Raw genomic sequence first — 54,504 nt, 5'->3', positions numbered from 1 at the left:
GGCGATCACGGGTTGCCGATCGCGACAGCAGTCATTGCCGAGTTCCGGAAACGAAACGCGCTCCTTCCCTCGCTGCATTCCATCGAGAAGATTGGCCTCGGCGGTCGCGCGATAGCTCGCCGACGAGCTGAGAAAGAACTCGTCGAAGGTAGGCGCCAAATTGAGTCGGGAATGCGACAGCGACATACCCATACAGCCCACTCCTGGGTTCACGGAGGCCCGGAAAGCCAACCTCTGAGGCGTAGGTTGGCAGTCAGTAGCGGTCGGCTTCGATTACTGCGTCGGCAAAGGCTCGCGGAGATTCCTGCGGCAGATTATGTCCGATGCCGCCGCTGATGACCCTGTGCGAATATCTGCCGGAGAACTTCTTGGCGTAGGAACTGGCGCCCGGATGCGGCGCGCCATTGGCGTCGCCTTCTAGGGTGATGGTGGGCGCGGCAATGACTGGGGCTTGGGCGAGCCGGTTTTCCAGATCATCGTATTTCGGCTCGCCTTCAGCAAGCCCGAGCCGCCAGCGGTAGTTGTGGATCACGATGCTGACATGGTCCGGATTGTCGAAGGCCGCTGCGCTGCGCTCGAAGGTGGCATCATCGAAATTCCACTTCGGCGAAGCGAGCTGCCAAATGAGTTTGGCGAAATCGCGCCTGTATTTCTCATAGCCGGCACGACCGCGGTCCGTGGCGAAGTAATATTGGTACCACCACTGCAGCTCCGCCTTGGGTGGCAACGGCAGCGTGCCGACTTGCTGATTGCCAATGAGATAGCCGCTCACCGAGACCATCGCTTTGCAACGTTCGGGCCAGAGCGCAGCAAGGACGTTCGCCGTCCGGGCACCCCAATCGCAGCCGGCGATCGTGGCTCTTTCGATCCCCAGCGCGTCCATCAGGGCGATTGCATCTGTGGCGAGCGCCGACTGCTGGCCGTTGCGCATCGTCTCGTCCGACAGGAACCGTGTCGTGCCATAGCCGCGCACGTAAGGCACAATCACGCGATACCCTTCTGAGGCAAGCATGGACGCGACGTCGACGTAGGTGTGAATATCGTATGGCCAACCATGGAGCAGGACGACGGGTGCGCCGTCGGCGGGCCCTAGCTCCGCATATCCGACGTTCAGCGCCCCGGCATTGACCTGCTTGAGCGCGCGGAATGATTTGTGCGCCGCCTGCGTCGCGGACGCCGGTGCCTGGCTCGTCCAAGTGGCCGCCATGCTTACCGGGACATTCAAGCCAAACTCGGTGGCGGCGAACGTCATTGCCGCGGCACCAACAATGCGGCGGCGACTATGGTCGATCGTCTCGGAAGACTTGCTCTTATCCATGATGAAGCCTTTGTGATTGCGATGACCGACAAGGAGGAACCTCAGCATCGACCTAAGGAGGACGTATTACGCCGATCCGACGGCGGCTTTATCGATTCAAGCATTGGAATCGCGCTGCGCCGCGCGTGCGATCCCAATTGGGTGGTTCATTTTGAACAGGCCGCCGCGAGACCGGCGGCCCTGCCCAGTGTTATTGGTAGCCAATACCGCCGACATAGCTGGCGAGCAGCCGATCCTGGAGTTCCTCTTGTTCGAAGAGCGCCTTCATCGCATCGCGGATATCGAGAATGCCAAGCGGTTTCGAGCCGGCGCCGAGAACCGGAATGTTCTGAAGCCGTTGTGCGACCATGATCTGCCAGACCGAATGAACGTCATCTTCGGGACCGCACGAGACGAGAGCCCGGCTCATCAATGTCGATACGGGGGCTTCCGCCGGTCCCGAATTCGCCAGGTGACGCACGAGGTCGGACTTGCTCAACACCCCTGCTGCCTCCCCACTGCCATGGCAAACGATGACCAGGCCTATGGCCGGATTGGAAAGTGACAGCGCGGCATTCCGCGCCGTAGCGTCCACGTCGATCACCATGAGGCGCGCCGATGTCACTGGATGCAGGCTGTCGATGCGCATGACGTCCTCCTGGGCGCGCCTTGCGGCCGTAGCCGAAGGATAGCTTTCAGTTTAGGCATGGTTGCGGAGTTTGGCCGGAAATCCGCCGGAAGCGCCCCGCATTCATTTCCCGTAAATCGTCAATTCCTTCTCGCTGGTATCGACGACGAAGATCGCAAGCAGGCGAGCGCGTTCCGTCTTGCTCGCGTTTTCGCTGACGGAATGATGGTCGCCCGGAAATTCAGAGAAACTTTCGCCGGCGCGATATGTCGTTACGGGTCCATCGTTGACCTGGCTTCGGATCGCCCCCTCCAGAACTGTCGCGTAAATGAACGCGGAATTCGGATGGGTGTGGGCCGGCGATGTACCGCCCGGCTCGTACTCGACAAGCACGGCTTTCATGCTCTTGCCAGGCACATTTGGAAGAACGTGGTCGTAGACAAGCTTCACGCTTGCATCGTCATGGGCCATGGCTGCGGGAATAAAAGCGGTGGTGAATGCCGCCGCGCAGAGGAACGTATTGAGCATGTCTTGTCTCCAGTTTGCAAGAATGAGTGGGAGAGACAGCCGATCTGCTTGAGATGAGCTCGGCGTTCCCTTCTTCTGACTGCTTATTTCTGTTGCGCAGACCGGCTGAGCCAATCGTCGAAGTGTATCGAGCCGATGCGCGCATTCTCGCCGGGGACGAGCGTTCGATCGTCAATTTCCACTGCGCCGTAGTAGAGCGCGTGAGGATCCACGACCAGTTTGCGAGGGTCCTTGGTAGCCTTCAGGAACCGCCCGACAAGTTCGCTGAGACGCACGCGCTCCGGACCGGCAATTTCGATCATGCCGTTCAGTGGCGCGGCAAGCGCGGCGTCCGCCATCGCGTCAGCGACATCGTCGGCCGCCATCGGTTGGAAATACGCCGGGGACATAGTGATGGTATCCCCAACCGCGCCTGTGTTTGCGAGAGCGGCCGTGAATTCGAAGAACTGCGTCGCGTGAACGATCGTATAGGGAATTCCCGACTCTTTGATGAGCCTCTCCTGAGCCATCTTGCCGCGGAAATAACCCATGCCCTGCAGGCGGTCGGTGCCGACGACCGACAGCGCAACGTGATGACGCACGCCAGCTGCCGTTTCGGCTGCAAAGAGGTTTCGCCCGGCCGTCTCGAAGAACTCGATGGCAACCTTTTCCTCGAACGACGGCGAGTTCGCGAGATCGACGACGACCTGCGCGCCCGCAAGCGCGACGGCCAGGCCTTCGCCCGTGACGGTGTTGACTCCCGAGTTCGGTGAAGCCGCAAGCACGTCATGTCCTTTGTTTCGTAGCCTCTCCACTGTCTTTGAGCCGATCAGCCCGGTTCCGCCGATGACGACGATTTTCATGTCTATGCTCCTAGTTTTGCCTGTTCGATAGAACGGATGGCGTTCCGGCCAGCTGCTCACTGTGCCGATGCCGCATCCTCGATCAGCGAGGTGACCTCGCCGGGATGCGAGACCATCACAGCGTGGGATGCACCCTCGATGACGACGGTCTTTACGGCGTGCGCGCGCTTCGCCATGAAGCTCATGACGGCTGGCGGGATATTACGGTCATCCGAGCCATAGATCATGTAGGACGGCAGAACCTTCCACGAAGCGACGCCCGAAACCTCAGCCAGAGCTGCCTGCGTAACGGGGCGTTGAGTGGCCGCCATGAGCAAAGTCTGCTCTTCCGGGACGTCGGCGGCGAACTGGGCGCGGAACTTGGCCGGCTGAATGAAGAGATCCTGTCCGCCGTCGGGCAATGCGACTGGGACAATTGCGCTCCCCAAGGTGCTGCCGGGAAACTTGCTGGAAAGCGTGAGGCTCGATTCGCCGGTATCCGGCGCGAATCCCGCCACATAGACCAAGGCCTTCACATTGGCATTGCCATTGGCCGCCTCGGTGATGACAGGCCCGCCATAGGAATGGCCCACCAGCACGACCGGCCCGGAGACCGACCGGACGATGGCTGAGACCGCCGCCGCATCGCTCGCGACGCTGCGGAGCGGATTGGCTGCGGCTATCGCTGTATAACCGTCGGCGCTGAGTTTTGAGATGACTGCATCCCAGCTTGACGACTCGGCGAAGGCGCCATGCACCAGCACGATCGTCGGCTTGGACTGAGAACCCGCGGTCTGGGCCATCGCGCTGCTCGATACGGCAAGCGCCGCGGTGAGCGCCAGGATTCCAGTGATATTTGGCATTTGCTTTTCTCCTTTATGGCCTGTCGTGACCAGTGAGGAGGAAAATGCGACGACCCGACCCGCGCGGCTATTCTACGGAAGGGTCTGTCATCCGATGCCAAGGTACAGGGTAGGCCATCAGGGGACGGGACCCGCGGGACGAGGCCCGATTTCCCGTGCTTCGCAATGAGGTATTTATCGCTGGTGTGGAAGGCCGGCAGAAGCCGGAACAGGAATCGCGGCCGCTGGCCAGCGGATTTCCGCTGTAATTCTTCATAGCCTGGCGCCGAAGGTCTCTGGCGAAGAGAGTTCACACTTCAAGCGGGCCGTCGCCATGATCCTCGACGACATCGGAGCGGCGGTTTTGGAGCGCGTCGCGTCGAACGGATTCACGCGACGCGCTCTAAGTTTTTGTTCGATGTATGTCTGCGAAACCGGGGTCACTTTTGCGCGACGTGCATTAACCCGACAGGCGGTCAGTAATCCCAGACGGCCGGTACGCAACGAAAGGCGTCGCCGTCGACCGCGACGTGGCAGACGGATGGGAACGACAGGTGAGTGGCCACCAGGGGCTCGCGGGTCGCCGCCAACTCCCGCAAGAGGCTGATGCGGACGCGGGCCGCCTCTTCGGGATCATGTTCGAAGCCGTTGTGCCAGTCGGGGCGGTCGAACCCGACCTGGAACACAGCATCGCCCGCGAACGTCAGCCGGTCGCCGCCTGACGCGAGGCGGACCACGCTGTGTCCGGGGGTGTGGCCGCCGGTGCGACGAACGACCACCCCCGGCGCGACCTCGTATTCATCTTCGAACGGCCGCAACTGGTTATGGTACTCGTTCACGAACCGCTTGGCCGTCCGCCGAAGTGCGTCCGGGAATCCTTGCGGCATTGAGACCCGAGAGAAATCGGGCGACTCCCAGAACTTGAGCTCGGCGGCTGCCACGTGGATCCGCAGATCCGGACGCAGCTGGTCCTTCACCCCGTCGACGAGCAGCCCGCCAATGTGGTCCATGTGCATGTGGGTAAGCACCACGTCGGTCACGGATGCGAGATCGATGCCGGCGCCCTCCAGCCGCTGGCCCAACCGCCCGGCCTGCGGCAAGTGCAAGTCCGGGTCCATCCCCAGCCCGGCATCGACGAGTATGGTCCGGCCGCCGCTACGCACCACGATCACGTTCAGCGGCCACTCGAGCATTTCCGGCGGCAGGAACATGTCCTCCAGCCAGGCCGCCCGGACGGCCGGGTCGACATTGTATGCCATAACCGGGGCTGGTATCGGTAGTACTCCATCGCTGACCACCATTACTTCAATCTCGCCGACCCGCAGCGCGTAACGCGACGGAACCAACTCGTCGGACCCCGGTCTACCGGGGTGTGAGGTGTTGTCCAAGCTCATGTTTGTCTCCTGCTGATCGCCTTATCCACGGCCGTATCGGCCACCTCCGCCGCTGGTCCCATGGGTTGGCACGCGCCTCCATCGACCCACTGGCGTCGGTGGAGGAAGTTGCACCGCATCGGCCCGCGCGGCCATCGAACGGAAGCGTCGGTTTCGCCATGCGAAGGTCTATGCCGGACCCGTTGAGAGCATCGGTGATCTCCCGCAAACGGCTATGATGCAGTCGGCGCGCCCCCGACATAGCGTTTTAGGCACGTCTTGGTCGGCACGCTGGTCCGAACGAGCAAGTCCGGCGCGGCCGAAAATCCTGCTCTTGCAAACAACGTCATCCCCTAAACTTTTGCCTACACATCCCGATCCATTTGTGCTGCCTAGACAGTCATCTCGTCTGGTCGATTAGCAAATGCGCGGCGTTTATCGTGCTGGAGTACTAATTATCAAAGAACTCAAGACAGGAGTCACCCAATGAAAATCATCACCCTTACTTGCACTGCTCTTGTTGTTTCAGCAGGAGTGGCATCTGCCGGAAGCGACCACTATGAACCGAGCGGAGATCAGCAGCCTGCAACTGCCACTGACTACATGCATGTCTTCTCGACCAAGAAGACTGGCAATGGTGCCGGCATGCCGCAAACCGTGCTCAAGCCGGCGGCTCCCACCCGCGAACCCGGCCAGGGCATTTGGGGCCACTGACGCCCGACAATCGGAAAATTGAAGGGGCGAGGCGTGACCTCGGTCCCTCTTCCGCCGCACCAGCGATACGTCCTGGATTTGTGAATCCGGATTTCCTATCCGGGCTGCGGTCAGCTGCCTTGTCGCAGGAGACGCAGGTCACGATTTCGATCGCGCTCGATCGACATCGTGACCTGCCGATTTTTTCGGGATCATCACGCGATTGCTGCTGGAGGCCTGTTCTACCATCGGTGACGATGGCGGCCAGCGGTCGGTTCCAAGATGGCCGAGATGTCGTTGGCAAAACAACTATCTATGATCGACAGATTCCCGGCGCTCGGCAGGCTCGTCTTCCAGAACGCTTTGGCCTTGCAGGCGCTCGCCGGCGACGGCCGACGACGAGACGTGGTGCCTGTCGCCTGCGACCGTCTCCGCGGCGGCCGAAGAATGGGCAGAGGTCTCCAGAACCTCCGGCGTTGTCCCTCCCTCAAATAGTGACCAGTTCGCCAAGTCGCGGGCGAGCTGCGCGTAAGCACAGCCCGCCTGTCCGCAAGAGGTTTCATGCCTTGGCGGCTGTGGTCCGAGTGGCCGTCCGTGCATCATTTGTACCTCAGTGGGAGTCCCGTGCCGGCGCCAGCGCTGGAGTTCGATGGCGCAGTGGTTCCGTTCCACCGTCCGAGACATAAGCCGGCAGAACCAGCATTCGGGCCACCGCTCGGCTATGCGAGCGCACAACGTTTGGCCTCTTGGGCCGCCTGAGATAAGGTTCAACGCGCGCGAAAGATTGCCAGAGATGGTCATCGGGAGCTCCGAGGAATTGCGGATGACGCGCGGCCAGCCGGCATCATCCCCGGATGAAGGCGAGCAGGTGAGCGTTGACTTGGTCCTGGAGCGTGGCTGTGATGCCGTGCGGCGCCCCGGGGTAGTAGATATTCTTGGCACCCTTGATCAGCCGCGCCGACTTGACTGCCGAGTCCTTGACGGGAACGATCTGGTCGTCCTCGCCGTGCAGGATCAGAGTCGGCACGTCGAACTTCTTGAGATCTTCGGTGAAGTCGGTCTCGGAGAAAGCCTTGATGCATTCGTAAGCGTTCAGAAGACCGGCCTGCATGCTCCACAGCCAGAACTGATCGAGCGTCCCTTGCGAAACCTTGGCGCCCGGCCTGTTTGCGCCATAAAACATGGGCGCCAGATCGCGGTAGAATTGCGAGCGATCCCCGACGAGGGCGCTCCGCATACCGTCAAACACTTCCTGGGGCAGGCCTTCCGGATTGGCTGACGTCTTCAGCATGATCGGCGGAACCGCCGCGATAAGAACGGCTTTGGCAACCCGCTTCGTTCCGTGCCGCCCGACGTATCGAGCGACCTCACCTCCTCCGGTGGAATGGCCGACCAGCGTCGCGTCGTGAAGATCCAGCGCCTCGATCACTGCCGCCAGATCGTCGGCATAGCCGTTCATGTCATTGCCAGAGGAGGCTTGGCTGGACCGGCCATGGCCGCGGCGGTCGTGCGCCACCACGCGGAAGCCGTTCCGCGCCAGGAAGAGCATCTGGCCGTCCCATGCATCGGAATTCAGCGGCCAGCCATGCGAGAAGGTTACAGCCGGACCCTTACCCCAGTCCTTGTAGTAAATTTCCGTGCCGTCCTTGGTCGTGATTGTGCTCATCGTCTTGGATCCTTTGCTTGATTTAGAGGTGGGAAGGTTTTGCACTCGGTTCGCGGCCGAAGCAGCGAGCGGCAATCCGGCGGCGGCAACTACGCTCAAGCCGGCCAACAAAACATCGCGGCGGGATGCGCCAACGGAGAAAAATCCATCCTGGTTCATCGCACCGTCCTTGGTGTGTGGCTTTGAACATTCGGCTCACCATCACGACCATCGATCGACCTGCGCGATCGCAGTTCGGGGAGGGACGGGCGAAGGAGCGGTCGAAACTCGACGGTCGTGATGGCTTGCAAGGAGGATGCACCGATCCGGGCCGCTAACCTATTCTACGGAAGGATCTGCGATACGATGCCAAGGTGCAGGATAGGCACGCCGAGGCATGGGTCGTGGCTGAGGAGAAGGCCTGGCGATTAGAGTGCTTCGACTCGTCGGGCAGACATGTGCACGTTCCGGGGCGGGCACCAGAGACACAGGCCCCGCCCCGTCACAACCGACGAATATCAGTTCGATCTGCGAAGGGTCTCAAACAGGAACCAGAACCGCTGCTCGGACTCGTCGATCCAATTTTCCAGGAGGCTCGCTGTGGCCACGTCGCCGTGTTCGTCGCAAATGCCATGCAGGACGCGCATTCGGGCGGCCAGCGTGCCATTGTCCTCGCGCAATTCCGCCAGCGCCTCGTGCGATTGGACGAAATCGGCATCGTTGTCCACCAGTCGTTGGCGGCGGGAAATGTCGCCGATCGAGCGAATGGTAGTGCCGCCGAGTTTGCGTACCCGTTCAGCCAGTGGATCGGTCACGGCCAGAATCTCGTCTGCCTGATCATCGAGCAATAAGTGATAGTCGCGGAAATGCGGTCCCGACATGTGCCAGTGGAAGTTCTTGGTCTTCAGATAGAGGACGAATAGATCGGCCAGCAGAACCGTCGCTGCAGCCGAAATGTCGTGCACCGCTTCGTTGGAAAGGCCTGACCGGGTGTGCAGGTCGGCACTCATGCGGGATTTGGCATTGTCTTCCATGGTCCTTACTCCTTTGTTGGGACGAAGCCGAAAAGGGGCTTCGCGAATTGACATTGAGCTCGGCCTGCTAGAGCCGGCCGGGGCATTGGCGGCATGGGTATTGCGAGACCACCTCGTTCAAATTTCTCGGCGAGGCAGATCTTGGGTCGGCAGGGTCGTTATCTCACGCCCGGTTCACGTTGCCGGCTAACCTACCCTCTGAGATTTGTGCTGGACCCTGCGAAGGTCGCGAACCGGCGCAGTGCAGACTCCGCTGAAAATACGGCGACGGCTAGAACCTCTTGACGAAGAATGGTCTGCGGCGCTGGACAATCCTATTGGACGGGAGGCATGGAGCGGCCTATGCTAGCGTCTAGGTCGCGCCGGCCTCACGCATCGGCGCGGGCAGTGTCTCCCATGCCCGGATCAGCTCGCCGATGGAAGCGGCCTCCATCTTGCGCATGACATTGCCGCGATGCAGCTTGACCGTCACTTCACTGATGCCGAGGTCGAAGGCAATCTGCTTGTTGAGGCGTCCGCGCGCCACTTCGCAGAGAACCTCGCGCTCGCGTGGCGTCAGCGTCTCGACGCGCTCGATGTTGCGCTTGACGACGACCGCCTGCGCCCGCCGCTCGGCATCCATCGCAATGCCCGTTATCACAGCGTCTAGCAGCGTTTGATCCCGCACCGGCTTGGTGAGAAAGTCCACGGCGCCGGCCTTCATCGCCTGGACAGTCATCGGAATGTCGCCATGCCCGGTCAGGAAGATGATGGGCTTTGGGTTTCCGTTTTTCGCAAGATGATGTTGCAGATCGAGACCGCTCGTCCCCGGCATGCGCACGTCGAGGATCAGGCAGCCGGGGCTGTCCAGTATGCCGGCGTCGAGCAGTTCGCGGGTCGAGGTGAAGCAGACCGGCAGGAAACCCGCCGACAGGATCAATTCGAACAGCGCCTCTCGAACAGACGGATCGTCATCGACAATGATGACGAGCGGCTGCTCCGCTTCACTCTTTCGTTGCTTTGCCAACGGCGCCGATTTCCGCAAGAGCGGCTGGTCAACTCTCATGTTTGTCCTCGGTTTCTTGGTTGCGTAAAGCTTCGGTGACGGCAGCAAGCAGAACCTGGCCGTCAAAAGGCTTCCGGAAAAACCCGCTAATGCCCTTGGCGCGGTACTGATCCGCTATCTCGTGACGGCCGGTGATCAGGAACACCGGCAGTCCCGGACGCGCCTTCTTCACCAGATCACGAAGCTCAAAGCCGTCCGTGCCAGGCATCCCAATGTCGGTGATGAGCACGTCCACGCCCAACAGCCCGTCGATGAGCAGCGATCCCGCCGACGGGAAGCTGCGGGCCACATAGCCCGCCGACTCCAGAAGGTCCTCGAGCGACTCAAGCAGCCTTGGATCGTCATCTACAACCGCCACGACAGGTCTTCGCTTGGTCACGGCTCAGCTCCCTCCCGCTCGGCGCGAGTGAGTGATCGGTATCTCCAGTCGCTCCGCGATACGCACGAGGTCGGCGAGCGATGCCGCCGCCATCTTCTGCATCACATTCCTTCTATGGATTTGTAATGTGACCTCGCTGATCCCGAGTTCGGCGGCGGCCTGCTTGTTGAGAAGACCGCTCACCACCAGTGGCAGCACCTCACGCTCGCGCGGCGTCAGGTCAAGATAGCGTTGCCGCAACACACCAAGTTCGGCGCGGTCTGCTCGCTTTTGCCGATCCTGGGCGATCGCCGCGTGGATTGCGGCCATAAGATCCGCATCACTGAAAGGCTTGGTAAGAAAATCCACGGCGCCGTGCTTGATCGCACGCACCGAGGATGGAATGTCGCCATGTCCGGTTATGAAAACGATCGGCGGATGATCGCCCTCCGCGATCTGCCTCTGCAGATCGAGGCCGTTAATATCCGGCAATTCGACATCGAGGATGAGGCACGACGGGGCGTCCGGCTTGTTGGCGCCGACATAGTCGCCGGCCGATCCAAACGCGATGGCGCGCAAACCGTGCGAGGCCAGCAGCTCGCCGAGCGCCTCCCGGATACGTTCATCGTCATCCACGATGAAGACGATATGATCTTCCATCGTCATGGCGCCTTTATAGGCAACGTGAAGATGAACGTCGCTCCATGCGGCTCGTTCCTCTCCATCCACAATCGCCCCCCGTGAGACTCTATGATCGACCGGCAGATCGCCAAACCCATCCCCATGCCCTGCTCTTTCGTCGTGAAGAACGGCTCGAATATCCTGTCCGGAAACTCGACGCCCAGACCGCGATCGCTGATCTCCGTCTGGACCACATCTCCCATTCGGCGCACACGCACCCCAAGAATCCTGTCACCTGCAGTAGAGTCCATTGCATCCATGCCGTTGCCGATGAGATTGACCAGAACTTGCTGGATCTGGACACGATCCAGCGCGACAAGTGGAAGCTCGGTGTCGACGTTGATGTCCATGCGGACACGCCGCCGTGCCGCTTCCTCGGCCATGAGGTTGTGCGCCTCCGCAATGAGGCCGCCGAGCGCCGTAGAAATCCTGCTGTCCATGGATTGCTTGAACAGAGCGCGGATGCGGCTCACGACATCGGCGGCGGAGTTTGCGTCACGAATGATGCGCTCGGCCGCGATCTCGGCACGCTCGAGGTTCGGAGGCTCGGCGGCCAGCCAGCGATAGCAGGCGTGTGAGTTGGCCACGATCGCCGCCAGTGGCTGGTTCACCTCATGCGCGATGGATGCCGAGAGCTCCGCAAGGCTTGCCGCCTGGCTCGCCCGTGCAAGTCTTTCTCGCGCCAGACGCAGTTCCTCCTGCGCCCGAACCTCGCCGTCAATGTCCAGGCAGACGACATTCCACCGCACAATGGCGCCCTCGGCATTCCGCATCGGCGCCGCGCGCATGTCGACCCAGAGATATTCCCCATCGAAGCGCCGCAGACGGTGCCTCCCCGAGTATGGCTCGCCGGTGGACAACGAATGGGCGTACTGCTCCTTGACTGCCGCGAGGTCGTCAGGATGAACGCCGGCGTCGAGTGTGCCGGCCAACCGGGACTTTCCCGCACCATCCAATTCTTCAAGGTTGTATCCGAGGAATTCGCGGAGATGCTGGCTGCGATACATCGGCTCGCCATCCGGCGCGGCGCAATCGATCATCACCGGCAGCGTTTCAACCAGCTGCCAGAGAAAACGCTCCCTCTCGCGCAGCGCTTCCTGCGCACGCATCTCATCGTCGATGTCGATGGAAATTACGAACCATTGTACAATCGCTCCGCCTTGGTCCCGCACCGGCTCGGCGCGGCCATCAACCCAGCGATACGCGCCGTCCGCGCGACGCATACGATACTTCAAGGAGTAGGGCTCGCCGGTAACGAGGGAGTGGCGGACTGCCTCCAGCAGGCGGGTTGCATCTTCGGGATGAATGAGAGACTGTACGACTGCCGCCAGCCGGCTCATATCCGGCTTATCCAGTTGCGCCAGGTCGTTCAACCCGAAGAAGTCAAGCAAGCGCTTGTTGAAGAAGGTTGGCTCGCCTTCAGGCGTCAGACGCCTTATCTGGACCGGGACCATGTCCACCAGTTGGGAGAGCTCACGTTCCCGACCGCGCAACGCCGCCACGGTTTTCTTATAAACGTCGTTGTCAAGCGCGATGCCAAACCATCCTGTGATTTGACCCTGGCTGTCGCGCGTTGGGCGTGCGGCGGTTCGAGCCCAGACATAGACGCCCGTCGCGCGCCTAAAGCGAAACTCGACATTGAAGTGATCGCCGGTCTTCAGACAGTGGCGCCATGCGGCTGCGACCTGATCATAGTCGTCCGGATGAAGCAGCCGTTTCCAGGCGGTATGACCCTCCTTCAAGGAAGCATTCAAATCCTTCGGCGTCACCCCGAGCGAGTTCTGGGCAAACGGATGCAGGTAGATCCATCGGCCAGCCGCATCGAATGCCCATCCGTTGCCGAATATGCTCTCGACGACCTTCGCCGACCGGATTGGCTCGGCTTCGTTTTCACCTAACGGGTCTGATCCTGTCGTAGTCAGCGGCTCCCTGTCCGTCACCAGATCGTCGATGTCGACACTTACACTGTACCCCGGCTCCGATCGGGTCTCGGTCCAACGATAGTAGCCGTCGGCCTGGCGTTGCCGATGTTTCGTGACCTGGGGGACGCCCGTCCAGAAGGCGCGAGCGGCCGCATGAGCCGTCGCAGTCCGGTCATTCGGATGAATAAGGCTCAGCGAATGCGGTGCGTCCGACGCGGCTTTTTCCTTGAGCGCGGCACTGTCGGCGTCCGCAAATCGATCGCTGACGAGCGGAACATCGCCGTCAATGATTGTACCGTACCATGCAAGCACATGACCCTGGCTGTCACGCAGTGGCTGCCCCGAGATTCGACCCCAACCGTAAGCACCGCTCGCGCGTAACATGCGGTGTTCGACATTGTAATGCTCACCTGTTTGCAGGCAGCGGCGCCATGCGGCGACGGCGTCGTCATAATCGTCTGGATGAATGACGCGCTTCCAGCAGAATTCACCTTCTTCCGACGGAGAATTCAGATTGTCCAGCCTCATCCCAGCAAAGGTCAGCGCGGTCGGCGTCACGTAGATGAACCTGCCGGCGGCATCGGTTGCCCATGCATTGCCGACTACCCTCTCGACAACCTGCGCTGCCCAACCCGCGTCGGCATCGGGTGACGCCGGGAGACGTGTGGCAACGACCGCCGCAACGCAAAGTGCCACGGCAAAGAACGCTGCCCATAGCAATGCGAGATCGCGCATACCGCCAATGTCGAACCAGGCGGCCCACACCAAGCCGGCGAGCGCAGTCCCCAATATCGGATAGAGGAGCTGAACCGTGCGACCACGTGCATAGAGGTTGAGTGCGGCAACCGGGGCCAACAGGCCAAATGGCGTCGCGGCCAGCCAGGAAGCGCCCATGCCGATGACGGATACTCCGATCGCAAGGGCCAGGCGTTGTTGGGGAAGCACTGCCGTCACGATCGGCTTCTCCTGCCGGACAAAGAAAGCCTGGGGACTTGTTCTCAACATCTGAACCTGGCGGCGAACTCGCACGCAGCCTAGTGCCATCACGCCGGCCCCGCATCTTATGGAAATCCATGCATCGGAGATGTTGCAGCTATCGGGAACCGGAATGCACGATGGAGACAATGTGATCTTCCATCGTCATGACGCCGCTTTCGCTTCGACGGGCAATGTGAAGATGAACGTCGCTCCATGCGGTTCGTTTTTCTCCATCCATAATCGCCCGCCGTGAGACTCGATGATCGACCGGCAGATCGCCAACCCCATGCCCATGCCCTGCTCTTTTGTCGTGAGAAATGGCTCGAATATTCTGTCTGGAAACTCGACGCCCAAGCCGCGATCGCTGATCTCCGTCTGGACAACCTCTCCCATTCGGCGCACGCGCACCCCAAGAATCCTGTCGCCCGCGGTAGAGTCCATCGCCTCCATGCCGTTGCGGATGAGATTGACCAAAACCTGTTGGATCTGGACACGATCGAGCGCGACAAGCGGAAGCTCGCTCTCGACATCGATGTCCATACGGACACGGCGCCGCGTAGCTTCCTCGGCCATCAGGTCACGCGCTTCGGCAATGACGCTGGCGATCGGCGTGCTGGTCCTCATTTCAAGGGCCGGTCTGAACAGAGCGCGGATGCGGCTGACAACATCTGCCGCGGAGTTGGCGTCGCGGATAATGCGCTCGGCCGTGGTCTTCGCGCGAACGAGGTTCGGAGGCTCGGCGGCCAGCCAGCGGTAGCAGGCATGTGAGTTGGCCACGATCGCCGCCAGTGGCTGGTTCACCTCATGCGCGATGGAAGCCGAAAGCTCAGCAAGGCTTGCCGCCTGGCTCGCCCGTGCAAGACGCTCTTGCGCCAGACGCAGCTCTTCCTGCGTCCGAACCTCGCCGTCAATATCCAGGCAGATGACATTCCACTGCACAATGGCGCCCTCGGCGTTTCGCATCGGCGCGGCGCGCGTGTCGACCCAGAGATATTCGCCATCGAAGCGCCGCAGACGGTGCTTCCGCGCATACGGCTCGCCGGTGGACAACGAACGGGCGTACTGCTCCTTGACCCCCGCGAGGTCGTCGGGATGAACGCCGGCGTCGAGTGTGCCAGCCAACCGGGACTTTCCCGCACTGTCCAATTCTTCAAGGCTGTACCCAAGGAATTCGCGGAGCTGCTGGCTGCGATACATCGGCTCTCCATCCGGCCCGGCGCAATCGATCATTACCGGTAGCGTTTCGACAAGCTGCCAGAGCGAGCGTTCCCTTTCTCGCAGAGCTTCCTGCGAAGTCACAAAATCGTGGATGTCGACGTTGGCACCGTACCATCGGATTATGCGACCATTCTCATCGTGAAGCGGATCCGCGCGTCCCTCTGTCCAGCGATATGAACCATCCCATCGACGGTTGCGAAACTTCAGCTCGAACGGTTCACCCGTGCTGAAGGAATGAGTTAGGGCTCCCAGCAAAAGGGCCCTGTCATCCGGATGGACGATGGTTTCAATGGCGCTCGGCAATCCTGCCTGCGCGTCAAAATCTTCCAGTTTCAGACCGATATAATCCACCATGGTTTTGTTGATGTATGCTGGCTCGCCACCTGGCGTTACGCACCAGATCTGCATTGGCACTGTGTCTATGAGCTGCTGAAGCTGCCGCTCGCTGCGTCGCAGCGCCTGTTCGACCTGCAGCTGATCGTCGACGTCGTGCGAGAGGCCGTACCACTGGACGATGCGTGCGCTCTCATCCCGCAGTGGCTCCGCGCTGCCTTCCACCCAGCGGTAGACGCCATCACCACGCCGCAGGCGATATTTCCTGGAGAAGCGCTCGCCAGTGGCTAAGGAATGGTTGAGCGCTTCCCTGAGGCTGTCCGCATCATCGGGATGGATGGCGGTCTCCATGAAGGCTGACAGCCGGCTCATGCCCGGCTTGTCTGCATCGGCTATGTCCCGGCCGAGAAATTTTATCAGGCGCTTGTTGAAGAAGGCCGGCTCGCCCTCCGGGCTCAACCGCCAGAGCAGGCTCGGAACCATATCCACGAGTTGCGAGAGTTCTCGCTCCCGACCACGCAACGTTTCCTGCGCACGCATTTCATCGTCGATGTCGATGGAAATTACGTACCATTGAATAATCGCTTCGCCTTGATCTCGCAGCGGTTCCCCGCGGCTATCAACCCAGCGATACGCGCCGTCCGCACGACGCATACGATACTTCAAGGAGAAGGGCTCGCCGCTGGCGAAGGAGTGGCGGGCGGTCTCCAGCAGGTTGGCTGCATCATCGGGATGGACGAGGCTCCCTATGACAGCAGCCAGCCGGCTCATGCCCGGCTTGTCCAAACCCGCTACGTCGTCCAGACCAAAAAAGTCGAGCAAGCGCTTATTGAAGAAGGTCGGCTCGCCTTCGGGCGTCAGACGCCTGATCTGGACCGGGACCATGTCCACGAGTTGCGAGAGCTCACGCTCCCTGTAGCGCAATGCCTCCTGCGCGCGCACCTCATCATCGATGTCGAGAGAGACCCCGTACCATTGCACAATCGATCCATCTTGGTCACGCCGGGGCTCCGCCCTGCACTCCGCCCAGCGATAAGCGCCATCCTTCTCGAGCCAACGAAACCGCATCGCGGAGCCGCCGCCGGTTTCGAAAGAATTCCGTAATGTTCGCTGCACCTCGAGAGCATCTTCGGGATGAATCAGCTCTTGCAGCAATTCTTCGATGCTCGGCTCCTCGAGCTCTTCGAAGTTCGGGATGACGGAGCGAAAATGGTCCTGATATCGCTTGTTGAAGTAGATTGGCCCACCCGCAGGGGTTGCGCTCCAGACGCGGACCGGCACGGCGTCGATCATTTCCTGAAGCTGCCGCTCGCTCCGCCGCAGCGCCTCTTCGGCCTGCATCTGATCGTCTATGTCGTGGCAGAGGCCGTACCACTGGACGATGCGTGCGCCCTCATCCCGCATGGGCTCCGCCCGGCTCGACATCCAGCGATAGACGCCGTCGGCGCGGCGCAGGCGATGCCTCATGGAAAACCGCTCACCGGTGACGAGGCAGCGGTATAGGGCGTTCCTAAACTCCGCTACGTCGTCCGGATGGACGGTCTCTATGACCGCCTCCAGTCGGCTCATGCCTTGCCTGTCTGTGCCCGCCACGTCGAAACCGAGATAATCCATCATGCGCTTGTTGAAGAAAGTCGGCTCGCCGTCCGGCGTCAGACGCCAGACATGGCTCGGGACCATGTCGACGAGTTGCGAGAGCTCCCGTTCGCGGCCGCGTAATGCCTCCACGCTTTGACGCAATGTGAGCAACGATAGCTGATGCTGCCGGGATATGGCGGCCACGATGAGCGCCGAAAATGCCGAGACGGCCAGAAAAAGCTGCAGCATGATCTGATTATGCTTCAGGGACTCGACATCACCGGCAAATTGGCTGGTACCGGATATTGTGAACACCGCCGTAATCAGCGCGAGGAGGGTCAAGGTGACGGCGGCCCCTTTGAACTCAAAGCGCACCGCCGCCCACAGAAGAGGCGGCATGATGATGTAAGCGAAGGGCAGGTAACCGCTCAAGGAAAGGGCGGCGACACCTAGAAAGACCACTCCCAGGACGCAAGCTTCGATCCACCGCGCGGCCGATAGCTGGGCCTTGCCACGCCAGTTCTGGAACACGACCAGCGCCAGTGGCGCCACGATTAGGACCCCGGTGGCGTCTCCGATCCACCAGAGAGGCCAGGCCGCCACGAAGGTTTGCGACTGCATACCAAACCACGCAAGCGTCGCGCTCCCAACCGTCGCGCTTATGACTGGCGCAACTCCGGCGCCCAGCGCGACGAATGCGAGAACTTCCTGCAAGGTTTCCAGCCGAACCGGTCGCCTTAAGGTCCGGTTCACGAGCCACGCGCCGGCCACGGCTTCAAGAGCGTTGCCGGTATAAATCAGGAAAGCCGCAGGCACCGGACTGTGGAACCACAAGAGATTGCTGGACAGCTCAGACAAACAGCCAGCCAACACCCACCATGGCCAGCTATGCCTGGAGGTGAAGACAAGAGTAGCGATGAAAAGCCCGCTCGGCGGCCAGATGGAAATGCCTGTTCCAGGTACGATTGCGAGCGACTGGGCAAATCCGCAGCCCAGGACGTAGGCGGCAATAAAAAGTCCCAGGTGCAAGAATTGTGGGCGGTGCGACCAGACGTACATCATCGGCTGCTCCAGCTCGGGACCGTCGGCGCTTCGTATAGCACTACTTCTGAACATCTGGCTGGCTAAAATCCCACCCGAGATTTGGGCTGGCGAACGCAGTCCCCTCCCACTCTAGATTCCGCCATGCGCCAGCGCACCTCATGGAAATCCATGCATTGCGCGGGCAAGGGGGCGCCACGCGCCTCCGCAGAAAAGCCGGAAGACAGCCGCTCTGCACATGGCGCATCAACCAATTACGGCGTCACTCACCGTCGGCCAAGATACATGATGTCCGCGGCAACCCGCCCAACTCCTTCACGCAGGAAACCATAGACCAACGTATCGGACGCACGCGTCCTCGGCACAATGGCCCGCGCTGCGGAAGGCTGGCATTGTCGGCACTGCCGTAACCGGAATGACGCCGGGATTCGACCTGTCGAAGGCGCTGCGGATTCTCCCGGGACTGTGGTGTGACGACACGGCGCCGCCGCCGGCAAGTCGCGGCAGCGGCGTTGACGGGTTTGCTCGCGCGACGGTTCGGCGAACCTGCGCGCGCTACGGGATAGGAGTGCCGCCAAGGTTCGCAAACGCCAGTGAACCCGCTCATCCGTGATGACGGCAGCCGGCTAAGCAGAGCGGCCGATTTCGGTACCGAGAATTCGATAACCAGGGCGACGCAATGAGTGGTGGACATTCAGCCTATCTACCCAAGACCAGGATCGGACGCTGGCTCGACGCCCGCCTGCCGCTGCCGCGCATGGTGCATGATCAGTTCATCGTCTATCCCGTCCCGCGCAACCTGAACTACGCCTATTCGTTTGGCGGCATCCTCTCGATGATGCTGGCGGCGCAGATCGTGACCGGCGTCGTGCTGGCGATGCACTATGCGGCCGACACGACACTGGCTTTCAATTCGGTCGAGAAGATCATGCGTGACGTGAATTCCGGCTGGCTGTTGCGCTACCTGCATTCGAACGGCGCGTCGTTCTTCTTCATCGCGGTCTACGTCCATATCTCCCGCGGCCTCTATTACGGCTCCTACAAGGCGCCGCGAGAGCTGCTCTGGATACTCGGCTGCACCAACCTTGTGTTGATGATGGCAACCGCCTTCATCGGCTATGTGCTGCCCTGGGGCCAGATGTCGTTCTGGGGCGCCACCGTCATCACCGGCTTCTTCAGCGCCATCCCGCTGATCGGCGACTGGGTCCAGCAATTGCTGCTCGGCGGTTTTGCCGTCGACAATCCAACGCTCAACCGCTTCTTTGCGCTGCACTACCTGCTGCCGTTCATGCTGGCGGGCGTCGTGATTTTGCACATCTGGGCGCTTCACGTCGTCGGCCAGAACAATCCCGCAGGCATCGACGTGAAGTCGCAAACTGATGTCGTGGACTTCACACCCCACGCCACGATGAAAGACGCGCTCGGGGCAGTGGTGTTCCTGATCGTCTTTACGTATTTCGTCTTCTACATGCCGAACTATCTCGGGCATCTCGACAACTACACCATGGCCGACCCGCTGAAGACGCCGGCTCATATCGTGCCCGAATGGTACTTCCTGCCGTTCTACGCCATCCTGCGCGCCGTAACGTTCAACATCGGGCCGATAGACTCGAAGCTGGGTGGCGTGCTCGCCATGTTCGGCGCTATCGCCGTGCTGTTCCTCGTGCCCTGGCTCGATACATCGAAGGTTCGCTCGGCGGTCTACCGTCCCTGGTACAGGCGGTTCTTCTGGCTGTTTGCCGCCAACGCGATCTTCCTTGGCTGGCTGGGCTCGAAGCCCGCCGAGGGCATCTACATCCCGCTGATGCAGGTCTCCGCCGTCTACTATTTCGCCTTCTTTCTCGTCGTCATGCCGCTGCTTGGCTTGATCGAGACGCCACGCCGGCTGCCGAACTCGATAACCGAAGCCATCCTGGAGAAAAGCGCCAAATAGCCTCCTCGGCCGAGCGGATCGAGCGGGCAAAGGCAGATCGGCGCGAACTCAGCACGCCCGTCAGCTTGCGGTCACATCGCCTGCCGCCATTCCTCTTCGACAGGCATGTGGTTGCGCAAGTTGAACTATCGCGACATGGCGTTAAGTTCATTCACGGTCTTCTCGTCGAGTAAACCATCGAACCAGACGTCGAACATCGTATTGAGCAGGGACTCGTCATTGCTTGCTTCGGAAAACAGCGTCAGCGAGGCGTGCAGTTTCCGCGCATCTATATCGCCGAAGACGGCGTAAGCGCTTTTGTTCGAGAGCCGCTGCAATGTGCCAACACATTCCCGATAGCGACTTTCCAGCAGCGGAGATGAGAGGTAGGCGCTGGCTTCCTCGAGGGACGTGATGGCGTAAGGCTCAGGCGCCGCGTCGCTTCGATAGGATGCCAGCCTCGGAAATATGAATTCCATGAATGGAGTGCACATCATTCCCCGACGTAGAATACGGATCGCATCGCCGTACACCCGGTTCTGTGCACGGATGAACCTGTGCAAATTGTATTCGTCGCTCATTTCGATTTACGCCAATCTTCCACGGGGAACAATTCCGCCTGTGCCCTGGCGAGAATGGCTGGGCCTCCCTGCCCCGACGAGAGACATACCCATGGCATGAGGATGCGGGTCACCGAACTCTCCTCTCGGTTTGCCGCAAGTCCTGCCGAGCCTGCATCGCGGGCACCCGCAATATCACCGTCGTACCCGCCCCGAAGACGCTCTCGATGTCGACGCTTCCGCCGTACCGCTCGGCAAAATGCTTCACCATCGGCAAGCCGATGCCGCCCAGGCCCTTGCCCTTGGTCGTGAAAAAGGGATCGAACGCCCGGAGCACGGTCTCCCGCGTCATTCCGATACCGCAGTCTTCGACCCGGAACTCGACGATGGTGGCGCAGCCGTGGACGATCGTAGCGGCGCTTATCGAAATTAGACCGCCGCTCGGCATCGCGTCGCGCGCGTTGAATACGAGATTCAAAACCGCGTTCTGCAAACCGAGGGGATCGCATTTCGCTGTGGCGAGATCGGTTCCGGCGCGAACATCGAGACGAAAGCTGGTATCCCATGCACTTCGAAGAAGGTTTTCGACCTCGGCCAGGCAGGCGCTTACGCTTGCATGCTCGAGATCGCGGTAATTCGCCGCGGCACCGCCTACCGTCTCCCGGACGAGCGCACCAGCCCGCTGCAGAGCGGTCATGGCGCTGGCGATTACGGGCTTGAGAGCAGGAGCAGTCGAGACGCTCGGGTCGCGAGCAACCCTATTCAACGCGGATGAAGCGACCTGGATAAGGTTGCCTAGATCATGAACAATGCCGGCTGTCGGCTGCTCTATGGGCGGGTCGGCCTGCGAAACGTCGGCAATCCGGTCAAAGACATAGTCGCCGGCAGTGCTTGCTTCTGTTTCCGCGCGCGACATTTCATGCACTCCTTTTTTGGCCGACACTTGGCGGTGCAGGCTCGCAAGGGGAGGCTATATTGAGGAGCGTTCGCGGGTCGATTGGGTTGGGGATGAGGGCGATCCATACCGCAGTATATGTCTTGCTGCGGTTTCGCTGGGTTGCTCTCCCAGCACCCACGGCGCGATGGAGCGGCCAAGCCGGAACAATCCCGGACGTGTGTCAGACTGGCAACCGCGCGTCTTCCGTCGCAGGCGCCTGCCGCTGATTCTCGTCGATGCGGACTTTCGAGGCGACCAAGGACTGCTGGCTCGGAATCATGTCGGACGCATGCGCGTCCAGCCTCGGGAAGCCGGTTGGCTTCAAGGATAATTGCGCCGCGCGCAGTCTTGTGAATCGGGTGAGGCCGATCTTGATCGCGACCAGAACGGGCGCGGCGATCACAAACAGCAGCGCTACGGCATTGAATGCGGTGTCGAAGGCGATCACGGTGGACTGACCGGTGACGGCTCTCCCCAGCAGGCTCGTCGCTGCCCGGCCAGCCGCCACGGGATCCATCCCTCTTGCCGCCAACAAGGCGGTCGTCGTCGACAGACGCTCGCTGACTGCAGGAATACCCGCGGTGACATTGGCGCCAAGTACCGCGACATTGGCCGCGACATTGTGGTCGATCAATGTCTGAAGCCCGGCGACTCCGATAAGACCGCCGAGCTGACGACCCGTGTTGAAGAGGCCTATGCCGGATGGCAGGTTTTGGTCGTCGAGTCTGCCGAAAGCGATGAGGGTGATCGACAGGAAAAGGAAGCCGAGGCCCAGACCGCGCAACAGGATGGCTGGCATCATGTCGTCCGCTCCGCTGTCGATGGTCGAACCGGACAGCATCCACATCGCAACCATGATCATCAGGATTCCGAAGGGTACCGTGGCGATCGGAGGAACCCGGCGGGCCTGCATGAGGAAAGCAGCGATGAGGAGCGCCCCGATGAAAAGTACACCGCTCGGCAACAGCAGCAGGCCTGCATCGGTTGGCGTGAACGCAAGGACGGACACGGCAAACGAAGGGATCAGGAAGGCGCTCCCGAACAAAGCGGCGCCGGCGACGAAACTGACGATGAAGGCGAAAGAAAAATCCTCCGATTTGAACAAGGTGAAATCCAGCAGGCCTTGGCCTTCGGCCATCACCTGTTGGCCGAGAAATGCCAGCAAGGTGGCTGTGCCGATCACTGTCAGCCACAGGATCCGAGGCTCCTCGAACCAGTCCCATCGGCTGCCTTGGCTGAAGACATAGGTGAAGCAGAAAAGTGTGACGGAGATCAAGGCGAAGCCGAACCAATCAAACGGATGGTGCGTGGTCTTGGCGTGCATCGGGCTATCCGCGATCAGCAGAAGCCCGGCCGCCGCCAGCGCCACCGGAACGATGCTGAAGAATATCCATGTCCAGGATTGGCTATCGAGCAACCACCCTTGAAGGGCTGGAGCGATAGTGGCGGGGGCAACGACCGACCCCATTGCGAACAGGGCTTGAAGAATTGGTTGGTGGGAGCGCGGATAGGCGAGAAAAATGACCGCCTGGCCCCCGACAAGCAGGATGCCTCCGGAGAAGCCTTGCATGACGCGGAGCAAGACAAGCAGGTCCAATCGGTCTGTGATGGCGGCAATGGCGCAGGCTACGCCCATGACCAGGGTTGAGCCGATGACCAGACTGCGCGGGTTGACACGGTTCATCAGGCAGGCAGCGGCCATGAACCCGATTAGCTTCGGAGCGGTGTATCCGATGTCCAGCCAAGCGAACTCATCGGGAGTTGCATAGGTGTCGCCGATGATATCGCCGCGCCCGAGCGACAGGACCGTGCTGGCAATCGCCTCAGTCAAGGAGGCGAGCACCATGCCCGCGACGAGAAAGCCTCCCGCCGCAGATCGATCGCGGCCCTGCGTGGCGACGAGCGCCGTGGTCACGAGCCGCTCGCTCCATTGATCTCGACTCGGGCGGACAGGCCCGGGACGAGGCGGCCGGCCAATGGATTGCCGACAAACCGGATCTTGACCGGAATGCGCTGGACGACGCGAACGAAGTTCCCGGTCGCATTGTCCGCGGGAAGCAGGCTGAACGCAGATCCGCTGCCCGGCGAAAAGCTGTCCACCACCCCTTCAAACCTCTCGTTTGGATAGCCGTCGATGGCAATGCGGACGTGCTGGCCGGGCCGGATATATTCGACCTGGGTTTCTTTGAAATTCGCCACGACCCACACGTCGTTGACCGGTACGAGATCCAGCAAGGAGACGCCAGGCGCGACAAGCCGGCCAATGCGCACCTGACGGTTGCCGATGACGCCGCTGACTGGAGCGCGCACCACGGTGCTGTCGAGATCGATTTGGGCGAGATCGCATGCGGCCCGTGCCTGTGCGACGGCGGCAACGGCCGCTTCGCGCTGAGTGGCAAGAACGGCGACACGTTGCTGCTGTGCCTCTACCGTTGCCGATGCCGCTGCCAGGCCAGCCTCGGCTCTCAAGCGCGCGGCATCAGTTTCATCGACCTGGGCCCGGCTCACGGCGTTGCTGCGAATAAGTTCGCGGCGGCGGTCGGACGCCTTTATCGCGAGGTTCAACTCGGCCTCGGCCGAACGCATCTGGGCTTCGGCCTGTCGGATGAGAGCATGCTGAAGCTGGATCTCTGCTGCAACATTGCTGAGACGAGCCTGGGCAGCTTCGACATTGGCCGCAGCTTGCGCGAGGCGTGCGCGGTAGTCCCGATGGTCAATCCGGAACAGGACGTCTCCGGCCTGGACGGTCTGGTTGTCCTTAATCTCCACCGCAGTGACGTAGCCCGCAACTTTTGGAGCGATGGAGGTCACGTCTCCGCGGACATAGGCGTTGTCGGTCGACACGTTGCTGTCCGAACTGGCCCAAGCCCACCCCGCAGCCACGACCACAAAGGCGCCGAGGCACAGCAGCAAGCCGACGATCTTTCTTTTGTTGCGCTGTGTCACGGCGTCCTCCGGTAATGCACGTTACCATCCGCATTTACGGTAATGACTGTTACCAAGTCAAGAGGCTATGCCGATGCCGTGCGGCTGTTCCGGAGCTGGATGATGGCGACCGTCGCGACGCAGAGTCCGATCAGGACGTGGGTCCACATTGCTGCCTGTGCCGATCCGAAGCCGAGCAGGAATGGCGCAATCACCGCCCATGAACCCAGGGTGAGGTTGGACCATTCGGCCCAAGCCCCGTAGCGGTAGAGCGCGACAGCGGAGCAGCATACGATCAGCGTGCCAACGATCCCGGCATTCCAAGCCGCGGCAGGCAGCCCGGCAAACAGGAACGCAGCGCAGGCCAAGCCAGCGCCCAGAATAAGGTTGGTCCACTCCAACCCCTTGCTTGGTACTTCACTTTTCATCTTCATCTCCTTTTTCGGTCCGTACCACCTTTCCACCAAGGCTGCGGTGAACGGAGACGGGAGGATGAGACAGTCCGGTGCGCTCGCCTATTCTACGCAGGCGTATGTCGGGCGATGCTAAGGTGTCAGGCGGATGGGCGTGATGATGGTGAAAGGTAGCGAAGCGCTCAGGTCGCAGCGAGATTCGGCTTAGGAGATCAGCCCTTCTTACGTCGCATGTGTCAGGCACCTTGCCCTTGCGAGACAGTGCGGACAGGATTCGCCGGCCAGGCCCGCGGTATGCGCGACAGGCACGCCAGCACCACGGCCCCTGGCATACTACCGTTGACGTCTGTGGTAACACTCGTTACCAATCAGGAAGCGCATTGTGATTGAGGGGAAAGGCCTGTGGTTGCAGCGAAGTCGGGGGGAACCAAAACCCGTCGAGAGGCCCTTCTTCAGGCGGCTGCCGAGGTCTTTTTCGAACAAGGCTACGCGGCGACAAGCATCGACGCGATCATCGAACGCGTGGGCGGATCGAAACGCAACATCTACAATGAGTTCGGCAATAAGGAAGGGCTGTTCTCGGCCATCATAGTGGAAAGCGCAGACAAGGTGCTTTCGACCTTGGCAATTGAAAAGATTGCAGGCCATGACTTGCGGGAGACGCTGACGGCATTTGGCCAACAGCTTATGGACGCTTACATGTCGCCCACCTTGCTCGGCATATACAGAATTGCCGGGGCCGAGGCCAATCGCTTTCCTGATCTCGTGAAGTCGTTCTACGAACAGGGACCCAGCCGGGCCACGTCCCGGCTCGCCGAGGTCCTCGAAGTCGCAAAGGAGCGCGGAGAAATTCAGGGGGGCGATTGCCTGGGCTTGGCAGGTCATTTTGTAGCCATGATGCGGGGCAACCTCCATCTGCAGGTCATTCTCGGCCTACGCCCGCCGCCGTCGCGCGAAGAAGCGAAGGCAGCGGTCAGTTCCGCCGTTGAGGTCTTTTTGAACGGTATTCGACCGGGTTAAGACAAAGTGGACTTGCTGATCGGCCGGGATCGCGCAGGGGTGCTGATCGCAACCCGCCGAAGCATTGGTCTTCAGCGAAAGACAGGGCGATCTTTCCACAGATTTCCGGCGACTGTTCCGGTGTATCCAAGGTCATAGACAGTCTGCATATAACTGGTGTTGAAAGGATTGAGCATCGAATAGGGGACCTGAACGTCAATCGTCGCCAGGTGGAAACGTGCCCCTGTCTGTCTGGTGTAGTCATAAAGGATCGTCAGTTCGCTCTGCGTCTGGGACTTGAGGAGGATGGAGTATGCTCTTGCCATGACAGACAGCGTTCTGTTCGGCGTGGTTGCGAATTCCGGCATGAGCGCGTTGTTGACGATCACGTAGAAATCGACGTCCTGCTGCTTGTTCGGCACGAGATGGTTTGTGCTTCTCAGGATGGCCTGTGGAAGTATCAAGAATTGCGAGGACGATCCCCCATCAGAATGCATTTCCTGGAAGCGGCGACCTCCCGACTCGGTCTCGATCATGACCGCCGGATAAACACCCGGAATGCTCGCTGATGCTATCAAAACGTCCTGGACAAGCTTAAGCGCGGCCGGGCGGCCGCTGTTGGCGATGGCGCCTATGTTCCACAAGACGGCACGCTGGGTGTCGAGATTGGTTGTAAGGACAAAAAGGCGACGGCCCCCACGATGTTGTGCTGCAATCTGTTGCAGGACCGCCGGAGTGATGAAGCGCTCGACCATCCACCTCAACGGCGCTGATCTCAGCAAGCTCGATCCAATCAAGCCAACGGGAAATTTGGTTGCGATAAGGTCCTCCGCGACACCGCTCGTAGTGAGATGCACCAGAGTTTCGTCATAAGCAGATCCGAGGAACGCGAACGGTGCGATCAAGGCACCCGTGCTTACGCCGGTGACCACATCGAATTGCGGGCGGGTACCGGCCGCGCTCCACGCCGAAAGTACGCCGACGCTGAAGGCGCCTCCCGCACCGCCGCCGGAGATCATAAGGACGTCGAGGCCATTCGGCTCGGTCTCCGGCGTCCAGTCGCGAACATCTCCTGACCCGATCAGAGCGTCGCGATACATTCGGATCTCGCCATAGCCGGTGATCGAAGCCTTGTCTGCTTCCACGGCGTCATTGGATCTGTCCGTCGCGATGACCCCAGGCGCGCAACCCTGGAACCGGGCGAAGGTCGCAACCAGTGCTGCCAGCCCAATGAGCACCAGTATTTTCAAAGGCCGCAAAGCGGATCTCCAACGTGCTTGGCATCGTGAACACCGCAACTTCGGTTGATCCGATGGTCTCGGGTCTCCGGCACCGGTCGGACGGGTGGCTTCCGGCGATGAGCCTTGATCTCCATAGGCATGCGTAATGCTGGCAGCGCGGTATTACCCGTCAGCCCGACCCATCATGCGGATTGCATGCTCCTCATTTTGACCGACACGACGTCGATGAGGAGCTGCTGAAGCAGGCTATGTGGAAGGCGTGGTTGTAGTCGATTGGTTCAAGGATGAAGGCAGGCAATACCCTAGTATAGGTCGCCTGTTGGATATCGGCAGACCACCGCAGTTCTTCCCCTTGTGACAATGCCTCCACAGCACTGGCGCGGGTGGGGCACAGCGGCGTCTGGCGAAGCAGCCGATCACCCATGGTGATGCCCTGCGCCGAAGGCGAATGACATAAGGGCCGGAACCGGCGGTCCACATACCTATACCGAGGTCTAGGTCAGCCATTCAAATCGCCAGATCCGATCACCCTTTGTCGTGTTGCGTTGCCTGCCGCTATACAGCTACGCCAGACCTAGAGACTACGATTGGCGGCGCATCGTTAGCTATCGGTCGCCGAACGAATTCCGGCGGCAGCGCGTGAGGCGGAGGTCGTAATTGACGTGTGACGGAAACGCAGTTGACACTGATCACGTGACGCCAATTCGTGTCCAGCAGATCTCCCCGAGGCGAGAGTAATGGCGTGGCAACTTCAGGTATCGCAGACAGTCCCGTAGTAATTCTGATCGACGATGACGCAGCGGTCCGCGACGCGTTGGAGGAGTTGCTGAATTCGGTTGGTATCGACACGATATCGTTTTCCTCAGGCCAGGAAGTGCTGGACGCGACGCTGCCGGATCGCCCGGGCTGCCTTGTTCTCGATGTGCGAATGCCGGGTCTGAGCGGCCTCGACCTCCAGCATCTGCTTGCAACCAAAGGCATAAGGACACCGATCGTCTTCTTGACGGGTCATGGCGACATCGCCATGAGCGTCAAGGCGATAAAGGCAGGGGCAGTGGATTTCCTGACCAAGCCGGTGCGGGACCAGACGTTCCTGGACGCGGTGTCTACAGCCATAGCCACCGACGTCGCGCGAAGAGCGGCGTCGGCCATATCACGCAAGAACGCGGCCCTCTATCAGACACTTACGCCCCGCGAGCGGGAAGTGCTGAGATTCGTGGTCTCCGGCGCGATGAACAAGCAGATCGCATCGCACCTTGGTATCAGCGAAATCACTGTAAAGCTCCATCGGAGCAACATGATGAAGAAGATGAACGCAAGGTCCGTCTCTCATCTCTTCAACGTTTGGCAGTCGCTTCCAACTGATATCCGCTGAGCCCCGGCTGCCGGAGAGGACAGTTGGGCAATCAAGTGCAGGGCTCCTTTAGCTGCTTGGATAACGGCCGCGACCGGGAGACGGACGCAGAGGCGGTCTCGAGAGGGTCTCAAGAATGGAGCTGACGTCATCAAAACAACGCCGCGCCGTGGCATTGGTGATCGGCGCTGCGAGCGTATTGCTGGCAATATCTATCGATGAGCCCTCCGGTCTGCTGGTTGCGGTTGCGATCATATGCATCTGCATCGGCTGGAAGGCGGGACTGGTGGCCGTTGCCGCGGCTGGTCTGCTTTCATCCGCGATCCTGTTTTTGCCGGAATCCAGGGCCACAGGCGGGGTGGCCCGGTGGGTGGTGTTTGTCGTGGCGGCGTTCGCGCTGTGGCTCGTGATCAAGATTTTCAGGACCATGAGCTTCTACGATCAAAGCTACCAGGGCACTAAGCCCGATATTGCCAACATCCCGGGTCTCGGATGGGCAGCCCATCCAAACGGCCGCCTTCGGTTCTTCAATCCTGCTGCCCTCGCATACGTGGGTGTTACGGCCGACGAAATGCAAAGGATGATGGATGCAGATGACTATTCGTGGGCACAGTTTATCCATCCGGACGACGTCGAGGCGAGCATAGCCAGGTGGCGCCACAGCATGTCGACCGGTGAACCGCTGAACGACGAATGGCGCGTCCGGCGGTTCGACGGCACATACCGGTGGTTTCGCGATATTGGCGTCGCTTCGCGAGATGATCGTGGAAGGATAATTGGCTGGAACGGTCAAATCGAGGATATCGACGATCAGAGGAAAGCCGAAGCCGCATTGCGCCAGAGCGAGAGAGAACTGCGACTTCTTGTCGATACAGTCCCGACCATGATCTGGCTTCTGACGCCGGCGGGCCTGCCATATTATTTCAACAAGCGTTTCGTCGACTGGGCCGGAGTAGACCCAACGGAGAAGGAACCAAGCGGCAAGCCTCAATTCGCCAAACATGTGGAGTTGTTCCATCCGGACGACCGGGCAGCCATGAAGGCTGCGTTCAAGACGTCCTTTGCGCGCGGTGAGCCGCTCCAGCACAAAGGTCGGATTTGCCGCAAAGATGGCGAGTATCGCTGGATAGATTCGCGCTTCGAACCACTGCGCGATGACGATGGCACTATCGTGCGTTGGTATGGCGTGAACTTGGACATCGATGACGAAATCCGCGCGCAGGAGGCGCTGCGCCTGGCGGACGAGAGACTTTCGCGTGCGCTGCGAGCAGCCAGTTTGTCCGAACTATCGGTTTCCATCGCACATGAGCTTAACCAGCCGCTGCAGGCTGTGGTGGCGAACGCCGGCGCCTTCCAGAGATGGCTCGGTGCGGACCCGCCAAGCTTCGATAATGCCATTCGGGTCGCTCAAAAGATCATCCGAAATGCCGATGCTGCCGCTCAGGTGATCAGCCGTATCCGGGCATTGTTCGCGAGGACGACAGCTGAGCCCGAGCCGATAGATCTAAATGCGGTGGTCATTGAAGTGTGTGACCTGCTTGCCGACAAGCTTCAGTCGAGCAGTGTCAAACTTGATATTGAACTTGACCCTCGCCTGCCAGCAGTTACCGCCGATCATGTGCAAATGGAGCAGGTCGTGTTGAACCTTGTACGCAACGGCATCGAAGCTATGCACGACATCAACGCCCAGTCGAGAAGGCTGCGAATCGTCTCGCGGTGTCGTGGCGACGGGATGGTCGAGGTAGAGGTGTGCGACCAAGGGCGCGGACTGAGCGATCCGGAAAGGATTTTTGAGGCGTTTTACACCACCAAGCAAGAGGGATTGGGAATGGGCCTGGCGATCTGCCGCTCGATCATCGAGTCTCACGGCGGCCGGCTTTGGGCCGACAACATCGCAACTGGCGGTGCGTCGATAACCTTCGGCCTGCCAAAAGGCTCCGCCAAAGCAACCAAGATCTCGACTGCCGAACCGGGACCCGGCTAGAACAAACAAAATCAATGCGATTTGTCATCGGGATCGAGGGGCAGGCTCTACAGGTCACAGATCAATCCGAGGGTCAGCTAGCGACTGGCTGATTTCCACGAACGTGTTGACCAAAATGTATAGGATGCCAAAGACCATGGCGACGCCTAGCACCGCTGGCAGGTCGGCGCTGGCAAAAGCTTGAACTGCATATAGGCCTAGCCCAGGCCACCCGAATACGCGCTCGACAACAAGAAGGCCGCCGAAGAGGAGGCGGACTTGAAGGCTGAACATAGACAGCGGGGCCGAGGCGGCGTTGCGCAAACCGTGGCGCAACAACACACTTGTCTCGCTAAGGCCCTTGCCGCGGGCCGTCCGGACATATGCCTGGCTCACGACATCGTGAAGCGCACCGTTCAGGCTTCGGCCAACCGCAACGCCGATGGGCAATGCCAGTGCGAGTGCGGGGAGGAAAATGTGCTTCAGCGCATCTACGCTGACCTCGGGACGGCCGGTCAGTATTCCATCGATGAGATTGAGCCCTGTGGGGCCGGTGAACCCGCTAAAGCGGCTAAAATCAAGGCGACCTGCTCCTGGAAGCCATCCGAGCCGGAACCAGAAAAAGTAAGCCAGAAGCAAAGCCGACAGAAAGACCGGTGTCGAGCCCGCACCGATTATAGCGAGCCGTATGCCGGTCGATCCCGTAAATATAAACTGAAGTAGCGCCATGGCGCCCGAAAGCGCCGCCCCCAAGGTTAGCGATACCAGCACAAGCTCGATCGTGGCGGGCAAATATTGCCGTATATCGACAGCTACTGGCCGCCGGGTCCTCACTGAGATGCCAAGATCCCCATGAACGAGGCGCAGGAGAAAGCGCTCGTACTGGACAACGACCGGCTGGTCGATGCCGAGTTGCTCGCGTATCGCTTTGATAGTTTCGGGCGGAGCGCTCGGCCCAGCTACAGCCCGCACTGGATCGGCGGGAATAATGCTCTGAAGACAGAAAACGATGAAGCTCATAACCAGGAGGACGACGGCAGCACCGGCGATGCACTTGATCAGGTAAGTCAGCATAGTCACGCGCCTCTCAGTGCGGCACGCAGGCCGTCGCCGGCCAGATTGGTGAGCAGGCAGAGAAAGAAGATGATCGCGGCCGGCAGGATTGGCAGCCACCAGTGGACGGTGAGGCTGTCGAGCGCGCGCGCGGTCATCGCTCCGAGTTCAGGCGCCGGTGCGGGTAACCCAAGGCCAAGGAACGACATCAACGATAGGGTCATGATGACATTCGCGAGATCCAACGACGCAGCGATGAGCAAGGCGGGGGCGGCTCCCGGCAGCAAATAGCGCAGAAGCAGTCGCCGACCACGGACTCCGGCGATGCGGGCCGCCTCGACATGGGGGCGGGCTTTGAGGCGACGAATTTCATCACGGGATATGCGCGCGTACCAGGGCCACCAGAAAATGGCAATCGCGATCATCGTGTCGACCAGCCCAGGACCGAGCGAGGCAACAACAGCGAGTGCGATGAGCGTCGCTGGGAGTACTAGGAACAGGTCGGTGATGCGCTGGATAACCAAATCGACCCTATCGCCCATCAGGCCGGAGATCAGCCCGAGTAGTGAACCGACGATGAGGCTGAAACCGATCAAGATCAGCCCTGGCAGCCACGTGTATTGAACGCCGAGAACGACACGCGAGAACAGATCGCGACCGATCTCGTCGGTGCCGAACCAATGCTCAGCCGATGGCGGCAGATAGGCCGCGGCGACGCGCAGTTGTGGGTCAAACGGCGTTATCCAGGGGGCTAGCAGGGCGACTGCAGTGACAACGGGCACGCCGACAATGCCGATGCTTTCGAGCCACCCGGCACGCCGGAAGAAATCGCGCCAGTTGAACCGGGGCCTGGCAGGCCGTGTATCCAGGTCCGACATGCCGGTCATCGACCTTGTTCCGAATCGAGACCCGGCACGGCCGCGATGAGCGAGCGTGTGTAAGCGGTCTGGGGCGCGGCAAGGAGCGTATCTGGGTCGGCAACCTCCACCAATTCGCCGTCCTTCAGCACTGCAATGCGATCGGCGATAATCCTCGCGGCCGCAAGATCGTGGGTAACGAATAACATCGCCATGCCGAGCCTCCGGCGGAGGTCGCCGAGAAGGTTCAATGTCGTGGCTGCGAGCGAGACGTCCATAGCGCTGATCGGTTCGTCGCAGAGGAGAAGTTTTGGGCGGACGATAACACCCCGCGCCACAACGGCACGCTGGCACTGCCCGACGGAAAGCTCGGCCGGCAAAGCGTCCATCAGTACCGGGTCGAGCTCAACCAGCTTGAGTGCCTCTCCAACGCGCCGCCGACGGTAGTCCCTGTCCCGCGACAGTGCGCGCAGGCGCTCGCCGATTTGTTCGCCGATCGAGAGCCACGGCGTGAGCGCCGATATCGGGTCCTGAAACACCACTTGCGGAAGTAAGTTGTCGAAGCGTGAAACTTTCCCACTGTCGCAAGCCAGGAGCCCGGCGGCAATTCTCAGAAGGGTGGACTTGCCGGCACCACTCTCACCTACCAGAGCCACGCACTCCCCAACCTTGATCGAGAGGCTGATCGATTTCAGTACGGGTTTCGGTCGACGGGCGCGCCAAAACGATCGGGCGCCCGTCGGATAGCTCTTTCCAACATTCGACAGCTTCAAAACGATACCTTCCTGGGTCGTCTGGGCCGGCCATGGCTTCGAGGCTGCGCTATGTTTCGCGAGGAATGGTGTCTGTTCGGCGTGGAGGCAGGCCGCTGTTCCGCGGTGGGAGGAAACAGGCCGCAGTGCTGGCCGGATCGTCGTGCAATCTGACTGGACGAGTGGGCAACGCGTTGCATAAGCGCAGGCGCTTTCGACATTGACGGAGTGTCTGCGCTCCGGCGGAAGAGTGGGGAGCGGCCGCAACCGATCGGAGTTGAAGTCGAAGCGGGCGGCAAGGAGGCCAGCGGAATAGGGGTGTGCAGGATTGCGGATGACATCGCGGATATGGCCGATCTCGGCGACGCGCCCGGCGTAGAGAACCAGTACACGGTCCGCCAGTGATGCCGCCACGGCAAGATCGTGCGTTACGAACAGAATCGCGGTGTGCTCGCGGACGTGGTCTCGCAACAGATCGAGGATTTGCTTTTGGGTGGTGACGTCAAGCGCGGTGTTCGGCTCGTCGGCTATCAGCAATTTAGGTTTTGCCATCACCGCCATGGCAATCAAAACGCGTTGACGCTGCCCCCCCGAGAGACGATGCGGAAGAGCGTCCGCGATGCGGTCCGGATCAGGCAAGCCGGTTCGGCTGAGCCAGTCGACGATTGATGCGTTTGACCCGCCATTGGACTCCCCCATCTGGCGGCGGATGGTCATGGTGGGGTTGAGCGCGCCCATCGGATCTTGCGAAATGGCACGAACGAGATGACGGCGGGCGTGCCGCAGTGTATGCGCTCCAGCTCCGACTAACTCGGTGCCTGTCAGCAGGATCGAGCCTGTAACATGCGGTTGGCTCTCACGTGGCAGAAGCCCCTGAATCGTCAACCCTATGCTTGATTTGCCTGAGCCACTTTCTCCGACCAGCGCAACGATCTCACCGGGAAACAAGTCAAAGCTGATGCCATCGAGGACACGGGAGCGACGACCTTCGCGGCTGAGCATGACCGAAAGGTCTTTGACGGCAAGAACCGGTTTGTTTGCCGCCGGTTCGAACGTTCGGTGCGGGAGCCTAGTCATCGACTGCGACCTGATTCACCGGAAACAGCGACTTATCCAGTTTTACTGTCCCCGTCGAACGGTGGCGAAATCTATGTTGCCCGGCGGGTACACAGGACGTAGTCCAAGGTCCTCCAAACCGTGGACGTGGACTACCACATCATCGACGTCAACCAGCGGAATGACGTAGCCAGCGTCGAAATACAATTGGGCCGCCTGCTCGTAAAGCGCGTCACGTTCTTTGATTTCCGTCATCTGCCCAGCCCGATCGACAATGGCATCGGCCTCCGGCAGCACACGGCCGAAAAAATTGAGGGGTGCGTCCTTGGTGAAGAACACCTTCGCCTGGTTTTCTGGGTGTGCGGCATCAGGACCTGAGATGGTGAGCAGCAAGTCGGGAGGACTCGGATCGTCCTTCAGTGTATAGGCGGCGCCGGACGGCAGCACATAGGCGCTTGCCTTCGCCCCGATCAGAGCCAGTTGCGCGATCATCAGATCAGCAATGCGGCCGTAGCTCGGCGCTGCACTGTGGAGACCGATAACAAGATTGACCTCGCCATGGTTGGCGATCGCAGACTTGGCCGCGTTAAAGTCGGTAGGGAACTCCACTGGATGCGAAGCGTCGAGCATAACCTTTGAGTACAGCGATTTCGAAGGAGACGCGAATTGTCCAAAGGCATCCTTAACCCACAAGGCCGGGTTGATTGCCGTCATCACGGCCTTACGAACTTCCAAGTCATCTAGTTGCGAACCCGGCCTAACGAAGAGGTCGAACTGATTCATGCTGGGAGCGGCGGTTATCTCGAAACCTGCTGGGAGGTTCGTGAGCTGCGCGAACGGATAGTTGATCGGCACGGCATCGATCAGACCGGCCTGAAGTTGAAGAATTTGCTGGCTGATATCGGGCACCACCGAAATTTGGATAGCCCGAAAGAAGGGCTTATCACCCCAATAGTTGTCGTTGCGCTCGAGCACGTAACGCTGCCCGCGATTGAACTCCGTGAGCTTGAACGGCCCGGTGCCCACGGCATGCTCGTTGAGCCAGGTTTTTGCGAAATCGCCATTGTCATGCTGGGCGAGTGCGGTCGGGCTGATGACTTTGGGTCCCCACGGACTGGAGAGTCCGTCCAGCAAGGAGGGTTGAGGATGGCCGAGAGTGAGCACCACCGTGAGATCGTCCCGCGCCCTCACGTCAGTCACGTTGCTCAGTGAATAACTCAGGCTCATTCCACGGTTGCGGCGGCGCTGGAAGGAACTCACGACAGCCGCGGCATTGAAAGGCGTGCCGTCGTGGAACTTGACGCCGTCGACCAGATGGAACGTGTAGGTGAGCCCGTCTTTCGAAATCTCCCAACTTCTGGCCAGCAGACCGACGATCTTCGTGGATCCTGGCTGATATTCGACCAAGCCTTCGTAGACGTTGTCGATAGCGCTCATCGCCCCGATCTCAAACCCATTGTCTGGGTCGAAAGTTCCAATATCGGTGACATAAGGGACACGAAGTACCTCCTGGGCGCAGACCGGCGCCATCGAACCCAGCAAACCGAGAACGAGTCCCAGCACGCATACGACGACGCTGCGTTTGAAAGATCGTTTGGCCAGGTACGCGTAAATCTGCATGAAGGATTTCCCGTTGGCCTGGTACTTCACTAGGATTGTAGGAAGGCCATCCGCAGTCGATTCTTGGCCAACGAGGCATTTCACGCTCTTGTTTAACCCAGCGTCCACCGTTGCCAACAAGATCTTCTTGCAGCGCATGGCATCGATGCGGACACTCAGAGATTGTCGCCACGATACGTCAGTCCGCTGATCGCGGTCTATGAACATCAAGCAGAGGTTACCCTATCCCCAGGGTATAGATCGCGGCTCGCCAGACAGGTATGTGGACCTTTGCAGGCGCGGATTCTTTTCAGAACGTGTTTGGTGAGCTTCCGGACGGTCAGGGAAGGATCGTGCCGAGCTTGGAAAGCGGCTCGAGAAGAGCCTGCATGTGAGCTCGCCACGCCTCGATCTCCAAGAGACATCGCGCCTTGGCCAGACGATCGCCCCCCCCCGACCGCGGCTAGGCGATTCACACATCTCGCAGGCTCCAGCCGTGGGCGATGGATTGGAAGTGCTGAAGACCGTGACGGAAGGTGATTGGGCCTGGTGGCTTGGACTTGGGGTAGCCATCCCAGCCTCCGAGTTTGGCGATGATCCAGGCGGCCCCGGCGAGGGACTTGGTCGGATGAGGGTTTTTCTGGAGAGCGGTCTTGCCTTCCAACTCGGGCAAGGCCAACACCTCCTCCATCAATGTGGAGAACCTGTTCCCTGATTTCGCAAAGTGGAACGCAGGCCTTTTACAAGATAACTGGAAGGCTACGGACGTGATTTCCGAGGTTCAGGACTACGGTACCGTCAACTGGAAGGGTCGCAATCTGGACGGCATCGTCGTCAAGGCGACGGTGAAGATGGCGAGCGGGGAACGTGGTCAGTACAAGGACGAGTGCTTTCTGTTCGGCGCAGTGCTCGACAAGGAGTTCCAGATGGTTCGCGACCCGTATGAGTCCAAATGCAGTGACAGCCAGACTCCCGCCCAGTGGGCTCTAGGACACGAGCTCAACAGCCTCTGGGTTGCCAATTGACGGGCGGCAACGAGGCAATAAAAGCGAGTTCAGAAAACTTCAACTCCCATTCAGGCCGTCGAGGATTGGCTCCCCTCGAAAGCGCGCTGAAGTAGCTCCCGAGGCCAGGCACCCCAGAAAATCCTCACAGCGCTTCTTCCCCAACCTGTCTCTCATCCCGATCGGAAAACACCGGCATGATGTCGCCCGCCAGCAGCTTCTCTTTACTCAGCAGTCCGGCGTCCTCGAGCGCCTCGAAATCCGGTAGCTGGCGCAGCGTGTCGAGCCCGAACTGCGACAGAAAGTTCTTGGTCGTCACATAGGTGTAAGGCGCACCCGGCTGCGGCGAGCGCGGGCCCGAGGCGATCAGCTCCTGCGCGCGCAACACGCCGATCAGGTCGCGCGACACCTCCTTGCCGAAAAAGCTCGACAGCTCGCCACGCGTGATCGGCTGGAAATAGGCAATGCACATCAAGACCAGCGCTTCGGACTGCGAAAGTTCTTTTGCCCCCTCGCCCGCCGCCGTGCCGAAGGCGGAGCGGATGGCGTCGCCAAAAATCTTCTTGGTCCGGTGCTGCCAGCCGCCGGCGACGGACACGAGCTCATAGGGGCGGCCGGCGAGCTCGGCGCGGATATCGTCGATGATCAGTTCGAGATTGCAATCCTTCCCCACCACCCGCGCGAGGACACTCCGTGTCACCGGGTCGCTGGCGGAAAAAATCACCGCTTCGACGCGGCCCATCCATTCGCGCCAGCGCAGTTCCGGCGGCAGGTGGTCCAGTTCCGTGTCCAGCAGCACAGGCTGTTCATTCGGCTTGCGACGGGCGGACGCTTCGCTCATCGCTAGAGCCCAAACAGGCGGAAGCTGGTGCGACCCGACAGCTCGCACACGGCATCGAGTTGCTGCAGCCGGTCGAAGAGGCGTCGCGCCGCAAAACGCGACAGGTTTTTCGTCGCCAACGATCCGGCGACGGCATCTTCATTGAGCAGCAAAAAAATCACGTCGCCGGCGCCTTTCGCGCGCAGTTTCGGCGCCACCGCCAGCAGTTTTTCGGCGCGGCGCGACAACTCGGCGGCCAGCCGGCAGGCCTCCGCCGCGGCTTGAACCAGCGCAACGCAGACCGCCCGCTCAAAATTCTTTTCGCCCGGTTTTCTTCTCCTGCCGCCGCCTTCGGCGCGAAACGCCGCGCCAAAAACCTGCGTCATCAACAGCGGCAGCGGTCGCGGCCACCGAAAACTTTGCGCCAGCACCAGGTCGGCCAGCCACCAGGCAAAAAGCTCGGAGTCGGGCCGCATGGCGACGACGCGGGCGGCGATCGCCGCGGCGGCGAACGGCGCCGGCCGCCGGGATTCGGCCAGCTTTTCGATCTCCGTGCAGAGGTCGGTGAGCGCCGCGCCGTCCCAGTGAAGGCCAAGCTGGTCGACGATCTTTTCGAGCCTGTCGGCGCTGACGACGGGCGGCTGCGCGGCCAACTGCCGCCAGGCGCCAAGGATGGCGCCGGCGGGGCCGGGATCGGCGCCGGCCGGGCGCAAGTGCCAGGTGTCACGGAGCGCGGCTTCGTCCTCGGCACGGCCGGCGAGCCGCATGCTGGCGGCGGCGCATTTGAGCGCCAGCCGGTGGCGCCATGCGCCGGCCCAGGCGTGTTGCGCCCAGGCGAGGCTGTCGAGCGCACCCAAGGCGGCGCCGGCCTGGAAAGCGGCGTCCGCGTCATTGGGCGCGTCGGCGCTTGCGAGCGCCCAGGCCGGAACGGCGGGCGGCGCAGCGAGGCTGGCGGTGGCGGGGTCGAGGCGAATCATGCTTGCGAGGGTAAAGCGGCGGTGCGCTTTGCGCCATCAATTTCCGCCGAAAACGCACAGCCTGTCGGATGCACAAAACGAACGATAATGTTGCCTTATCATTCGTTTTGCTCTTTATAGGAGAAATGGCCTCCCACGTCGACCAAAACCCCGAAAACCGTACTCGGCGCGGCGCCGCTCGACCACAGGAAACGGCGCCCCCTGTCGATCGGGAACGTGTCAACCAGAACGTGGCCGCAGGCTCGGCCGAGCCCGACGCCACGTTCGCCGACGACATGCCCGACATCATCGACGTCGTCCTGGAGATGGGCCGCGCGCCACAAGAGCCGGCGGCGGAAGAAGCCGATGCCCTCCGCTATGGCTCCCAGCCCTTCGGGCGTTCGCCATCTTTACCTTCCGATACGCCTGAAGGCGAACCGGACGCTCACCGTTCGGAGTTCGGAAAGCGTTCGCAGGCTCACCGTTGGCTTTCCGCCGGCGATGCCGACCACGCCTCACCCCCTCCCCTTCCGGTCGTCTCGACCGAGCGCCTGCCGGCGCATCTCGACGCACTGGCCGATCGCGCGCGCGATTACGTCGAGGCGGCAAGCTCCGCCAACACGCGCCGCGCCTACGCTGCCGACTGGAAGCATTTTTGCGCCTGGGCCCGCCGGCAGCATCTCGACGTGTTGCCGCCCGATCCGCAGCTGGTCGGCCTCTACATCACGGCTCAAGCCTCGGGAAAGGCAACCGGGGACAAGAAGCCGAACTCGGTGTCGACGATCGAGCGCCGCCTCTCCTCGCTGACCTGGAATTATGCGCAACGCGGCCAGCCGCTCGACAGGAAGGACCGCCACATCGCTACCGTCATGGCCGGCATCCGCAACACCCACGCTTCCCCTCCCCGGCAGAAGGAAGCAATCCTGCCTGAAGACCTGATTGCCATGCTGGAAACGCTCGACCGCGGCACCCTGCGCGGCTTGCGCGACCGCGCCATGTTGCTCCTCGGCTTTGCCGGCGGCCTGCGCCGCTCCGAAATCGTCGGCCTCGATGTTTCGCGCGACCAGACCGAAGACGGCCGCGGCTGGGCCGAATTCTTCCCCGACAAGGGCGTTCTGGTCACCTTGCGCGGCAAGACTGGCTGGCGCGAGGTCGAAGTTGGGCGCGGCTCGTCCGATGCGAGCTGCCCGGTCGTGGCGCTGGCAACCTGGCTCAAGCTTGCACGCATCGGACACGGGCCGCTCTTCCGAAGAGTGACAGGGCATGGCAAAAAAATCGGAGCCGATCGGCTCAACGATCAGGAGGTCGCCCGCCTGGTCAAACGCACCGCGCTCGCCGCCGGCGTGCGTGGCGATCTGCCGGAAGGCCAGCGAGAGATGAGGTTTTCAGGCCATTCGCTCCGCGCCGGTCTTGCGTCCTCGGCCGAAGTCGACGAGCGCTATGTCCAAAAGCAGCTTGGCCATGCCTCGTCCGAAATGACCCGCAAATATCAGCGCAGACGCGATCGCTTCCGTGTCAATCTCACCAAGGCAAGCGGACTGTAGGGACAATTGGCCCCCTCCCCTGCCCGACCACAAGTCCGTCCGTCCGGACGGTTAGCTCAGCGGTTCGGGGTTATCAGTTTCAATGATGGAAAATAGGTGCGATAGCGGCCGATGTCGCGGGTCAGCAGCGGCAGCCCGTTGACGGCGGCATGGGCGCCAATGAAGAAGTCGGGTAGCACGCCGGTGCGCGATCCGCCCGGCTTGCGATATTGCGTGAATACCTTTCCAGCAAGAAACAGGGCAGCGCGCGGCATCGGAGCGAGGTCGAGACCCGCCTCATCGACAAACGCGTCGAGATCCTCAATGCGCTCATATCGAACGGCAAGCTCGGCATAGACTGCGTCGTTGATCAGTAGAGGCCCATCGAGGCTCGCCGCCTCAAGCTGACCGATCGACCAATCCGCCCACTTCGGATCATCGGTGACAAGGTCGAGCAGAACGTTGGTGTCGACCAGCGTCACGCTTCGCCACGCGTCAATGCCATGATCGCATTGGTGTCGAGCCCCTTGCCGGCATGACCCCGCAATTTTGCGAAGCGGCTCGCGGGCTGCTTTTTGTCAGAGCGCGCCAGCACGACACTACCATCGGCCGCACGGTGGAAATCAACTTTGCTGCCGGGAATAATACCGAGAAAATCGCGGACGGGCTTCGGGATGGTCACCTGGCCCTTGGCTGTGACTGTCGTAGCCATGTTTGCACCTTTGTAATACCGGATCTACAGAAGGTATTACCCCAGACGTCAAATTTCAATCCCAAGCTAATCGAAATCACCAAAGAGCGCAGCGGCCTATACGCACGGCACTCGCCGCCGGCGCCGGTGGCGACCTGACGAAAGGCGTATGACGCGCGAAGACCAGGGCCGGCGCGATCGGTTCCGCGTCAATTTCATCAAGGCGAACGGATTGTAGAAGAAGGCTCCTCCCCCTTACTCAGTCAGGCCGGCACCAAATTGGCATGCGCGCCGAAAGTCCAACAGCTGTTCGCCACCGAGCCCTACCGCTAGGACAACTGGTCTTTCGGCAATCGTCCACTCGGGTCGAACACCGTCACCTTATGCGGCGATGACGGACCCCAGTCCCAAAGCACGAGGTTGCGATCGTCTGTTTCGGCGCCTGGTGCAAAGCTCGGCACCAGAATGCCGGCAATACCCTGGGATCGCAGCCGGTCGTAGACGGACCAAGACGCCGGGCGCTCTCCGTCGCTGAGCGCCGTCGCCCAGGCGCAGGCCATGTCCACGAGCGCGATAGAAAATTCTCCCTTCGCCTCGTCCGTCGTCAGATCCGTGATGTCATCGCAGTCGATCTCATAGGAACACAGCACGCAAGGATCGATCCGGTGCGCGAACCCCTGGTTGGCTTCCTTGACCGCTGTCATGATGGTCAGCGCCAAATAGAGCGCCGGCACGCCTTTGGGATTAAATCGCGCACCTCTGATCGCCGCCCCTTCGCCGGAAGTCGGCTTGAATGCCCAACGTGGATCGTGTGCGCGGTAGCAGGTTCCAACGAACCTCAAGCGAAACCACCAACGGCCATGTGATCGAGATAATCACGGACCGCAGCGGCCTTGCCTTCCTTCACCAGCGCTTCAGCTGTGCGTCCGCCAAATGCTGGAAGCGGCTGAGCTCGATACCAGGCCATCGCCTGCTCCTTGCCGCCCGCCCAATCCGTCACACGACTGATGATCTCAAGCATTTCCCGCAGACGCCCCTGTGTCTTAACCGCAGCGCTGCGCTCTGAGCGATAAAGGGTCTCGCGAGCAAGACCGGCGGTCTGGGCCAACTGGCCCTTGGACATGCCAAAACCGTCCGCGACCTGCTCGATCGCAATCTTCCCGTTCCGGTCCATATAGGACAAGATGAGAGGTCCATTCTGCTCGGGGATCTTGAGTGCATGGGCCACAGAATTCATCCTACCATATCAGGAGTCATGTTTCTTGTGCAAAAGAATATGGCAGTTCTCGGTACCTTTCAAGCCCGGGACCGAGCCATTCAAGCTGCTGCCACGCCCTGGCACGCACGCGGATCAAGCTGACCGTGCGCGCGCTTATGTCGAAGCAGCGAGTTCGGCAAACACCCGTCACGCCTATGCCGCCAACTGGAAGCATTTTTTGAGCCCGATGCCCGCGTCAGCCGTTTGATCCGCAGCCGCCAGACCCACAGATCGTCGGCCTCTACATCACGGCCCAGGCCTCGGCATCGGCAAGCGACACAAGTCGGCGTCGACCATCGAGTGCTGCCTGTGTCGCTGACCTGGCACAATACGCAACGCGGTCGGGCGTTCGACCGAGGCTTCGATACGCCGCCGCAGTTGAAGGCCTTTCTCGGCCTTGTCCCGGGGGAACGGTCAAACGGGCCACGGCTCGCCGGTCGAGCCGTGCGCTCGCCGGCAATCGACGCGCCCGCCGCGCCCTGGTCGACGCGGCATGGACTTGCCGCTACCCCGCCAGGGTCAGCGAGGCCCTGAGGGCCCGGGTCGAGGGGTTGGCCAAGGCTGTCCGCGACTTTGCCTGGAAGGGGCAGGTCTGGCTTTGCGCCCGCTATTGCCGCCTCAGCGCCGCCGGCAAGAAGCCGCCGGTGGTCGTGGCTGCGATCGCACGCGAGATGGCCGCCTTCTTGTGGGATCGGCCGGGAGGTCGCGCCGTCATAGCCGGTCTCGACCCAACCCGCTGCACAGTGCTGGGGGTGGGGCCACGGTGGGGAACTCCGTCGCAAGTTATGTGGCCGAACCGATGCGCTTGACGTGCGCCTTCTAGACCGAGGACAGCCCCGAGACGAAGACACGGAAGGCCGGTGCCCAACCCGCGGATGAGAGCCTGATCAAACGTCGTCTCTGAGCTCCACCCCCCCCCCTAGCCCTGTGCGGCTTCGGCCGATCCGATTGCTGCGCTAACCTGCCAAGCAGGTGAGCCTTCTTGTCTTCAACTTGACGCGGAACATGAGAATCTAACTAAGGATTGTAGGGTCCGGTTCGTCCCCAGCCGCGGGTGACTGTGGAAGCGCCAACCCACCCGAGGGCCACATGCCCAACCATAAAGTTGATGGTGTCTAGGTGGCGCCGTGCAAGCCTCCAACTGGAAGACTGTTCCCAGCTGGGAACTCAAAGTACGGGCGGACGAGTTGTGCGAGAAGTTTGGTTCTCGAGACGTCATCAGGATCCTTCACTTGGACTACACCCAGAGGGAAGTTGCCTGGCGACTGCAGCAGCCTCTTGCTTGCCTCATCGTCGACGCACCGGAGGAGGGTGCGCGTGGACAGGGCGCCCACGTGCCAAACGGTGTCGATTGCTGGCAAATCGCATGTGACGGCTGGGGCGACAAATCCTAGCCACTGAATTGCCATTCGCGGGAACCTCTCGGCCCGGGAAAGAATGCCTCGTGGCGGGAAGGGGGCTGTGGGGCGCCTAACTGAGCCTGGCGGGTCGCGAAGGGACATCGGAAGAGCGTGGCATGGCCGCCACCATAACATAACCGATCGTTGCCCACGCGAATAACTGCGCGAGCTCCGCGCCTGGCGTCACAACGGGGAATTCCGCCGACGCGCCAATGTGGGGGTCTCTCCAGGCGCCGAAAGCTGCCTGCACTGTTGTAGGTCGCTCGCCGCCGAACGCGGGAAGCTAGAGGCCAACAGAGAAACCGGCGTCGAGTGCAACTTTGAGGTACAGGAAGCCAGCGATCACGAAAAGTTCCCAGCTGGGAACTGCCTGTGCGTCCATTTGCCCGAATACTCCGAATCGGGCATAAGCCCAGTAACGGAAAAACCGCGTAATTCGAAAAGTTGGCGTAGTTGGCGTGGCGTTAACGGCTTGTTAACCACAGTCGCTATCATTGTGGCTGGGTGCAAGAGGAGAATCTGGGTGACCCGGCATCTAAGTAGCCTTCAATTCATGAATACCTTTTCGACGAAACTCGAGAAGGCACTCAACAATCTTTCGCTGGCTCAGTATCCTCCTGACGCGGTTCGTACGATGCGCAAATTCACTTCGACCGAAGTGGCGGCATTGCTGGGGGTGACCGAAGCTTACATACGACAGGTTTCCTTAAAAGGGCAGGGACCCGAGCCAGAAACAACAACCACCGGAAAGCGCCTATATTCCGTGGGGCAGGTGCTTGAGCTTCGGATGCATCTGGCGGAAAAGGCGCGAAAAAAGTGGATCAATCCTCGTCGCGTTGATGGCGAAGACTGCCAGATCATCGCGATCACCAACTTCAAAGGCGGATCGTCCAAGACAGCGACCACTATTCACTTGGGTCACTGGCTGGCACTTCGTGGGTATCGCGTTCTCGCAGTCGACATGGATCCTCAGGCCTCGTTAACCAGTCTGCAAGGAGCATTACCCGGATTTGACTACCGAGAAGGTGACACGCTTTACTCGGCGATCCGGTTTGATGATCCGGTGCCAACAGAAAAAATTGTGCATCAGACACATGTCATCGGATTCGACGTCATCTGCGCCGGTCTTGAGCTGACAGAATTCGAAACCGCCGTTACCCTTGAGATGCGCAAGAGCGGTGGAACGAGTTTCCTTCTTCGAGTGTCACAGGCGCTAGAACAGATCGTTGATCGCTACGACATCGTGCTTCTCGACTGCGCGCCGTCACTCAATTTCCTGACGCTTTCCTCGCTCACGGCCGCCACCGGGGTCCTCATCCCAGTTCCGGCTCACATGCTCGATGTCGATTCCACAGGCAAGTTTTTGGAGCTGGCCGCGTCTTATATGCAAATCCTGGATGAGGCTGGTGCAGGTGCGCGTTGGGATTTCGCCAAGTTCCTCATCACCAAATTTGAGGCGAACGACCACCCGCAAGCCAACATGCAGGCCCTAATGCGTCAAGTTTTTGGCGAGGATCTACTTCTGAATTCAGTCTCCAAATCAACTGCGGTTGCCGACGCTCTCACTTGGAAGCAGAGCCTCTACGAAGTGCAACGATCGAGGTTCTCCGCACCTAAAACCTATGATCGTGCAATCGAATCGATCAATGCCGCGAACGCGGAAATAGAAAGCCTCATCACAACGGCATGGAGGCGTGAACAGTGAGCCGCAAAGATTCTAAGGGCATGTTTGCTGCTGTTTTGGGGCAACTTGGGGAGGATTCGGAGGAGGGCCTCAGCCGTCGCACGTCATCCCCACACCTGATGAAGGTAGCGGCTGGTGTTCGCCAAATGCAAGAGCGTAGCGATATCGCCGACAAGTTATTGAAGTCAGGCGAACAAATCATTGAACTCGATCCCGACAAAATACGGCCGTCATCTATCACCGATCGGTATGATGACGCTTACGAGATTTCCGCCATTGCTGAAATCACAGAATCCATGCGGGAGCGCGGTCAAATTGTGCCTGGATTGGTTCGGCCAGTACAAGGCAAGGATGGCGAGTTTCAAATCGTCTATGGTCGCAGAAGGCTAGCGGCAGCTAAGCAGCTTGGGATCGGGTTCAAAGCGGCCGTCCGCGATCTGACTGATGAACAAGCAGTCATTTTCCAAGGGGAAGAAAACACAGCTCGAGAGGATCTTTCATACATCGAAAAATGCGCTTTTGCGCTTGCGCAACAGGAAGCAGGATACAAACGGGATACCATCTGCGCTTCGTTGTCGACCGGAAAATCGCACGTCTCCGAGATGATCAAAATCGCCTCCTCGGTCGACAAGGAGATACTGCAATCGATTGGTAAAGCCCCCGGGATTGGTCGAGGACGATGGCAGGAATTCTCGAACCGCTATTCCGTCGACGGCTCACTCGCGAAAGCCTTCGATCTTACTCACAAAAACAAATTCCGCGAGGCAACGTCCGATGACAGATTCATCATGCTGCTTGAGACGCTGCCGTCGGATACCAATCCGATTAAAGGACCTGCGGCTCCGACGAAGCCATCAAAGCCCATGATTGCTATGAAATCCTGGGCTGCTCCAGATAAAACGGTCAGCGTCAGCCTCAAAGACAACGGAAAAACTACCATGATTGCCGTGGGAGAGGCCGAAGGATCGCGTTTCGCAGCGTTTATCGCCGGACAACTGGACGACCTGTTTGAGGCCTTTCGGAAGTCCACCACGAAACAGGGAGTCTGAAACCGCAAAAGAAAAAGGCCCCCGAACGGCAAGCCGTGGAAGCCTCTCTCTGAACTAAGCACTCCGAGAATCGCATCTCCACGAATCACTGTCAAGAGTCATTGGCGTCGTTTTGGCGAGCAGATTTCTTTTGCCTAATCGAGGGTGAAAGAAAATGGAGACGGGTATTGCAACGACGCCCTTTGGGCGGCGGCCGATGTCGCTTGCCATGCTGGCAGCGCAAAACGATTCACGTGAAATTCCCAAGGGCAGGGTCGTCGACAAGTGGCAGATCTACCGCAACCTCTGCGAAGGCAAGAGCATCGTCGGCATCGGCGATCGTGCTCTGGCCGTCCTGAATGCGTTGTTATCGTTCTATCCTGACAGTGAGTTGAGTGAGGAAAACGACCTCATCGTCTTTCCCTCGAACGCTCAGCTGTCGCTCAGAGCGCACGGAATGCCTGATGCCACGCTCAGGCGCCACCTGGCGGCTCTTGTGGACTGCGGGCTGATCATCCGTCGGGATAGCCCGAACGGCAAGCGTTACGCCCGCAAGGGCAGAGGAGGGGAGATCGAGGAAGCATTTGGCTTCTCCCTGGCACCGCTGCTGGCCCGGGCTTACGAGTTCGAGGCAGCAGCCGAGCGTGTTCGCGCCGACAACAGGGCGCTCAGGCTTATGCGGGAGCGGATCACCTTGCACCGCCGCGACATCCACAAGCTGATAGAGGCGGCTCTTGACGAAGACGTCCCTGGCGACTGGGGAGGCCTGTGGAAGCGCTTCCGCGGCGTTGTGGGCGCAATTCCGCGCCGAGCCTGCATTGCCGAGCTCGAGCCGATTGTCGCGGATCTTGCGGAATTACACGAGGAAGTCACTAAGCTGCTGGACAATCATATGAAATCCACGAATTCAGGCGGCAATGACTCTCAAAACGAACGGCAGCAATCTAATTCAAATACCGACTCTATTTTTGAATTTGAACCTGCTTTAGACAAAAGCGAGGCGCCGGCCGAGCCAAGGACGAGAACCGCAGAGCCCCTGAAAGCCTTTCCGCTTGGGCTTGTGCTGAAAGCCTGCCCGGAAATTGTGGACTATGCCGTCGACGGGATCAGCAACTGGCGCGATCTCATGATCACCGCCGCCCAGGTGCGGGGGTACCTTGGTGTCTCGCCATCTGCATATGAGGAGGCCTGCCATGCGATGGGCCAGGAACCCGCTGCGGTCGTGATTGCCTGTATCCTGCAACGTGCTCAGCACATCAATTCCGCCGGCGGCTATCTGCGCGTGCTGACTGACAAGGCCAGGGCGGGGGCGTTTTCGGTCGGGCCGATGCTGATGGCGGCACTGAAGGCGAATGGCGTAACGGCGAGGATGGCAGGATGACGATCGCCAATCCCATAGACGGTGTGAGGCGATGCGCAATTGCCTTCATTACGTCGACAACGATCGACAGTGGCGTGTGCGCAAGCCGGCCGATGGGGCCGGCTTAGTTCCGTCGGGGAAGACCAAAATGGGAACGCAGTGGGAACGAGTCAAGCTGACACGTCACTCGGGCAGACCAGGATCGAAGTGCACAATCGCGTCGAGGATTGTGCGGTAAATGCTGTCCACCTCCTCATCGATTTCGCTCCGCTTGATGCCGAGGGCCTTGGCGCCGGCGATGAGCTTGTGGGTCAGTTCGTCAACTGAGATGACATCCGCGTGGGTTCGTCTCAGGGACGTTATTCGCTAGCATCAAAAAAGTTGATGCCCCATGTGCTCAATCCGGCATCAGACGCCGGGAGGTACTAGGTTCCGCTTAAGTCCGGCCCAGTCAGTTGGAGGCGCCCCGCCTAAAAATCTCAAGCTTCTCGCTGTAAGAGAGCCGTACCTTCTCACCGCATCGTTCGCATGTGAATATCGCGACGGACTTGACCCAGGAGCCCTTCCTAACCAGCTTGGCTCTGCAGCTTGGACATTGCAGGGTCAGATCCTTGTCGAGCAGGCGATTAAATAAACTCATTCCATCCCTCTCCCAAGATGAAATGGTCATGCAAGATGGGTGCCAGAACGGGCGTCCTGAAACGACATATACGCTGGCGAGATCGGCTCCATCGATTGACGGCGTGGCCGCGGTCCTATGTTGTGACCTCGCGGCGGACCTGGGAGGGTCGGTTTGGCCGGTGCGGAGGCGCGGCATATCGCGTCCCAATCCGCGGCCGGCGCTCTGCTTGGCGAAAGGCAGCCTTTCTCGGTATCAAACCGACATTTGAATCCTTCTGAGCACCGCATTAGATTCGACTCGTTAAAATTGTAGCTATTGGGAGGTAGCTATGATCGAAAGCCGTACAGACGTCGCGCGTGCGATGATAGACGCCAGCTTCGTCTCGCAGCGCCGCTCTTTAAGTGACATCGCCTCAATTCGTCGCGATCTAGACCGATCCCGCCGTGCAATCGCAGCATCACGCGACCTTCTAAAGCGGTTACGCCAGCGCAAGGCGGACGAGGCGCCCAGGGAGGCTGAGAAGCACCGAGTGTCCGCGTTCCATGCAGACATTGTCCGGTCTGTATTTCGAAATTTGGTCTCGGAAACTGACGTGCCCGAGTGTGAATGGCGCAACCTGGCTAGGAGCCTCATCTTCGAGCTCACCGGGTGCGAGTGCGTTGACGCAGTCTTGCTGCATTGGGTCATTAGAAAGTAACGGACGGAACAATCGCCAAACGCTCACTGCACGGTGCCACTCAGGGCCACGTTTGGTCCACTTCAGAAGTTCTGCGGCGGCAGCCTCAGCATTGCTGACGTTGAACCGCATGCCTGGCTCGGTGGTCCTTATCGTGATCGGGGGGTGAACCAATGGAGGGAGATGGCGGCTTCCTTTTGGACGCAAGTTCTTTGGCGGCCTCGGCCTTGTCAAGGTCATCCAACAGGGTCGGCAATGGGTCAGGTAGGGTTGGCTCTACGGGCAGACCCAGGACCCCCGGGAGCTGTTTCCGAAAGACCCTCGACCTGATGAGCAGCAGCCATGCTCGATGCTTTCCTGAAACCATTAGGCCTAACTTGGGTTGGCCCTGAGAGTTCCACCCTTTCCTCGTGAAGATCGAACACCAGGAACACGTCATCCATGGTTGCTATACTGATCATCAACTCGATCAGCTCACAGTCCGTCTTGGTTAGCTGAGGACACTCCCTACGAACAGCTTCGAGGGTTGCCTTAACGGAGACCACACTGCCCACGGGGGCGTCCTTCAACACTGCACTGATGACGTCCTGAGCGGTGTGTGACGGCAGACGGGATGTCTGAGCACCCATGGTCGTCTTCCTCCCCCAAGCGTCGATTCGTGCGCCACTTCTTGAAAAAATCAAGAGCCGGAATCGTACCAAAGCAGAGGAATGTTTGGTAGAAAATTCTGAGCGGGTGATCGGATAACTGGCACGCGCCCCGACCCCCCGTACCCTCATCATCCCGCGCCCGCGTGGGACCGTGGTGCGCGAAAAAGACCGCGCGCGAATGCCTGTCATGTCACCGCCTACAACAAGTTCTGGATCGCAGGCTCCGATCGGATCCTCCCGAGATCCCGTTATCCCCGGCTCGGCCGCCGGCATAGCCGGTCTGACGCGCAAGGTCTCGGTAAGGGCCTGGCGATCGCTGCAGAGATGGTGCATCGTAAGGTCCCTTGTTCGCGTTGCGGCGCTGGTAGGGAAAACCACAGCGACTCGCCCGAGCACCGTTACCTGTTTACGGGCCCCAGGATCTCGATCCTCATCCGACAGCTTTCCGGGCAGGCGAGCGGCACTTTCCGCCGTTTCTGGAATCGGACTTGCGCTCTGAAAGCTTCGCAAGCAGAGCCGCCGATCCCATCGCATTGAGAACCCGTGTCCTTGGGACACCTCCCTTGCGGGCCATCTCGACCCCCCAATGCATGTGGTCGAGTTCGCGGATTGAATGAGCGTCCGGATTAATGCTGAAGATGCAGCCGTAGTCGAGTGCCTTCTGATGCCACCGCCAGTCGAGATCGAGCCGCCACGGATGCGCATTGATTTCGACAGCGACGCCATATTTCGCGCACGCTCTGATGACCTTGTCGACGTCGACATCGTAGCCGGGACGACGCAACAACTGGCGGCCGGTCATGTGGCCGATGATTGTCGTGAGGGGATTGGCGATTGCCTCAATGATACGGTCCGTCTGCTCTTTCTTGGGCAAGTTGAAGCGGCTGTGCACGCTCGCGACAACGAAATCGAACTGCTTCAAGACGTGGTCCGGATAATCAAGCGATCCATCGACCAGGATGTCTGCCTCGATGCCCTTCAGGATACGGAATTCTCCACCATACTTCTTGTTTAGCCGATCGGCTTCGCGGTGCTGTTCAGCAATCTCTCGCAGCGTGAGCCCGCCCGCGTAGTGGGCCGATTGCGAATGGTCGGCGACGCCATAGTACTCGAACCCACGCTTGCGGGTCGCTTCAGCCATTGCCTCGAGCGTCTCGGTGCCATCGGATGCGGTCGTGTGAGAATGCAGGATGCCACGCAGATCTTCGTCCCGGACAAGAGGAGGTAACTGCTGCCTCGCTGCCCGCTCAATCTCGTCCCTGCCTTCGCGCAGTTCGGGTTCGATGAACTGTAGGTCCAACGCTTCGTAGATTTCCTTCTCTGTCGCTGCCGCGATCAGCTTTCTCCCGTGGTAGAGCCCGTTGGGTTTGAGGGCGAACCCTCTCTCGGTCGCATACATCTTCAACTGCTCAAGATGGGCCGCCGATCCGGTTGCTTCGAGTAGGCTGGCGCCAAAGTGCTTCTTATCCGTGACGACAAGCTGGAGGCTGGACCGCTCGATTTCGGTCGGCTTCTTCCCCAGCGCTACCAGCGCGAGGTCGGCAACAAGTTCGCAACCGCGCCGGAAATCACCGGCAATTTCCACGCGCGAAAACTCTGGATGCTCTTGCTTCACGGAAATGACGGCATGCTCAAGGAGAGCCGCGGCCTTGTGCAGGTGAAGCTGTGTTTCGCCGCTTCGAGCGATAGCCAGGTTTTGCAGGATTTTTGTCTGAAGCGAAGCACCGAGGCGTTTGACTGGCCGGATGCGATCTGCCTTTGCGGCGGCTTCGAGCTCAGCCAACGAGTTCACGCCGAGCGCCTGATGAAGCTTCAGTATCTTGTCGGGCCGAAGCCCTGGTATGGCAAAAAGCTCCATCACCCCCGCCGGGACCTCCTCGCGCAGTTCCTCAAGGCGTGGGTGCGTTCCCGTTTCATAGAGCTTGCGCACAATGTCCGCGATCGCGTCGCCGATCCCCGGGATTCGGGTGAGGGCGCCGGCGGCGATGATCCGGTCGAGCGGCTGCGACAACGCAGCCAGACTATCGGCGGCGCGCAGATATGCTTTTGTGCGATAGGCGTTGTCACCGCGCAGCGCCGTGCGATGTCCGTATTCCCTTAGGAGGCTGGCGACTGTCCGGGCGTCGGTTTTTGCCATGGTTGAGGCAAACGGGGCCGATCTTCGCAGGTTCCATCAGGCCAAGGCAGCGAACCCCTTGACCCAGCCTTGCTGCCTTTCGCGGAGCGGGGCTTCAGACTTGGCAATGATTGGTCGGCTCGACCCCATCCCACCAGAAATTTGCTGGTTGCGCGTTTCTTCAATTCAGGAGCATCGCCGACGTGGAAATGCGATGGCGCATCAAGCGTCTCCATCTCCGCCCAAGTGATCGGCGCCGCGACCGGAGCGCCGCGCGACCATCTCATGGCGTCCAACGCGGGAGACCGCCGCATCATCGACCTCGCCCAAAGAGGTAGTCGTGCGTGGTTAACGGCTAGCTCCGCCGCCGAAAGCCATTCGAAAATCCAAGGCCAATGGTGAATAGGCCTACGATCCGCTGCTGCCAGACCCGTACGCGAGGCCGCTTCATTATCCACGCGCCAAGTGTGCCGGACGCCAAGGCGTAAGTTCCTAAGACCAAAACGCCCGTCATCTTCTGGGTCGCCCCTAGGAGCAAAAGCTGCAACGTCACTGAGTCCCCATGCGGATCGACAACTGAGGCAGGAACGCGACCATGAAGCCGATCGGCCAGGGGTTTACCAGATTGGCAATCATGCCCTCCCGCGCAGCGGCGAGCGGTGTCACATCTCCCACCTGCCAGGCCGTCGTAGCGGATGAGGTGAACGCTAGCCGTAGTCCGAGCCAAACGAGATAGGCGGCTCCCGCCCATTGCAGCATTTTGAATGCGAGGTGGGATGCGCTCACGAGCGAGGAAATCCCCAACACGATTAGCGGCAGTTGCACCATCCCCGCGCCAACTGTCATGCCAAGAACGGTGAACAGCGCGGTCGCGCGCCCCTGTCCAATGCCTCGCGCCATCACCAAGATACTATCTGGCCCCGGTGGCATCTGCATTAGGATGACCGTTCCAACAAATGCTATCCAGAGGGCGGAATCGATGAGCTTTTCCTCTTACAATGACTGGAGTCGCTTAATCGAAACTATGGCAGCCGGGTAGTTGCTCAACGGAGACCTCGTTCACTCATTGGAAACTTGCCGTCTCAAGGGCTCAGCCATTCTTTCACCGTTCCGGTGTCAACCGTGGGTAATGTTCCCAGCGAGGTCAGCGCGATCTTTTAATGAGACGATTCTCAGAGGCGCGCCGCTTGAACCGCCGAAGGAGGCACCTGCGCCGGCGTTAACGCCGTTCAATCCGCCTGCGGAAGCGCCCAGCCCCGACCAGCCCTTGGTGGATTGGGGTCCGCTTTCGGGGTTTCCACCGAGATGGAAATGGTCGATCTCAACCGTGCCGTCGAGCATGTTTTCCCGCGCCACCATCAGCCGCAGTGCGTGACCCATCCGCCAGGCCGTCGGCTGGCTCACTCCAAGGATCTCGGCGAGCCGGACAGAGGACAAACCCTTATCCGATTGCGGTTTATTGCGGATTTCGCGACGAGACGAACGCCCGCAGTTTGCCAGGACTGAACTTTTCCCGGGATGAACTCGCGCAGGGCGCGCGTTTCGCGCACGACCACGGCAGCAAGGTTCTGATCGCTATCAATACCTTCGCGCCTGTCGATGCAGTCGATATTTGGAAGAAGGCAGCAGACACGGCGGCCGAAAGCGGTGCGGACGCTATCATAGCCGCAGATTTCGCCGTCCTTGACCATGTGGCGACGACCCACAAGCAGACCCGCCTTCATCTGTCGGTGCAGGCCGCGGCGGCGACACCCGAAGCGATCGGATTCTATGCGGCTCATTTCGGCATCCGCCGCGTCGTCCTTCCCAGGGTGCTTTCGGTTCAGGAGATAGCCGCTCTGAACCGCGCGATCGACGTGGAAACCGAAGCGTTCGTTTTCGGCGGGCTTTGCGTGATGATCGAGGGTCGCTGCTATCTATCTTCGTCAAGGCCGCAGGGGTGACTGCGCTGAAAATCGAGAGTCGCCAGCGCGGCAAGGGTACGTGAGCCAGGTCGTAGCCTTCAGGAAAGCCGTCGATGCGGTCGAAAAGATTTGCCCCTGTCGACATCGATCAGCTTCTAGCAGGCCAGTCAGAAGGAGCTCGGCAGACAGCGGGCGCCTATGAAAAGAAATGGAGATAGCCGATGTCCGAAATCGCGTGGACGCTCGGGCCGGTCTTCTTTCATTGGCCGACTGTCGGAATCGGACATGCCCTTGAAGGCTGACAGATCTTGGCGATAAATCACATTGCTCTGGGTTCAGGGAGGTATTCTTGATGAGCAACGCTTTTCATTCCATCACGGTTGAAAGAGCTACCGAGGCCTATGTGCTTTCCAGAGGCAAAGCTCGGTTCCTCTCCATCGCACAGGCAATTCGCGCCATCCGAACACTCATGCCGACCTGTAAGGCCTCTGACCGCCAATTAGAGGAGATGTTGGCGGCGGCATCCATCGTTCACGGTGTGGCTGTGGCTTTCGATAAAACGACGGCCGACAGCGTAGCACCCCAGCTCCATTCCTAGGGCCGGATGCCCACGACCGACCAGAAGCCTGCTTTTTCGGACCTTCGCCAAGCGATCATCCGCCACTTGATCGACAACGTCAGCAGGCCGAGCATCTCGATATCCGAGGTCATTGAGGCAACGCGGCGAGCTTTTCCGCATTGCGAACTGACGGACTGGGAACTCGGCGACTTCGTTGCGCGAAGTGCGATTGAGGCGGGATTTGCAATTGATTTTTGACGCGGGCATGCCTTGATCGCGAGCTCGGCCGCGCGAGCCGCCGAACGCATCTGCCAAGAATGTCGGGCCAACACCGATCCATTTTTGCTTTGCGTCGAATCTCTGAACGAGTTTAGTTTTTCACGCATCCATCGAGGGAGGGCACATGCCAGTTTACCAACGAGCTAAAGAAGCTGGGGTGTTCGATTCCTCCGAAGTCGCTCTGCTGGGCCGCGTTTTCGAGAAGTTGAAAACCGAGGGCCAATCGCCAGAGCGGGGTGAAGCGCTCGCATCCCGCGTTATAGCAAACTATCAGGCCGGGATTAGAGACGAGGAAGAACTTGCGGCGGTCTCCAAACTGCCGCTGGGGCGGTGAAGTC

45 protein-coding genes and 4 pseudogenes are annotated in these 54,504 nt (G+C 60.2%); 14 read left to right on the top strand and 35 right to left on the bottom strand.

Annotated elements, in window-relative coordinates; genetic code table 11:
* From FJW08_RS32765 to FJW08_RS29030, 7 genes are all read right to left on the bottom strand, one after another.
* Positions 1-192: hypothetical protein (locus tag FJW08_RS32765; RefSeq protein WP_210241227.1), on the bottom strand; the 192-nt coding region annotated here is incomplete at its 3' end.
* A 61-nt stretch (positions 193-253) separates the two neighbouring features.
* Positions 254-1,318: an alpha/beta hydrolase gene (locus FJW08_RS29055; protein WP_140813311.1), complete on the bottom strand. Its 1,065-nt coding sequence runs from the start codon at positions 1,316-1,318 to the stop codon at positions 254-256.
* A 190-nt stretch (positions 1,319-1,508) separates the two neighbouring features.
* The gene (locus FJW08_RS29050; RefSeq protein WP_140813310.1) at positions 1,509-1,946 is read right to left on the bottom strand and encodes a CBS domain-containing protein; all 438 of its coding nucleotides are present in this window, start codon (positions 1,944-1,946) and stop codon (positions 1,509-1,511) included.
* Positions 1,947-2,048: 102 nt separating this feature from the next.
* A complete protein-coding gene (locus FJW08_RS29045) occupies positions 2,049-2,396 on the bottom strand; it encodes a cupin domain-containing protein (protein WP_246682650.1) in 348 nt (115 codons plus the stop codon).
* Between the two features lie 140 nt (positions 2,397-2,536).
* Positions 2,537-3,295 carry an SDR family oxidoreductase gene (locus tag FJW08_RS29040; RefSeq protein WP_140813308.1) on the bottom strand — a complete coding sequence of 253 codons (759 nt, stop codon included), beginning with the start codon at positions 3,293-3,295 and terminating at the stop codon, positions 2,537-2,539.
* A 56-nt stretch (positions 3,296-3,351) separates the two neighbouring features.
* On the bottom strand, positions 3,352-4,137 hold the full coding sequence (locus FJW08_RS29035; protein WP_140813307.1) for an alpha/beta hydrolase: 786 nt from the start codon (positions 4,135-4,137) through the stop codon (positions 3,352-3,354).
* 455 nt (positions 4,138-4,592) lie between these two features.
* A complete protein-coding gene (locus FJW08_RS29030; protein WP_140813306.1) occupies positions 4,593-5,510 on the bottom strand; it encodes an MBL fold metallo-hydrolase in 918 nt (305 codons plus the stop codon).
* A 465-nt stretch (positions 5,511-5,975) separates the two neighbouring features.
* Here FJW08_RS29030 and FJW08_RS29025 point away from each other — a divergent pair, with 465 nt between their 5' ends.
* Positions 5,976-6,203 carry a DUF680 domain-containing protein gene (locus tag FJW08_RS29025; RefSeq protein ID WP_140813305.1) on the top strand — a complete coding sequence of 76 codons (228 nt, stop codon included), beginning with the start codon at positions 5,976-5,978 and terminating at the stop codon, positions 6,201-6,203.
* 823 nt (positions 6,204-7,026) lie between these two features.
* Here the strand turns inward: FJW08_RS29025 and FJW08_RS29020 are convergent.
* From FJW08_RS29020 to FJW08_RS28990, 7 genes are all read right to left on the bottom strand, one after another.
* Entirely contained in the window at positions 7,027-8,007 is a 981-nt protein-coding gene (locus FJW08_RS29020) for an alpha/beta hydrolase (protein WP_140813304.1), read from the bottom strand.
* Positions 8,008-8,345: 338 nt separating this feature from the next.
* Positions 8,346-8,861 (bottom strand): DNA starvation/stationary phase protection protein, encoded by a 516-nt coding sequence (locus FJW08_RS29015; RefSeq protein WP_140813303.1) that lies wholly within the window; start codon positions 8,859-8,861, stop codon positions 8,346-8,348.
* A gap of 352 nt (positions 8,862-9,213) precedes the next feature.
* Complete coding sequence (locus FJW08_RS29010) at positions 9,214-9,906, bottom strand: response regulator transcription factor (protein ID WP_140813302.1); 693 nt, start codon at positions 9,904-9,906, stop codon at positions 9,214-9,216.
* Positions 9,896-10,285 carry a response regulator gene (locus FJW08_RS29005; RefSeq protein ID WP_140813301.1) on the bottom strand — a complete coding sequence of 130 codons (390 nt, stop codon included), beginning with the start codon at positions 10,283-10,285 and terminating at the stop codon, positions 9,896-9,898. Before FJW08_RS29005 ends, FJW08_RS29010 begins: the two co-directional genes overlap by 11 nt.
* Before the next feature lie 3 nt (positions 10,286-10,288).
* Positions 10,289-10,930 (bottom strand): response regulator, encoded by a 642-nt coding sequence (locus FJW08_RS29000; RefSeq protein WP_140813300.1) that lies wholly within the window; start codon positions 10,928-10,930, stop codon positions 10,289-10,291.
* Positions 10,927-13,821, bottom strand: coding sequence for a PAS domain-containing protein (locus FJW08_RS28995; protein ID WP_246682644.1), 2,895 nt, complete (start codon positions 13,819-13,821; stop codon positions 10,927-10,929). The genes FJW08_RS29000 and FJW08_RS28995 overlap by 4 nt, the downstream gene beginning before the upstream one ends.
* Positions 13,822-14,007: 186 nt before the next feature.
* Positions 14,008-18,036, bottom strand: a complete 4,029-nt coding sequence (locus tag FJW08_RS28990; RefSeq protein WP_140813299.1) for a PAS domain-containing protein — start codon at positions 18,034-18,036, stop codon at positions 14,008-14,010.
* A 658-nt stretch (positions 18,037-18,694) separates the two neighbouring features.
* Between FJW08_RS28990 and FJW08_RS28985 the strand changes: the two genes are divergently transcribed.
* Positions 18,695-19,948, top strand: coding sequence for a cytochrome b N-terminal domain-containing protein (locus FJW08_RS28985; protein WP_140813298.1), 1,254 nt, complete (start codon positions 18,695-18,697; stop codon positions 19,946-19,948).
* Between the two features lie 125 nt (positions 19,949-20,073).
* On the opposite strand, the gene FJW08_RS28980 is transcribed toward FJW08_RS28985, so the two are convergent.
* From FJW08_RS28980 to FJW08_RS28960, 5 genes are all read right to left on the bottom strand, one after another.
* Entirely contained in the window at positions 20,074-20,508 is a 435-nt protein-coding gene (locus tag FJW08_RS28980; RefSeq protein WP_140813297.1) for a DUF1810 family protein, read from the bottom strand.
* 109 nt (positions 20,509-20,617) lie between these two features.
* On the bottom strand, positions 20,618-21,403 hold the full coding sequence (locus tag FJW08_RS28975) for an ATP-binding protein (RefSeq protein WP_140813296.1): 786 nt from the start codon (positions 21,401-21,403) through the stop codon (positions 20,618-20,620).
* A gap of 202 nt (positions 21,404-21,605) precedes the next feature.
* Positions 21,606-23,339, bottom strand: a complete 1,734-nt coding sequence (locus FJW08_RS28970) for a DHA2 family efflux MFS transporter permease subunit (protein WP_246682642.1) — start codon at positions 23,337-23,339, stop codon at positions 21,606-21,608.
* Positions 23,336-24,370 (bottom strand): HlyD family secretion protein, encoded by a 1,035-nt coding sequence (locus FJW08_RS28965; protein WP_140813295.1) that lies wholly within the window; start codon positions 24,368-24,370, stop codon positions 23,336-23,338. Before FJW08_RS28965 ends, FJW08_RS28970 begins: the two co-directional genes overlap by 4 nt.
* A gap of 65 nt (positions 24,371-24,435) precedes the next feature.
* On the bottom strand, positions 24,436-24,783 hold the full coding sequence (locus FJW08_RS28960; RefSeq protein ID WP_246682641.1) for an SPW repeat protein: 348 nt from the start codon (positions 24,781-24,783) through the stop codon (positions 24,436-24,438).
* A 381-nt stretch (positions 24,784-25,164) separates the two neighbouring features.
* On the opposite strand from FJW08_RS28960, the gene FJW08_RS28955 reads away from it, so the two are divergent.
* The gene (locus tag FJW08_RS28955) at positions 25,165-25,782 is read left to right on the top strand and encodes a TetR/AcrR family transcriptional regulator (protein ID WP_140813294.1); all 618 of its coding nucleotides are present in this window, start codon (positions 25,165-25,167) and stop codon (positions 25,780-25,782) included.
* Positions 25,783-25,853: 71 nt separating this feature from the next.
* Here FJW08_RS28955 and FJW08_RS28950 read toward each other — a convergent pair whose 3' ends face one another.
* On the bottom strand, positions 25,854-26,978 hold the full coding sequence (locus tag FJW08_RS28950; RefSeq protein ID WP_246682648.1) for a patatin-like phospholipase family protein: 1,125 nt from the start codon (positions 26,976-26,978) through the stop codon (positions 25,854-25,856).
* Positions 26,979-27,744: 766 nt separating this feature from the next.
* Between FJW08_RS28950 and FJW08_RS28945 the strand changes: the two genes are divergently transcribed.
* Positions 27,745-28,377: a response regulator transcription factor gene (locus tag FJW08_RS28945; protein ID WP_181183087.1), complete on the top strand. Its 633-nt coding sequence runs from the start codon at positions 27,745-27,747 to the stop codon at positions 28,375-28,377.
* Between the two features lie 115 nt (positions 28,378-28,492).
* Positions 28,493-30,340: a PAS domain-containing sensor histidine kinase gene (locus tag FJW08_RS28940; RefSeq protein WP_140813292.1), complete on the top strand. Its 1,848-nt coding sequence runs from the start codon at positions 28,493-28,495 to the stop codon at positions 30,338-30,340.
* A 54-nt stretch (positions 30,341-30,394) separates the two neighbouring features.
* Here the strand turns inward: FJW08_RS28940 and FJW08_RS28935 are convergent, their stop codons facing one another.
* Genes FJW08_RS28935 through FJW08_RS28920 form a run of 4 tightly spaced genes read right to left on the bottom strand, consistent with a single transcriptional unit; the run spans position 30,395 to position 35,657 of the window.
* Positions 30,395-31,393: an ABC transporter permease gene (locus FJW08_RS28935; protein WP_140813291.1), complete on the bottom strand. Its 999-nt coding sequence runs from the start codon at positions 31,391-31,393 to the stop codon at positions 30,395-30,397.
* Between the two features lie 2 nt (positions 31,394-31,395).
* Positions 31,396-32,259, bottom strand: a complete 864-nt coding sequence (locus tag FJW08_RS28930; RefSeq protein WP_140813290.1) for an ABC transporter permease — start codon at positions 32,257-32,259, stop codon at positions 31,396-31,398.
* A complete protein-coding gene (locus tag FJW08_RS28925) occupies positions 32,256-34,058 on the bottom strand; it encodes an ABC transporter ATP-binding protein (RefSeq protein ID WP_140813289.1) in 1,803 nt (600 codons plus the stop codon). The genes FJW08_RS28930 and FJW08_RS28925 overlap by 4 nt, the downstream gene beginning before the upstream one ends.
* Before the next feature lie 42 nt (positions 34,059-34,100).
* Complete coding sequence (locus FJW08_RS28920) at positions 34,101-35,657, bottom strand: ABC transporter substrate-binding protein (protein WP_140813288.1); 1,557 nt, start codon at positions 35,655-35,657, stop codon at positions 34,101-34,103.
* Positions 35,658-36,289: 632 nt separating this feature from the next.
* Here FJW08_RS28920 and FJW08_RS28915 point away from each other — a divergent pair.
* Positions 36,290-36,661: a hypothetical protein gene (locus FJW08_RS28915; RefSeq protein WP_140813287.1), complete on the top strand. Its 372-nt coding sequence runs from the start codon at positions 36,290-36,292 to the stop codon at positions 36,659-36,661.
* A gap of 124 nt (positions 36,662-36,785) precedes the next feature.
* Here the strand turns inward: FJW08_RS28915 and FJW08_RS28910 are convergent, their stop codons facing one another.
* Entirely contained in the window at positions 36,786-37,481 is a 696-nt protein-coding gene (locus tag FJW08_RS28910; RefSeq protein ID WP_140813286.1) for an SMC-Scp complex subunit ScpB, read from the bottom strand.
* A 2-nt stretch (positions 37,482-37,483) separates the two neighbouring features.
* Positions 37,484-38,437: a DUF1403 family protein gene (locus FJW08_RS28905; RefSeq protein ID WP_140813285.1), complete on the bottom strand. Its 954-nt coding sequence runs from the start codon at positions 38,435-38,437 to the stop codon at positions 37,484-37,486.
* 125 nt (positions 38,438-38,562) lie between these two features.
* Here FJW08_RS28905 and FJW08_RS28900 point away from each other — a divergent pair, with 125 nt between their 5' ends.
* Positions 38,563-39,960 (top strand): site-specific integrase, encoded by a 1,398-nt coding sequence (locus FJW08_RS28900; protein WP_140813284.1) that lies wholly within the window; start codon positions 38,563-38,565, stop codon positions 39,958-39,960.
* A gap of 56 nt (positions 39,961-40,016) precedes the next feature.
* On the opposite strand, the gene FJW08_RS28895 is transcribed toward FJW08_RS28900, so the two are convergent.
* The 4 genes from FJW08_RS28895 to FJW08_RS28880 form a co-directional block, all read right to left on the bottom strand.
* Positions 40,017-40,421 carry a type II toxin-antitoxin system VapC family toxin gene (locus tag FJW08_RS28895; RefSeq protein WP_140813283.1) on the bottom strand — a complete coding sequence of 135 codons (405 nt, stop codon included), beginning with the start codon at positions 40,419-40,421 and terminating at the stop codon, positions 40,017-40,019.
* The gene (locus FJW08_RS28890) at positions 40,418-40,651 is read right to left on the bottom strand and encodes an AbrB/MazE/SpoVT family DNA-binding domain-containing protein (protein ID WP_140762504.1); all 234 of its coding nucleotides are present in this window, start codon (positions 40,649-40,651) and stop codon (positions 40,418-40,420) included. Before FJW08_RS28890 ends, FJW08_RS28895 begins: the two co-directional genes overlap by 4 nt.
* A 308-nt stretch (positions 40,652-40,959) precedes the next feature.
* Positions 40,960-41,472: an RES family NAD+ phosphorylase gene (locus FJW08_RS28885; protein WP_140813282.1), complete on the bottom strand. Its 513-nt coding sequence runs from the start codon at positions 41,470-41,472 to the stop codon at positions 40,960-40,962.
* Positions 41,469-41,804 carry an MbcA/ParS/Xre antitoxin family protein gene (locus FJW08_RS28880; RefSeq protein ID WP_181173754.1) on the bottom strand — a complete coding sequence of 112 codons (336 nt, stop codon included), beginning with the start codon at positions 41,802-41,804 and terminating at the stop codon, positions 41,469-41,471. Before FJW08_RS28880 ends, FJW08_RS28885 begins: the two co-directional genes overlap by 4 nt.
* Positions 41,805-41,952: 148 nt before the next feature.
* Between FJW08_RS28880 and FJW08_RS33150 the strand changes: the two are divergent.
* The 4 genes and pseudogenes from FJW08_RS33150 to repC form a co-directional block, all read left to right on the top strand.
* A pseudogene (locus FJW08_RS33150) lies at positions 41,953-42,245 on the top strand (integrase); the annotation flags it as partial.
* Positions 42,246-43,811: 1,566 nt separating this feature from the next.
* The gene (gene repA / locus FJW08_RS28865; RefSeq protein WP_140762510.1) at positions 43,812-44,993 is read left to right on the top strand and encodes a plasmid partitioning protein RepA; all 1,182 of its coding nucleotides are present in this window, start codon (positions 43,812-43,814) and stop codon (positions 44,991-44,993) included.
* Complete coding sequence (repB, locus tag FJW08_RS28860) at positions 44,990-46,021, top strand: plasmid partitioning protein RepB (RefSeq protein WP_140762512.1); 1,032 nt, start codon at positions 44,990-44,992, stop codon at positions 46,019-46,021. The genes repA and repB overlap by 4 nt, the downstream gene beginning before the upstream one ends.
* 154 nt (positions 46,022-46,175) lie before the next feature.
* Positions 46,176-47,381 carry a plasmid replication protein RepC gene (repC, locus tag FJW08_RS28855; RefSeq protein WP_140813281.1) on the top strand — a complete coding sequence of 402 codons (1,206 nt, stop codon included), beginning with the start codon at positions 46,176-46,178 and terminating at the stop codon, positions 47,379-47,381.
* 162 nt (positions 47,382-47,543) lie between these two features.
* On the opposite strand, the pseudogene FJW08_RS28850 reads toward repC, so the two are convergent.
* From FJW08_RS28850 to FJW08_RS28830, 4 genes and pseudogenes are all read right to left on the bottom strand, one after another.
* Positions 47,544-47,761, bottom strand: a pseudogene (locus FJW08_RS28850) (hypothetical protein).
* Between the two features lie 1,977 nt (positions 47,762-49,738).
* Positions 49,739-51,445 (bottom strand): DNA polymerase/3'-5' exonuclease PolX, encoded by a 1,707-nt coding sequence (locus tag FJW08_RS28840; protein ID WP_140813279.1) that lies wholly within the window; start codon positions 51,443-51,445, stop codon positions 49,739-49,741.
* Between the two features lie 528 nt (positions 51,446-51,973).
* Entirely contained in the window at positions 51,974-52,324 is a 351-nt protein-coding gene (locus tag FJW08_RS33140; protein ID WP_246682646.1) for a LysE family transporter, read from the bottom strand.
* Positions 52,325-52,720: 396 nt separating this feature from the next.
* Positions 52,721-52,876, bottom strand: a pseudogene (locus FJW08_RS28830) (IS1595 family transposase); the annotation flags it as partial.
* Here FJW08_RS28830 and FJW08_RS28825 point away from each other — a divergent pair.
* The 3 genes and pseudogenes from FJW08_RS28825 to FJW08_RS28815 all read left to right on the top strand — a co-directional run bounded on the left by FJW08_RS28825 (position 52,873) and on the right by FJW08_RS28815 (position 54,145).
* A pseudogene (locus FJW08_RS28825) lies at positions 52,873-53,546 on the top strand (peptidase U32 family protein). The pseudogenes FJW08_RS28830 and FJW08_RS28825 overlap by 4 nt on opposite strands.
* A gap of 134 nt (positions 53,547-53,680) precedes the next feature.
* A complete protein-coding gene (locus FJW08_RS28820; protein ID WP_140813278.1) occupies positions 53,681-53,926 on the top strand; it encodes a hypothetical protein in 246 nt (81 codons plus the stop codon).
* Between the two features lie 6 nt (positions 53,927-53,932).
* Complete coding sequence (locus FJW08_RS28815) at positions 53,933-54,145, top strand: hypothetical protein (protein ID WP_140813277.1); 213 nt, start codon at positions 53,933-53,935, stop codon at positions 54,143-54,145.
* A 112-nt stretch (positions 54,146-54,257) separates the two neighbouring features.
* Here the strand turns inward: FJW08_RS28815 and FJW08_RS33410 are convergent.
* Positions 54,258-54,504 (bottom strand): hypothetical protein (locus FJW08_RS33410; RefSeq protein ID WP_210241225.1); only part of this gene is annotated, 247 nt, incomplete at its 5' end.

This window comes from Mesorhizobium sp. B3-2-1 (assembly GCF_006439515.1).
Lineage (GTDB): Bacteria > Pseudomonadota > Alphaproteobacteria > Rhizobiales > Rhizobiaceae > Mesorhizobium.
The sequence above is the reverse complement of the archived record's forward strand: the minus strand, read 5'-3'. Positions and strand labels throughout refer to the sequence as shown.

Excerpts from the sequence above, each read along its gene's own strand:
- FJW08_RS29055 (WP_140813311.1), bottom strand. The coding sequence starts at position 1,318 with ATGGATAAGAGCAAGTCTTCCGAGACGATCGACCATAGTCGCCGCCGC.
- FJW08_RS29050 (WP_140813310.1), bottom strand. The coding sequence starts at position 1,946 with ATGCGCATCGACAGCCTGCATCCAGTGACATCGGCGCGCCTCATGGTG.
- FJW08_RS29045 (WP_246682650.1), bottom strand. The coding sequence starts at position 2,396 with ATGGCCCATGACGATGCAAGCGTGAAGCTTGTCTACGACCACGTTCTT.
- FJW08_RS29040 (WP_140813308.1), bottom strand. The coding sequence starts at position 3,295 with ATGAAAATCGTCGTCATCGGCGGAACCGGGCTGATCGGCTCAAAGACA.
- FJW08_RS29035 (WP_140813307.1), bottom strand. The coding sequence starts at position 4,137 with ATGCCAAATATCACTGGAATCCTGGCGCTCACCGCGGCGCTTGCCGTA.
- FJW08_RS29030 (WP_140813306.1), bottom strand. The coding sequence starts at position 5,510 with ATGAGCTTGGACAACACCTCACACCCCGGTAGACCGGGGTCCGACGAG.
- FJW08_RS29025 (WP_140813305.1), top strand. The coding sequence starts at position 5,976 with ATGAAAATCATCACCCTTACTTGCACTGCTCTTGTTGTTTCAGCAGGA.
- FJW08_RS29020 (WP_140813304.1), bottom strand. The coding sequence starts at position 8,007 with ATGAACCAGGATGGATTTTTCTCCGTTGGCGCATCCCGCCGCGATGTT.
- FJW08_RS29015 (WP_140813303.1), bottom strand. The coding sequence starts at position 8,861 with ATGGAAGACAATGCCAAATCCCGCATGAGTGCCGACCTGCACACCCGG.
- FJW08_RS29010 (WP_140813302.1), bottom strand. The coding sequence starts at position 9,906 with ATGAGAGTTGACCAGCCGCTCTTGCGGAAATCGGCGCCGTTGGCAAAG.
- FJW08_RS29000 (WP_140813300.1), bottom strand. The coding sequence starts at position 10,930 with ATGACGATGGAAGATCATATCGTCTTCATCGTGGATGACGATGAACGT.
- FJW08_RS28990 (WP_140813299.1), bottom strand. The coding sequence starts at position 18,036 with ATGATGTACGTCTGGTCGCACCGCCCACAATTCTTGCACCTGGGACTT.
- FJW08_RS28985 (WP_140813298.1), top strand. The coding sequence starts at position 18,695 with ATGAGTGGTGGACATTCAGCCTATCTACCCAAGACCAGGATCGGACGC.
- FJW08_RS28980 (WP_140813297.1), bottom strand. The coding sequence starts at position 20,508 with ATGAGCGACGAATACAATTTGCACAGGTTCATCCGTGCACAGAACCGG.
- FJW08_RS28975 (WP_140813296.1), bottom strand. The coding sequence starts at position 21,403 with ATGTCGCGCGCGGAAACAGAAGCAAGCACTGCCGGCGACTATGTCTTT.
- FJW08_RS28960 (WP_246682641.1), bottom strand. The coding sequence starts at position 24,783 with ATGAAGATGAAAAGTGAAGTACCAAGCAAGGGGTTGGAGTGGACCAAC.
- FJW08_RS28940 (WP_140813292.1), top strand. The coding sequence starts at position 28,493 with ATGGAGCTGACGTCATCAAAACAACGCCGCGCCGTGGCATTGGTGATC.
- FJW08_RS28935 (WP_140813291.1), bottom strand. The coding sequence starts at position 31,393 with ATGCTGACTTACCTGATCAAGTGCATCGCCGGTGCTGCCGTCGTCCTC.
- FJW08_RS28930 (WP_140813290.1), bottom strand. The coding sequence starts at position 32,259 with ATGACCGGCATGTCGGACCTGGATACACGGCCTGCCAGGCCCCGGTTC.
- FJW08_RS28925 (WP_140813289.1), bottom strand. The coding sequence starts at position 34,058 with ATGACTAGGCTCCCGCACCGAACGTTCGAACCGGCGGCAAACAAACCG.
- FJW08_RS28920 (WP_140813288.1), bottom strand. The coding sequence starts at position 35,657 with ATGCAGATTTACGCGTACCTGGCCAAACGATCTTTCAAACGCAGCGTC.
- FJW08_RS28910 (WP_140813286.1), bottom strand. The coding sequence starts at position 37,481 with ATGAGCGAAGCGTCCGCCCGTCGCAAGCCGAATGAACAGCCTGTGCTG.
- FJW08_RS28905 (WP_140813285.1), bottom strand. The coding sequence starts at position 38,437 with ATGATTCGCCTCGACCCCGCCACCGCCAGCCTCGCTGCGCCGCCCGCC.
- FJW08_RS28900 (WP_140813284.1), top strand. The coding sequence starts at position 38,563 with ATGGCCTCCCACGTCGACCAAAACCCCGAAAACCGTACTCGGCGCGGC.
- FJW08_RS28890 (WP_140762504.1), bottom strand. The coding sequence starts at position 40,651 with ATGGCTACGACAGTCACAGCCAAGGGCCAGGTGACCATCCCGAAGCCC.
- FJW08_RS28880 (WP_181173754.1), bottom strand. The coding sequence starts at position 41,804 with ATGGACCGGAACGGGAAGATTGCGATCGAGCAGGTCGCGGACGGTTTT.
- repC (WP_140813281.1), top strand. The coding sequence starts at position 46,176 with ATGGAGACGGGTATTGCAACGACGCCCTTTGGGCGGCGGCCGATGTCG.
- FJW08_RS28840 (WP_140813279.1), bottom strand. The coding sequence starts at position 51,445 with ATGGCAAAAACCGACGCCCGGACAGTCGCCAGCCTCCTAAGGGAATAC.
- FJW08_RS33140 (WP_246682646.1), bottom strand. The coding sequence starts at position 52,324 with ATGGCGCGAGGCATTGGACAGGGGCGCGCGACCGCGCTGTTCACCGTT.
- FJW08_RS28820 (WP_140813278.1), top strand. The coding sequence starts at position 53,681 with ATGAGCAACGCTTTTCATTCCATCACGGTTGAAAGAGCTACCGAGGCC.
- FJW08_RS28815 (WP_140813277.1), top strand. The coding sequence starts at position 53,933 with ATGCCCACGACCGACCAGAAGCCTGCTTTTTCGGACCTTCGCCAAGCG.